Genomic DNA, 57,671 nt, shown 5'->3' with positions numbered 1-57,671 from the left:
CGGCACGGTTTCGTACGTCGAGTTCCGGGCCGAACCGGGCGATTCGGCCATCACCAGGAAGTGATCGTCACGTCGCGGAGTGGCTGGTCAAGCGGAATCGACACGTCCCCGCCGGTGTAGTGTGAGATATAGAATCCGGCGATGATCTCCAGCGACCGAGCGGCCTCCCGACCCGGCGACCGGTTCGTCGCCTCGCCGTCGAGAAGTTCGACGACATGGCTCGCCGCGTTGCCAAACGCCGATTCGTAGTCGTCTTCCCACGTCCACGCACCCTCGATACCGGGCAGCGGTTCCTCGACGTGCTCGCCGTCCTCCAGCGACCAGTAGCGCCACTCTCCGTCGTCATTGTTCATGTACAGCTTGCCCTCGCTCCCGACAAACGAGAGGATCATCGAGGAGTCGTCCCGGGGAATGGTGCAGTCTATCGTGGTGAACGTGCCGTCGTCCATGAAGGCATAGCCGCCGCCCGCAGCGTCGTCGACGCCCCTGTCGGCATCGAGTGAGTTGACCGCCTCGTTCTCCCCGGAGATATAGCCGGACACCCGGTCGGCACGGGCGTCCAGCAGGTAGACCAGCGTGTCGAGCAGGTGCGTCGAGTTCCGGAGCAGTTCCATCCGAAACTGGCTCGACACCGAGTGGACGTCGCCCAGCAGGTCCTTTTCCTGGATCAGTTCGTGGAGACGCCGAAGCTTGTCGGTGAACCGGAACGAGTGGTTCACGAGGAACTCCGCATCGGCGTCATCACAGGCCTCAATCATCGCCTCGGCGTCGGAGACGGCGGAGGCAATCGGCTTCTCGCACCAGATCACGTCCGGGTCCGTCTCGGATCTGGCGGCGTCGACGACGTGGTCGCGGTGCAGGAACGACGGCGTGCATACCGACACAACGTCTAGGTCCTCGGCGGCCAGCATCGCATCGTGGCCCTCATAGCGGCACTCAGACGGGATATCCCACGCCTCGCCGAATTTGTGGAGGCTCTCCTCGTCGATGTCGGCGACTGCGATGAGTTCGACGCCCGGCGTCTCGTCGTAGCCACCCGCGTGGCTAGCGCGGATCTTCTCCTGCCCGATGGCCTCCTCGTCGTGCATCCCGAGGATACCCATCCCGGCGATCCCGCCGGTGCCGATGATACCGGCTCGGTACATCATTGTCGGGTGAACTCGTTTTCCAGTACGCCGACGCCCTCGACCTCGACCTCGACGATGTCTCCGTCCGAGATCGGGCCGACGCCCGCGGGCGTCCCGGTTGAAATTACATCTCCCGACTCCAGCGTCATGTACGCCGTGATCTCGGCGATCAGCTCCTCGACGGAGAAGATGAACTGGTCGCGACCGGAGTTCTGGCGGACCTCGCCGTTCACACGCAGTTCGATGCCCGCGTCGTCGGGCACCACCTCCGTCGGCGCCACGACCGGGCCGACCGGCGCGGCGTTGTCGAACGCCTTCCCGCGGACCCAGTTCTGCTCGACGCGCTGGTCGTCGCGATTCGACACGTCGTTGAGGCAGGTGAACCCCTCGACGATGTCCATCGCCTCGCTCTCGGGGACGTTGCGGCACTGCTCGCCGATGATGACGCCCAGTTCGGCCTCCCACTCGACCGTCTCCTTGCCCTGCGGGAGCGAGATTGTGTCGCCGTGGCCAGACACGGTGTTCGGCGGCTTCAGGAACAGCATCGGCCGATCGGGCAGCTCCATCCCCTCCTCCTCGGCGTGGTCGGCGTAGTTGAGGCCGACGCAGACGATCTTGCTCGGCTTGACCGGGGGTAGCACGTCGACCTCGGCGGGGTCGTACGTCCGTCCGCCGAACTCGATTCCGTCGTCCGTCCAGAAGCCGGTCCGTACGCTCCCCGCTGGGTCGCTGAATCGAACTCGTCGCATACGGTGTGGGTCAGTACCAACCGCCAAAAGCGTTCTGATGGCCGCATCGCTCGCCGGTTGCAACGGATGATAGAGCCGTCGGCGATGCTCGACGCCTCGTTCGACATCGACGACCCGACGGCGTCGCTCAAGGCGTTCGTGAACTTCGGGACCTGCAAGCTGGTGTTCTCGTTCAGCTGACTGTTACGCCACCACTCTGGGACGCGGTTCGACAGTGTCCAACGAAGTTGGAAACAACGAAACACGCCCGAACGGCGTCCAACACCGTTGATCGCGGAACGCGAGATGTTCCTTTATGTCTATCTCTGAACGCGGCCACAGGATTACGAGCATATGGTTGTAATTCCCGAGGACCAATCCGTGTGGACACGTCCCACGCCTTGTCCAATATCGTTAGACCCGGGTATGAGAAGTAATCGCGTACGCCTTGATGGTCGCTACCACGGCATTCGACCGATTGCCATCGTGGATCAATCCACCCTGTACTCGCTCGCGCCCTCGAAGGCCATCCCGTGGCCCGGCCGATCCGGCGGCCGGATCTTGCCGTCCTCGACCGGAACGGGGTCGGCGAGCAGCTCGTCCAACACGGTCGAATGGTGCTCGATGTAGGGGACGTTGTCGACGGCACGTGCGAGGTGAGCGTGGAGCGGTTCGATGAAGTGGGGCGACACGGCGAGGCCGGTCGCAGCCGCCTGCTCGGCGACGTTCATCCACGGCGTGATCCCGCCCACGCGGCAGACGTCGGGCTGGACGTAGTCCACCGCGTCCTGCGCGATCGCCTGCCGGAACTGCGTCTCGTTGTAGAAGTTCTCGCCGGTGGCGATCGGGACATCGATTCGCTCCCGAAGGTCGGCATACGACGCGTAGTCGCCCTTCGGGAGCGGTTCCTCCAGCCAGGTTATCGCGACATCGTCCAAGCGCCCGGTCAGGTCCCGCGCCTCGGGCACCGTGTACGAGCAGTTGGCGTCGAGCATCAGGTCCAGGTCGGCCGGAAGCGCGTCCCGGACGGCCTGCACGCGCTCGACATCGCGGTCGACCGACGATCCAACCTTCATTTTCATCCCCGCGAACCCATCCTCGGCAATCCTCCGCGCGTTCTCGACAAGGGTATTGGCGTCGTACTGGAGCCAGCCACCGTCCGTCTCGTACATCCGTACCGCCTCCCGGCTCCCGCCGAGCAATTCACATAGCGGGAGCCCCGTGACCTTCCCGAGTAGGTCCCAGACGGCGACATCGACGGCCGCGACGGCGAACTCGCTGATGCCCTCCCGCCCGATGAACGTCGTCTCCCCGCGCAGGTTCGAGCGCACGGTCCGCGGGGCGACTGGCTGTCCCTCCAGTAGCGGGACGAGTTCGTCGTCGAGGAACTGCTTCGTCGCCGCACCGCCGCGGCCGATGGTGTAGGTGAATCCGAGGCCGCGGTGGCCGTCCTCCGATTCCAGGGTGACCGCGATGACCTCCAGCGTGTCGAACGACTGCGTGGCGTCCTCCAATGCCTGCTCGTTCGGCACGCGGTAGAGGTTGGTGTCGGCAGTGCGTATCGTATCCGTCGCCGTCCAGCTCATGGCTCGTTCGGACATCGCCTCCCCGGTACAAATCAGTTTCCCGCGGCTGGGGGTGACCCGTGCGCTGTGCCTACCGGCGTTCGGGGTCGAGCAGCTCGACCGGGTGGTGCGTCTCCGGGGACAGCAGCGAGTCGAGCTGCTCCATACAGGAGGTGCCGCTGGCGACAACCGTCCGCTCGTCGGCGGCCCCCTCGAACTGGTCGGCCAGCGTCTCTCCGACATCTATGCTCAGGTCGTAGTACTCACTCTTGTAACCGAAGCTCCCAGCCATCCCACAGCACTCGACGTTGGAGGTGAGCACGTCGTACCCGAGCCGCTCCAGCACCGCCGCAGTGTACCCCTCCAAGCCGAGCGTCCGCTGCTGGCAGTGGCTGTGGTACGCGATGCCGTCGCCGTCACCCGCGGGCAGGACGTCGGGGTCCGCACCGTTCTCCAGCAGGCCGTAAGCGTACTCCAACACCTCGTAGCTGTTCCCGTCGAGCCGCTCGTACGCAGCTTCGGGGAGCAGCTTCTCGTATTCCCGGCGGAACATCGCCAGGTCGCTGGGCTCGACGGCGACCACGTCGTACCCGTCCTCGACGTACGGCAAGAGCGACTCCGCGACGGTCTTGGCCTTCTTCTCGGCCGTGGCAATCATCCCCTGGGACAGCGGCGCGCGGCCGGAGCCGCCCACGTCTGGGACGACGACCTCGCAGTCGAGCGCCTCCAGCACGCGAACTGCGGCCTTCCCGCGCTCCGCCCGGACGTAGTTCGTGTACACGTCCGGATACAGCGCGACGCGGCGTTCCGGATCGGCGACGCGGGGCTCGCGCGACGCCGCCCACTCGCGGAGCGTGGTGCGCCGGAACTCCGGCAGGTCGCGCCGGGCGTCGATCCCCAGAACCGACTCCATCGCCTTTCGCGCGAGCCCCGTCGAGGCGACGGCGTTCGACAGCGGCGCGGTCGCGCTACCTATCCTCGCCACCGTCTCGAAGTTCCCGAAGAAGCGCTTGCGGAGCGGCGTACCGGGTTCCTCCTTGTCCGGCACGAGGCCGTCGACTAGCATGTCGTCGAAGCCGGGGTCCTTCCCGCGATTGATGCGGTCCCGAACGACCGTGTTGATCCACGGGATATCGATCTTCACCGGACAGGCGTTCACGCAGCGGGAGCAGCCAGTACAGAGGTCGTTGAACTCCGCCGCAACGTCGTTGCCCTCGATCCCAGCCTCCCAGCCGGTGGCGATGCCGCCCGTGTATGTCTCCCCGCCGAAGGCGTGGCCGCCGACGGACTGGAAGTTCGCACACGAGTTCGCACAGGCCCCACATCGGATGCAGTACAGTGTCTCGCGGAGGTCGTCATCCTCGCGCATCTCCCGCCGCCCGTTGTCGAGCAGCACGAGGTGGAAGTCGCGGTCCGCATCGCTGTTCCCGAAGTACGACTCGTCCCTGCTGTCGAAGTCGATCGCAGGCGTGTCGACCGGCGGTGTCAACAGCGACAGGTACTGCGGGATGTCTTGACCCGTCGCCGACCGCGAGATGAGCTCCGCGAACGGCTCCAATTCCGCGATCGATGGGATGATTTTCTCGATCCCGGCGACGGCGACGTGCGTGTCGGGGATCGACGCACACTTGCGGGCATTGCCCTCGTTGGTCACCAGCGCTATCGACCCGCTCTCGGCTAGGACGAAGTTCGCGCCCGTGACCCCGACCTCGGCGTCGTCGATGCACTCGCCGAGGTACTCCCGTGCAAACGCCGTCAGCTTCTCCGCGGAGTCGAGCGACTCGTCCGGGTCGAACTCCTCCTCGAACAGCTTCGTGATCTCCTCGCGGGACTTGTGGAGTGACGGGCCGACGATGTGCGACGGCGCCTCCTCGGCGACCTGGATGACGAACTCGCCGAGGTCCGTCTCCCAGACGTCGAGTCCGTCGGCCTCCAGGGCCTCGTTCAGGTCCATCTCCTCGGTAGTCATTGACTTCGACTTCACGACGCTGTCGGCGTCGACATTGTCGGCTACCTCGGCGAGGTACTGGTTCGCGTCCTCGGCGTCGTCGGCGACGTACACCGTCCCTCCGTTCGCCTCGACGGCCTTCCGTGTCCGGTCGATGAGTTCGGGGAGGCGCTCGATCGCGTCCGCTTTTATCTCTCGCGCCTGGGTGCGGTTGTCCTCGTGTGCGCCTTCGCCGACGGCTTTCACCGCGTCGTACCGTTCCGTGTTGAATAGGCGCGTGTTCTCCTTTATCTCGTCGCCTTCCGATTCGAGCAGCGTGCGGATGCGGTCGGCATCCAGTTGTTGTGATTCACTCATTGTCTCTGACGATGATGACGTGGACCTCTTTCGGCCCGTGGACGCCCTGGACGAGCGCGCCCATGTCGCCCGTCGAACTCGGCCCCGTCGCGAGGATGAACGACTGACAGTCCTCCTCGAACTCCGCCCGGAGCCAGCCGAAGGCGTCCGACAGATCCGTCCGCAGGTCGCTCGCCCTGACGACGACTACGTGCCGCTCCGGGTACAGCGCGATGAACTCGTCGCCCTCGGCCCGGGACTCGACCGCGACGGTCCCCAGCGAGGCGATGCCCATGCGCGACCCGCTTACGCCTGTCACCGCCTCCCTGAGCCGGGAGGGAGACGGATCGAGCGTCACCGGCGCGTCCGCGATCGAGAGGCCGTCGAACGGCAGTTCGGCCCCGACTGCGGGGGGCTCGACCAGGTCGGCCACCGTCGACACCAGCTCGTCGGGTGCAACGGCGGTCGACGCCGTATTCAGGCGTGACAGCGACTGCTGAAACTGCTCCACCGAACCCGTGCTCATACCTTCTCCATGGATTGTATCGAAATAAGTCTTGCATTGTTCCTGTCCGTTTCGGCCGGGGTCGGCCCACCGGACCGGCGGTTCGTGGTGACTTCACGGTCGACCCGCGGCCGCCTACTCTGCCTCCATGACGGTGACAACCGGGCGCTCTGTGTTCAGCAGGATCGACTGCGTGACGCTGCCGAACAACGCCTTCCCGGTCGGGGACCGCGCCCGCCCGCCGACGACGACATACCGCGCGTCAATCTCGTCGGCGTACTCGACGACCTTCTTTCTCGGAGTTCCGACCCGGCCGACGACCTCGTAGTCCGCGTCGAGTGCCTCGTCTATCCCCTCGGCCGCGGCGGCCGCAGCGTCGTCCTCGATGGAGCCCTCGGACCCGGTCTCCCGCACGCTGGATCGTTTCTCCACCAGCCGCGTGTACTCGGTCTCCTCGATGACGTGGACGAGGTGGAGTTCGTCGTCGAACGCCCGTGCGAGTTCATCGGCCTGCGCGGCGATCGCTGTCGACTGATCGGAACCACTAATCGCTGCAACGATGACCATGTTGAATGGAGGTATCCATTCAAATATAAATGTTAGCCTGGGGGTCCGCCTCAATCCATCGAGATCATGCCCTTGACCACGACCGGCTCCGCGGCCCGCTCGAACGCGTCGCTCACGCGGTCGAGCGGCAAGTCGAAGTCGATGATCTCCGCCGCGTCCACGTCACCGCCCGCTATCAGGGATATCGCCGTCGGGTACGTGTTGGCGAACCGGTAGCTCCCCCGCACGTCGACCTGCCGCCGAACCAGTTCAAACGTGTCCACCGGCACCTCGGTGTCGGGTGCGAGGCCGACCAGGACGACGGTGCCGTCCGGCCGCGTAACGTCAAGTACCGACTCGATCGCTGGCGGGGCCCCGGTCGCCTCTATCGCGGCATCGACGCCCGTTCCAAACGCCTCGCGGACCGCCGCCGCGACATCCGCCTCGCGGCCGTCGATAGCCAGGTCGGCCCCGCGGTCGACGGCCCTGTCGAGTTTCGAGTCGACCACGTCGACGACGGCCACGTCCGCCGCGCCCGCCGCCCGCGCCACGTCTGCGGCGAGCAGCCCGATCGGACCCGCGCCCATGACGAGCACCGAGTCACCAATTCCCACGTCGGCGCGCCGCACGGCGTGGACACCGACGCTGATCGGCTCGCACAGCGCCCCCTCTCGGGTGGAGACGGCGTCCGGGAGGCCATAGGCGTACTCTGCGGGCCAGGCAACGTACTCCCTGAACGCGCCGTCGGTGCCGGGCGTCGCCATGAACTCGACGTCCCGGCAGAGATTGTACGTTCCCCGACAACAGTACTCGCACTCGCCGCACGGAACGCCGGGTTCGATCGCGATCCGGTCGCCGACAGCGTGGCCGTCGACGTCCGCACCGACTTCGACAACCGTGCCCGCGCTTTCGTGTCCGAGCACCAGCGGCTCCTCGACAGCCCGGTCACCCATCCGGCCGTGCTCGTACCAGTGGATGTCGGAGCCGCAGATGCCAACATCGCTCATTTCGACGAGCACCTCCGATGGGCCGGGCGCGGGGCACTCCCTGGCGTCCAGTTCGAACGTCCCCGACTCGACGAGCGACACCGCTCTCACGCTCGCCACCCCTGTACCGCAGAGACATCTCCGTGGATCCGTTCCGTCGCGTCGTCGCCGGGCGTCGGCTCCCAGCGCTCCTGTTCCGCCGTTGACTGTCGTTCGAGCAGTACCATCTCATCAAGTACTCCGCGAGTGGGCAACCTAAGCTTTGTGTCCACGCCGCCGCCAGCGGTACATGGTCCTCTATAGCGACGGACCGATGCGGCTGACGGCGAACGACGTGAGTCCATGCTCCTCGCTGGCCGTCCGGCCGCCGTCGGCGACACGAGCGATCTCGGACAGCAGCGCATCCGCGTCGGCCCCGCGGGCGTCGAGGTCCATGTCGTCGGCGAGCGCGTCCGCCGTGGTCCCGTCGCCGGTCACCTTGAGGACCGGGACGACCGGGTGGCCCGTCGGTACCCCGTCGGCCGTGACGTGGATGACGACCGACGCCCCAGCTGCCGCGAGCGTGGTCGCCGCCTCCTCGAAGCGGGCGGGGGAGTCGACCAGCGTCACCCCGGCGTCGGCCGACGCCCGGCCGCCATACGGAATGAACTCGTCGACGTTCATGCTCCCCCAGACGCCGACGACCTCGTCGAACGGTGCGTCCGCAGCATGGCGGGCGATCCGTCGTACGTTCCCGGGGCGGCCCGTGTGACGCTTTCCGACCTCGCAGATCGCGTCGGCGACGTCCGCCGTCGTGGCGCGGTCAGCGGCGGCGTCCGTGTGGGGGGCGAGCCGCTCCGTCCCGGCGACAATGACGCGCGCCCCGGCGTCGACCAGCGCATCGACGGCCTCGCCCACGAGCGGATCCGCAACCGCGCGCGTCGAGCCATCAAGGTCCGAACTCACGACACCGACGGTGAGGTCCGCAAGCCCAGCGCCAGCGCGGTCCGCGTCCGCCGCGGCGTCCGCGAGGTCGGCGGTCGCGGCGACGCCCTCCTCGACGCAGGGTTCCGTACCGCCCGCGTCCTGGATCGCCGTCTCGCGGACCGCTACACCCCGCTCCCCGATCCTGTCGGCGAACGGGCCGCTCTGAAGGTGTTCGCAGCCCAGCCCCACGACGAGCGCGCCCGCGATGTTCGGGTTGCGGGCGAGGTTCAGGAGCGTCCGCTCCGTGCGCTCGTGGTCATCGCCGACCTGACCGCAGCCGTGGTCGTGCGGGGCCGCGACAGCGTGGTCGTGCTCCGCGGCGATCCGCTCGGCGACGAGGTGCGAGCAGATCACCGATGGGACGACCAGTACGCGGTTCCGCACGCCGACGCGCCCGTCCGATCGCCGGTACGCGTCGAACGACGTTCCCGGGACGCGCCGCCGTGGGGCTCCACTCGGCGCCGACATCAGGCCACCTCCCTGTCCGCGGTGCGGTCGCCCCGGCCGCGCCTGCTCTCGCAGTTGTGCGTGTGCACCCACTCACCGGGGGCGATCGGCTCAACGGCCTCGCCGATCATCTCGCCGTACTTCACGACGGCGTCCCCCGGCTCCAGTGGGACCAGCGCAACCTTGTGGCCGAACGGGATGGCCTCCGCGAGTTCGACCGTCCGGTCGTCGTACGGTATCCCCGTCCCTGCATCTAGGTCGTCGATGGCCGTGACGACGTTGTCCTGCGCGGCCATGTGCAGCCCCGCGTCGCCGAGGACCGTCCCCTTCATGCGTCCCCCCGCAGCTCGGCGAGTTCGTTCGGCTGGAGCTCGTTGACCGCGAACTCCTCCAGTTGGCGGCGTTCCGCGGCGGTCCGCTCGCCGCTGGCGACGTCAAGCAGCGTCCGGTAGATCCGCTCGCCGACCGAGTCGATCGGCTCGCCGTCGATGACGCCGCTCGCATCCACATCCATGTTCGCCGCGAGTCGGTCCGCCGTCTTCGGGTTCCCGGTCACCTTGATCACCGGGGCTAGCGGGTTCCCGGTCGTCGACCCTCGCCCGGTGGTGAAGGCGACGACCTGCGCCCCGCCTGCGACCTTGCCGACGACGCTCTCGATATCGTACCCCGGCGTGTCCATCAGCACCAGACCGCCGCCGACCGGGAGCCGCTCGGCGTAGTCCACGATACCGCGGACCGGGGTCGTCCCGCCCTTCGAGATGGCCCCGAGACTCTTCTCCTCGATGGTCGTCAGGCCGCCCTCCTGGTTGCCGGGGCTGGGCTGTGCGCCCCGCAGGTCCACGTCCATCAGTTCGGCCGTCGCCTCCCGGTGATTGACACGCTCCAGAAGCCGCTCGCGGACCGCCTCATCCACACACCGCTCCGCAAGGACGTGCTCCGCGCCGATGAACTCCGGCGTCTCCGAGAACGTCGCCGTGCCGCCGTCTCGGATGAGGCGGTCACAGGCTGCGCCGACCGCGGGATTCGCCGCGATCCCGCTCGTCGCGTCGGAGCCGCCGCATTCGACGCCGAAGACGAGTTCACTTGCGTCGCACTCCTCCCGGCGTCGGTCGGTAATCTCGGCGTGGAGGTCGCGGGCCAGCTCGGTTCCCTCGTCGACCGCTGCGGCCGTTCCGCCCGTCTCACGGACTGAGAGTGTCTCGACGTCCCGCCCGGCGGCCGCCGCCGCATTGGCGACGGCGTCGGCGTCCACCGTCTCCGTGCCCAGCGACACGACGAGTGCTGCCCCGACGTTCGGGTTGCAGGCGACGCCCGACAGCGTCCGCTCGACCTGTTCGCGAGCCGCCTCGGGCGGGTCCGTCCCCATCTGGTGGGGCGTGGCGCTGACGTTTGCGGCCGTCCGGTCGGCGACAGCCTCGGCGACCGGCGACGCCGTGACCGATATCGGTATCACTGCGACGTAGTTTCGTACCCCGGCGGGACCGCTCTCCCGTGGGTATCCATCGAACGTTGCCATGGTTGGGTCTCTCCGTCAACCAGGAAAAACGTTTCCGTCAGCGCAGCCGTCGCCGGGTGACGGGGCGGACAATCGAGCGTGGGCGCCACGTCAGGCGCCCATCAGCGTGGTCACCGGGTACGTGACGATCTCCGGGATGAAGATGGTGAGCAGCAACACCAGGAGGATCGGCACGTAGTAGGGCAACACCGCTTTCATCGCCTCCTCCAGTGTCGCGTCGGTCACCTTCTCCAGGACGAAGAGGATGACGCCGAACGGCGGGGTCAACAGCCCGAGCATCAGCGTTAGGATCATCACGATGCCGAAGTGGAGCGGATCAATGCCAGTGATGTCCAGGATTGGCATGAAGATCGGAACGAGGATCGTGATCGCGGCGATCGTCTCCATGAACGTCCCGACGACGAGGAGAAGCCCGACCAGCAGCAACATTACGACCGTCGGATCGCTGGAGAAGTTCGTGATCGAATCGGCCATCAGGATCGGCAGGCGGAGCTGGAGGGCAACGAGGCCGTACAGCGACGCGACGCCGATGATGAACGTCAGCGAGAACGTCTCGACCATCCCGTACTGGAGTTCCTCGAAGAGCCCCTCGAGGGTGAGATCTCTGTAGACGAACATTCCGAGGAGGATGGTGTATACGACGGCTATTGCGCCCGCTTCGGTGGCGGTGAATGTGCCGGAGAGGATCCCGCCGATGATGAGGAGCGGCGCGAACAGCGGGAACACCGCCTCCTTCAAACTCTTCCAGAAGTCAGCGAGGTCGAAGGAGTCCTCGGTCTCGTACTCCCGCAGATACACGAACAGGAAGACGAGCGCCATCAGGAAGACGCCGATCAGGATACCGGGGATGATCCCACCCAGGAACAGCTGGCCGATCGACTCCTCGGCCAGCACGGCATAGATGATGATAGGAACGCTCGGCGGGATGATCGGACCGATGATGGCCGACGACCCAGTGACGCCGAGCGAGATGTCTTTTTCGTACCCCTGGTCGCGCATCGCGGCGTACTCGACGCGGCCAAGCCCCGCAGCGTCGGCGACAGCGAGGCCCGACATCCCGGAGAAGATCATGCTCGCGACGATGTTGACGTGGGCGATCCCGCCGCGGAACTGTCCTACCATCGAGTTCGCCAAATCGAAGATCCGCTGAGTCATCCCGATGCGGTTCATCAACCGCCCGAGCAGGAGGTAGAACGGGATCGCGAGTAGCGTAAAACTGTTGAGCCCGTAGAGCAACTGCTGGGAGATGAGGCCGTAGTTGAGGCCCCTTCCGAAGGGGGAGAGCATCACTAGGACGCACGTCGCGCCCATCGCAATCCCGACCGGGACGCCGAGCGCGTACATGACGAGGAGCATTCCGAGGAACAGGGTGCCGATTACGAGCAGCTCACTCATCGGCTATCCCCTCCTCGAACTGGGCGGCGGCGTTGTCGGTCCTGGACGCCGCTATCTCGCGTCCCAACGTTACGATGTCGATCAGAGCATAGATCAGCATCAACGCAATGCCGATCGTGATCCCGAGATAGAGGTGACCTGACGTAACGGCCTCGATCCCGCCGATCGACGTCGTCCAGTCGCCGATGGTTGTACGGATGGCTCCCCAGAGGGCGACTGACAGGAAGCCGATGACGATCAGTTCGCCCAGAATTTGAACTATCAGACCGACACTGGAGTTCCACCTCGTAAGGCGTTCGAGGAGGAATTGTATCGAGATGTGTTCGTTGTTCCGGACGGCAACGGCAGCACCCAGGTACGTCGCGACGATGAGTACGAACCGTGCCGCCGGTTCGGTCCAGTGAAGGAACCCGAACGTGGGGAGGCTCAACAATCGAATGAAAACTTGAAGCGTGGTCAAGATGATCGTGAACGTAAACAGTCCCGTCGCACTGTAGAGTACGATCTTGTCGAAAACGTGATCGCGCTTCAGGTCGAGTGATTGGTCGATTTCCATGATCAGTGAAAGGGTGGTGATTGTCGGTATGTAACATGCGTCGCCGGTTCACAGTTACATGTTCCGGACGGTTTCCCAGTCGAAAGCCCACGTCTCATCGAACAGCTGTTCCACGGCGGGCGCCGCCTCCTCCTGAAACGCTTCAGTGTCGACGTCTTCGATGACCTCCATACCCTGATTACCGAGCTCGTCGATCAGTTCTTGCTCGCGCTCCTGGGACTTCTCGGCGGCGGACTGCGTCGCTTCTTGGCCGACCTCCATGATCAGATCCTGGTTGGTCTCGTCGAGCCCCTGGTAGAAGGACTCGTTGATGTAGATGTTCCCGTTCGCGATCAGGTGGCTCGTCAGGCTCAGGTGGCTCTGGACCTCGTGAAGGTTGAACGAACTGATCTGTTCCGCGCCGCCCTCTGAGGCGTCGGCCGTGCCCTGTTCGAGCGCACTATACAGTTCGTCCAGCGCGACCGGAGTCGGTGAGGCACCGACCTGCTCCCAGGTCTGGACCCACGGGTCGAGTTCCGGGAGACGCAGATTGAGCCCGTTGACGTCGCCCGGTTCCCGGATCGGCGTGTTCGACGTGAAGTGCCGAGCACCGCGGTAGATCTGCTGGCCGATCGGCCGCTGGTTTCCGTTCTCGATGAGCGTGTCGTGACCCTCTTGCATCTGCTCACTGTCGAGCACCGAGAGCAACTGATCGTAGCCCGAGAGGACGAACGGGCAGCCAAAGAACCAGTACTCTGATGCAAACTGGTAGTAGGGGAAACTACCTGCGGAGTGCGCCTCAACACCGCCTTGGCTGACGACCTCGCCGATCTCGTCTTCCGACCCGTAGGAGCCGCCAGGGCTGATCTCAACGGAGATATCGCCGTCGGACTCCTCCTCGATCTGCTCCTTGAAATTCTCGGCGGCCTGGACCAGGATGTGACCCGGTTCAAATGTACTGGCGATCGTCATCTCGACGCCGCTGCTGCCACCGCCGGCACAGCCGGCTGTTGCCGCGATTGCGCCTGCGCCGATGCCGTTGATTACCGAGCGTCTACTGACACCAGAAGCTCCATCTAACATGGTTCATCACACAGGTTCAGCCTTAATGGTAAAAAACTTCCCCCTGTGGAGAATTTCGCCACCACTCTATCGAGGATGGCGCGTTCGACGCCGCTACGCGCGGTTCTCGCAGTACCGCCACGCGTCCGAGGTCCACCCACCGTCGGCCCGAAGCACCTCGCCGGTGACGTAGTTGTCGACCCGCGCTAGGAAGCTCACGCAGTTGGCCATCTCTTCGACGGTGCCGTATCGCGCCATCGGCGTCCGCCGCCGGATGTCGGTGTCGGTATACTCCGCCGAGTCCTGCGTCTGATCTGTGATGTCCGTCTTGATGAATCCCGGCGCGAGCGCATTCACGCTGATGCCGTCCTCCGCCCACTCCACGGCGAGGGTCCGGGTGAGGTTGATGACGCCCGCCTTCGCCGCGCAGTACGGCGCTCGCATGTGAAAGCCCATCTCACCCATCATCGATGCGACGTTGACGATTGCCCCGCCGTCGTCCTGGGAGAGCATCTGTCGCCCCGCGGCACGGCTACTGATGAACACGCCCGTCAAGTCGACATCGACCACCCGCCGCCAGTCCTCAATGGTGATTTCCTCCGCCGGACCAAGCGTCGTCATGCCCGCATTGTTCACCATCACGTCCAGCGAGCCGAAGCGGTCGACGGTCGCCTCGACCATCGCCGCCACGTCATCCTCGTCGCTCACGTCGGCCTGCACCGCGACGGCTTCGCCGCCTCGGTCGGCGATTTCGTCGACAACCGACTCCGCTTGCGTCTCGGAGGAGCGGTAGTTGACCACCACCGACGCCCCCTGCTCCGCGAGCTTGGTTGCGATTCCGCTACCGATACCTCTCGATGCGCCCGTGACGATGGCCGTGTCTCCTGCGAACGTGTCGCTCATTCGTGATCCATCGAAGACTCGCACGGCGGGGAGTTTCTATTTTTCCCTCTTTTCCGCTGTCCTGATCGTTCCGCTCGCATATCGCGGGCCCACTCGCTCGCCATACCTCAGCTCCCCGCCGCCCGTTCGGCAGCAACCCGACTAAAAGAAAGCTATTTAACCGTGGTTCCAATTCGTCACGCTATGGTCGACTTAGCGGTAGTCCTACCGCCACAGCCGGACGAGAGATGGCAGATAGCCAAGCAGATGGGCGTAGAAAACGCCGTCGTACACACCCTGGAGATCGGCGACGGAAAGACCACCTGGTCGTATCACGATCTGCTACATCTCAAGAACTGGTACCAGGACGCTGGGCTCGACGTCAGCGTCATCGAGGGGAGCGTCCCCCTGACCGACCGCGTCAGGCTCGGGATGGAAGGACGCGACGAGGACATCGAGGAGTTCAAGGAGTTCATCCGGCACTGCGGACAGCTCGATATCCCGGTCGTCTGCTACGACTGGATGGTCGGCATCCGCTGGGCGCGCACGGAGGCCCACGTCGAGACTCGGGGCGGCTCGCTGGTGACCGCGTACTCGAACGATCGGATGCACAGGTGTAGGGCGGGACCGGCGGTCGACGCCTCGCGCGAGCAGCTCTGGGACGCGCTGGAGTACTTCCTGCAGGAGGTGACGCCGGTCGCGGAGGCGGCCGGGGTGAAGCTCGGACTCCACCCGGACGACCCGCCACGAGAGTCAGTGGGCGGTGTCCCCCGAATCATCAACAGCACCGAGGCGTACCAGCGCGTTCTCGACAGCTACGATAGCGAGCACAACGGCATCACGTTCTGTCAAGGCAACTTCGCCGCGATGGGCGTCGTTCTCCCAGAGACAATCCGGCGGTTCGGCGACCGCATCAACTTCGTTCACTTCCGGGACATTGAGGGCGACGCTGACGACTTCGTCGAGACGTGGCACGACGAGGGCCCCCGCGACATGCTCGCGGCGATGGAGGCTTACCAGGACGCCGTCGACGACGACGTGGTGATGCGCCCCGACCATGTCCCGACGATGGTGGGCGAGGATAACTCTAACCCCGGCTACCACACGAAGGGACGGCTGTTCGCGGTCGGCTACATGCGAGGCCTGCTAGAACAGACCCAGCGGTAGTACGACTGACGCGTCGTCGGCCTGCCGCGTCGGCGCGCAAGCACAGAGTTTCTCTCACCCGTCCAGTGTGACGGCTATTCGTTGTTCCGCCATAGTCGCCCCTCTCCTGTGTCCCTCAGCCAGTCGTTCATGCTTATCCGCCGCTTCGCTGGCACCCTCACGGCGGCCGTTGACGACCCAAACTATAACGAATATCGATCCTGGGTGCCGAGGATACGATTCCAGTATCGTTGGACAATTTCGAAAAGAATATTGAGGGCAGTATGTGATACATACACACACACACACACACACAATGACGAACGGTCCAAACCGGATCAAGGCGGTCGAGAACGTATTCGAAATCGTCGAGAACGGGGGGAAGCTCGACGGCTGCCGGGTCAGGGAGTTGGCGGATCACATGGACCTCCCGAAGAGCACAGCCCATATCTACCTCAAGACGCTGGAAGACACCGGGTACGTGGTCAGGCGGAATGAGCAGTACCAGCTCAGCCTTCGGTTCCTAAACGTAGGGGGACAGGTCCGGCACAACAACAGCCTCTACCAGGTAAGCCGCAACGAGGTCGACGACTTGGCCCGGACGATAAGCGAGGTTGCCACCATCGGCTGTGAAGAGAACGGCTACCGGGTGATGCTGTACCGGACCGAGCCGACCGGTGCCATCTTCAACAACGCGTCGACCGGCGAGTACACCCGGATGCACTGGACGGCACTCGGCAAGGCGATACTGTCACAGAAGTCCGACGAGGAGATCACTGAGATCGCCGACCGCCACGGGCTCCCGCGGGCGACTGAGCACACGATCGTCGACCGCGACGCCCTGCTCGACGAGATAGAGACCATCAGGTTGCAGGGGTACGCGATAGAGGACGAGGAGCGCGTCAAGGGCGTCAAGTCCGTCGCCGTACAGGTCGAAAGCGACAGTGAGACGCCCGATGCCGCCATCTCTGCCGCCGGGCCGAAACACGAGTTCACCCCCGAGCGCATCCAGGAGGAGCTGCTCCCAGCGCTCCAGAACACCGCGAACGTAGTCGAACTCAAGACCAAACACTACTGATCCCCACCGCCCTCACGCGGTCGATCCGCCGTCAACGTGGATTACCTCGCCGGTAAGGTAGTCCGACTGATCCCGCGCGAGAAACGCCGCAAGGTCGCTGATGTCCTCCGGCGTCCCGAGGCGGCCGTACGGGACGTTCTCGGCCCGCTCCTCGACCCACGACGGGTCCTCCGCCCTAACCCCTCATTCATCGATGTCTTCGTTGTTCCTGGGGCTATCGCCACCACTGAGACACCGTCAGAGCCGTAGTCGACCGCGAGCTGCCGGACCGCTGCATCGAGGCCGCCCTTACTTGCGCAGTACGAGGGGAGCTCCGGCACGCCGACCGACCCCGCTTCAGAAGTGACATGGAGGAGCGTCCCCTCCGTCTCTATCAGCGCTGGCAGGACATGCTTGCTGACCCGAAGCGCGCCGAGAAGGTTCACGTCGAGCACCGCGGTCATATCCGCCTCGTCCGCCTCGTGAAGCCGTCCTCGTGTGATCATTCCCGCGCTGTTGACAGCCACGTCGATCGCTCCGAGGCAGTCGACCGCGGTCGTGACGGCCCGCTCGACGGTCTCATCATCCCGGACATCGCACTCGATCGGCACGCACCTAGTCGGCAGCGATTCGGCAAAGGTCTCCAGGTCGTCCGAGGACCGGGCGACCACAGCCACGTCAGCTCCCCGATCAGCGTATTCCTCAGCAACCTCCTTCCCGATCCCGCGACTCGCTCCGACAACGAAAGCGCTCTTCCCGTACAGGTCTCCCGACATCGCCCCCACGTCCGTCTGCCTACGGAATAATTCCTCGGGTTGGACCGGAACTGAGCCACGGGTCCAACGTCGTTGGACACGGCTGGCTCCACGGTCAAATCGGTCCGACAGTGGCCTCCGGAGAAAAGCATTGGTACGCATTCGTTCAGAGTCACTACACGCCCATGAGTACTATCGACGTGCTGGTCCCGCGAAGCGTAACCCACGGGATGCCCGCGGCGGACTATGCCGCCGCACTGCGAGACCGGCTACCCGATCACCGCATCGAGGTGGCACCGGTACCCAGGAAGCGGCAACTCGCCGCGAACGCTAGGGTAATCAGCTCGATCCACCCGACGCGGCCCTGCTCGACAACACGACGGAACTCGAACTATTCACAGTCGCCGCGGTGGGGTACGACCACCCGCCGCTCAACGCGCTGGCCGACCACGGCGTCGCGGTGACAAACGTCTCGGGCATCCATACGCCAAACAGGTGCTCGAATACAGGTTACAACTGGCCGACATCGTCGCTGGGAACGTGCGGCGACTAGAACGGGGACAGATCTGACCTTGAAAGCCTGGTTTGAGCCCCGAAATGACCATGAGTGCGCGAGCGGCCTCGTGGCTTGCGAACGTGTCCGATCTCCCCTCCGTGGAACGCGGACGCAGCCAGCGGCACTGTCAGCAGGGCACTGTTGAGCCCACTAGTGTCCACTGTCGTTGGACACTGTCTCTGATCCATGCGCTCTGTCCGCTCCAGTAGGTGCGGACCGGAGTGTTCTCCCGGCACGACTGCGTTTCAGTGACGCCTCAGCGGGAGTCAGATGTCCCTCATCGATTAATTACATGTGTACGTTCGTAATCCATTCTACAGGCCACTGCCACTATCGAGGGGGAAGTACGGGAACTGAGGAGAATCGATTACCCAGTTCACATTGAGATTCATATTTAATAGCCAATACATTACGACGATTTCGGCAATGTCTTTGTAGTAATCGATCTAGTCGTTTTCCGGGTCGTAGTCCTGAAGCGGTTGATTGTGCTGCAACAATCGTGACAGTGCTGACCGGTGCTGAATAATGAGAGTCATAGACTCTATCATCAGAAAGAATTCGAAATAATCAGAATGAGATCACCGGAGTTCTAGCCTCTACTTATATCGTGCCTCTTCTCAAGGATCTATTCTGACTATTTCGAATAGACTCCTATCAATCTGCCTAACTCGCTCACACAATTATAGCAGACCACTATTCTTCAGTTCAACGCTTCCCTCTTCGAAATAACCGGAACTATAATGGAGGTTGATTGAGAGTCTGTTACCATGTCATCACAACCACTCAAATCTCTCTGTCGCGCTAATCGTATCGTAGAACGGCTTGTCGAAATGGAGTCCGCATCTGTAAGTGAGTTAGCTGCCGAATTTGATATGCCGCTAAGCACGATGTATGAGTATGTGAACACGCTCGAGACGATCAATTACATTACCAAGAAACCAAATGGCCGCTATTGTGTGAGCCTTTCCTTTCTCGAGATCGGAAATCAAGTTCGACGGAACTATGCTATTTATAGGGTTGGAGAGTCGGAAACCCGACGATTGGCTGAAGAAACGGGAGAGTTCGCCGGCTTAATGGTGAAAGAGGACAATCTCGGAGTGTTATTATCGATGAAAAAAGGGGACAAGGTAAAACGACTCCACGTCAGCCGGACGCATCCAGGTGTCAAATCCCGACTCAATACGACAGCCTATGGAAAGGCAATTTTAGCCCAATTATCTGATACAGAGATTCAGGACGTAATAGATCAGTATGGCCTCCATCCCAGAACAGATAACACGATAACCGAAATTGATCCTCTCTTCGAAGAAATTGAGCTCATTCGTCAACGTGGATACGCGCTTGATGACGAGGAATGCTTCGATGGGATGCGCGGTATCGGCGTTCCGGTCGTTAGTCAAACAGACGATCTCGTGGGCGGTATCGCACTTTATGGGCCACCGAGTCGTCTAACTGATGACGTTTTCTTCAAAAAGTATCCATCCGTAGTGCAGGAATATGCAAACATCATCCAGGGAAATCTGGAATATTCGTGATCACATGGTGAATATTGTCAGTTCTATTCCACACTCAGTAACGCTGTGCGTTGCGAATTGGAAGATGTTTCGCTGGCTTTTCAGCGGCTCCAGTTATTGAAATCGGGAACCAGCATCACGCTAACACTAAGAAATCATCGTCACCGAATCCTACGAGTCCCTTTTCCGCCAAATAGCGTGACATCCGTATGGATGATCCGCGTCCCTTGCGACTCTCGTTTACTGAGACTGAGACGATCGAAAACAGTAAGGGGAACGTCGTAGAGAAGTGTGGTGGATGACTGAGAGCGATCGGTACGACGCCTGGTGCCTCTCCAAACGAATCGTCAGGGAAGTTGCGGATTTCGAAGGGAGGGACCCGGCGGACCTTCCACCACTCTACGAAGCAATAGATCCGGAAGCGCTTGAAATGATCTTCACACGGACGGAGGGTGGGACGATGCGTACGGGGAAAATCGATTTTCTGTATGCAGGACATGTGGTAACGATTGAGTACGAGGACGAGCCGGTCATCAGAATCGAACAGTAGCTTCCGATAGTCGGCACGTAACCGTGGAAAGCGGCTCTCGTAGCAGGGCGTTTCATCCTGCCGATCGGAGCTATCAGGACGGTATGCTCGCGGGATCGTTGAATGGGTGGCACGCTGCTAGCGGATACCCTCAATCAAGATTGATCGCCCCAGCTGGAAGAGACAAATGGAAATGAATAGCGCGTAGACGAAACGACGGACGCATCTCGTTTCGGGCCTCGTACCCATCCTAGCCGCCGGTCGAACCGTAACTGGGTCGTCGGCTACTGTTTCGTCAGTTGTTGAGCGTGTGGACCGCTTCGCCGCGAGCGTTCGCGGCCGCCTCCATGACCGCCTCGGTGAGAGTCGGGTGCGTGTGAACCGTCGTTGCGATATCTTCTAGCGTGGCCTCCGTCTCGATAGCCAGGGCGAGTTCAGCAGCTAGCTCCGAGGCGTCGGGACAGACTAGCTGCGCGCCGAGGACCGTGCCGGAGCTCCCGTTCGCGACGATACGCACGAACCCATCAGTCTCGCCGAACGTAAGTGCACGCCCCGAGGCTCGCATCGGCATCCGTCCGACGACTGGATCGAGACCCGCGTTCTCGGCCTCGGCCTCGGCCTCGGTCATCCCGACCGTGCAGATTTCGGGATCGGTGAAGACGGCGGCCGGAATTGCTCGGGAGTCGAATGTGGCCGCCTCGCCAGCGATAACGTCGGCCGCAATTTCGCCCTCCTTGCTTGCCTTGTGGGCGAGCAGTGGCTCGCCGACGACGTCGCCGACGGCGAAAATCCGTTCGGCGACAGTTCGAGTCTGCTTGTCGGTCGGAATGAACCCCCGATCGTCGGTCTCGATACCTGCTGCTCCCAGGTTAATCGTGTCGGTGACGGGCTCCCGTCCGACGGCGACTACCACGCGGTCAGCCTCGTATTCGGACCGGTCGGCGTCGTCACTCTCAGTGAAGACGCGGACACCGCGGCCGGTTGCCTCCCAGCCACGGGCCCCTTCGCCAAAGTGGAAGTTGATACCGAGGCTTTCGGCGCGCTTCCTGACGACGCGAGCGATATCCCGCTCGTAGCCGGGCAGTACCTGATCGAGCATTTCGACGACCGTCACGTCGACGCCAAGTTTGGCGAACACCGTCGAGAGTTCCATACCAATGTAGCCCGCGCCGACGACGAGCAGCCGTTCGGGAAGCGACTCGAGTCCGAGCGCGTGCGTCGAGGAGAGAACGTATTCGCCATCGAATGGGAACTCGGGGAGTTCGACCGGACGCGACCCGGTAGCGATGACGGCGTGAGTAAACGCGATTGACCCGAGGTTCGTTCCGTTCCGTGTGATCTGGACCTCTGTTTCGCTTGTAAAGGTCGCAGTCCCGTCGATTAGGGTTACACCGTTGGCCGTACAGAGCTTCTCGACGCCACCGGTGAGTTGCTTCACGACATCGTTCTTCCAGCCGACCATTCGACTGAAGTCCACGTCGAGTTCGGCTTGGATCCCCATGTGCTCAGCGTGAGTAGCGTCGTGTGTGATATCGGCCGCTGCGATGAGTGCCTTCGAAGGAATGCAGCCGACGTTGAGGCAGGTCCCACCGTAGGCATCTTTCTCGACGAGCGCTACGTCGAAGCCGGATTGGGCAGCCCGGATAGCGGCTACGTATCCGCCGGGACCGGCACCAATCACTACTATATCCGTTTCTACCGGGATGGATTCTCCAACCATCTACTGTCACTGTCACGCGGAAGGATAAAAAAGAGGACCCTTCTCGTTTTCTATTTCGTCTGATAAAAGGTACAATTATGCCGCTCTAGACGGATGGCATAAGTGAAGCAATGTCATCGACACTCCACCCGCAAGTCGAGAAGTACCTTCACGGGCTGTCAGAACAGGGCTTACCACCGCTCTACCGGCTGTCACTAGAAGAAGCCCGTGAGACATATCGCGATCTCAGCATTCCCAGCGAACCCCCAATCACGGTCGCAGCCGTGATAGACCGCACTATCCCGGGTCCAGCGACGGATATCCCCGTGCGGATTTACAAGCCAATTGGGGACGGACCGCATCCACCGCTTGTCTTCTTCCACGGTGGTGGATGGATGCTCGGGGATTTGGGGACGTACGACGCGCTGTGTCGGGCGCTCTCGAACGCGACCGAGTGCATCGTCATCTCCGTCGACTACCGACGCGCGCCCGAACACCGGTTCCCAGCCGGACTCGAGGATTGTTACGCCGCGACGTGCTGGGTGGCGAACAACGCCGAAGCGATCGATGCCAGGCCCGATACATTGGCTATCGCCGGAGACAGCGCCGGGGGATCACTCGCATTCGGCGTCGGGCTCCTGGCACGCGATCGGGACGGACCAGCGATCGACTATCAAGTGCTCGCGTACCCCGCTTCGGACTACGCGTTCGATACGGAGTCCTACGAGGAGAACGCACAGGGATACTTCATCACGCGAAAGGACATGGAGCGGTTCTGGGACGGGTACCTCCAGAGCGAACTGGACGGTGAGCATCCGTACGCGTCGCCGCTTCGTACCGAGAGCCTGGACCGACTCCCACCCACGCTCGTTCTGACGTGCGGGTTTGATCCGCTTCGCGACGACGGCACGGAACTCGCAAGTCGGCTGTCTGAAGCCGGCGTTTCGACCGACCACGTGCAGTATGAGGATATGATCCATGGGTTCCTGATCATGCTCTCTGATCCGGAACTGGATCGGGCACACGAGGCCCTCGAGGAAATCGGAGAGAGAGTTCGAGACGAGTTGCAGTAAGCGAGTTCACCCGCCTCTCGAGGACAAGCCACGACGAGTCTCCGTCATCCGATACCAGTCCCATTGTCTGTCGCGGTCCATCCGTTTCGGTTCTTGCCACCATGATTTATAATTATATAGATCCTCTAATCGAGAGACGATGGTAGACAAGAACACACTAGACGGAGCGGTGTCGATCGTGACCGGTGGCGGCGGAGACATCGGTGGTGGGATCGCCACAGAACTCGCGGCTGCGGGAAGTGACGTAGTTATCGCCGACGTGGACATCATGGAGACGGAGTACAACCAGAAATCATCCGCGGAGATCGGCGGGGCGACGCGTGCACGTGAACTCGTGGATCGCATCGAGTCGGAAGACCAGCGCGCACACGTCGTGGACTGTGACGTCACGAAAGCAGCCCAGATCGACGCGATGGTCGACGAGGTCATCGACGAGTTCAGTCGGATTGATGTCCTCGTAAACAACGCGGGCGTCATCACCGCCACACCGGTCGAGGAGATGGCCGAAGCGGAGTGGGAGACGGTAATGGACGTGAATGCGAAGGGGATGTTCCTCGCGGCACGCGCCGCGATTCCACACCTCCGCGAGTCGGAGGGGACCATCATCAACACCGCCTCCATCGCGGGTGAGATCGGCGCCGCCGGCCTCGCACACTACTGTGCGTCGAAACACGCCGTACTCGGGCTCACGAAGTCGCTCAGTCTCGAGTTGGCGCCGGATGTTACGGTCAACGCTATCTGTCCAGGAATCGTCGAGACTCCGATGTGGGAAGACGTTTTGACGCCGGAAATCGGCGAATCGTACGACGAGACTATCGACCGAGCCATTCCGATGGGGCGCGACCAGACGCCTGAGGACATGGGGAGACTCGCCGTCTTTTTCGCGGAGAACCGGAACGTCACTGGACAGTCCGTGGTCGTCGACGGTGGCATTCTCCAGAACGTCCTCTAGAGGGGGATCCCCGGCGCAGCATATTTTTATCCAATAGTGTGACCGACGTAACCAGCTTCTCGACTGATTCCGATTCGGAGAAGAAAGGCGTGAATGACTGCACCGCGAGCGCCTCGCGGGCCGAACCTGTCACGTACTCCGTCGAAATCATCATCGGTCAAGAGATACGTTTTAGTAGATTGGCACACATGGATGATTTATAATGGCGTATATTATCAAGATGCCAAAGCTAGGGCTCGAAATGGAACAGGGGACCGTCCTCGAATGGTTCCGTGAGTCGGAAGACGACGTGTCGGAAGGGGACAAGCTCGCCGAAGTCGAATCCGAGAAGAGTATCGGCGAGGTCGAGGCGCGTGAAGACGGTGTCCTCCGTCGGATCTACGTCGAGGAAGGCAAATCCGTTCCACCCGGCACACCGATTGGTATCCTCGCAGCGGCCGATACTGATATCTCCGATCTCGAGGCCGAAGCCGAGGCCGAAATCGACGGAAAGACCGAAACAGAACGGGATACCATAGCCGACCCATCGGACACGGAGGACGATGCCGTCACGGCCGAGACGCAATCGGCCGCGTCCGCGAGAAGTTCGGCCGCTCCCGCGGCCGCAGAGGAGACGACCGAAGTGAAGGCGTCCCCGCGAGCACGGAGTCGAGCGGAGGAACTCGGTGTTGACCTCATGTCTGTCGAGGGTACCGGGCCGATGGATTCGATCACCGAGGACGACGTTGAGGCGGCAGTCGGCGATGGGACAGAGAGAGAAGAGTCCATCAAAGCTTCTCCCCGAGCCAAAAAGCGCGCGGAGGAGGCCGGCGTCGACCTCACGTCCGTCGAGGGTACCGGACCGATGGATTCGATCACCGAAGACGACGTCGAGGCGGCCGCTGAAGCCACGCGGGAGAGCGGTGCGGAAGTTCGGCAAATCACTCCCGAGCGGACCGCTTCCAACCGGTTCGAGCGAGCCACGGCTGTGGCCGACCCGTCCGCCGGAACGGCGTTGCTCGAAACCACGGAAGCGGTTCGGTCGGCGTTCGAGGAGCGAGTCACGAGTATCGACGTGTTGCTCGTGGTCGCCTCGGCGGCGCTCGCGGATCGACCGCTCATGAACGGAATCTACGCGGAATCGACGCACCAGCTCCGAGAAAGCCAGGACATTGCCCTCGTGACCGAACTCGACGACGAACTCCACACGGGCGTCGTTCCGAACGTTGAGGAGAAGTCGCTGACCGAGATCGTCGACACACGCGAACGGCTCGACGATGACAGCGAGGGAGAGCCCTCGTTCACCCTCGCAAACGCGGCCAAGACGGACTCCGACGGGATGCTCGTCAATCCACCGTGCGTCGCGGCTCTCGAGTTCGATGCGACTGGCCAGCGGGCGGTTCCAGAGGGCAGCGGTGTCGATCTCCGCCCACTCGTGACTGCTAGTCTGACCTACGACACGCGAGCGATAGACGAATCCGAGGCCGACGCCTTCTTACAGCGGTTCTTTGAGCGGGCCGAACGTGCGTCCGAACTCGTTCTCGAATCGTACCGCGGTACGGAATAAGAAGACACCACTCCTCGTCGAGCGTCTATCTGAACTCCGTCCGAATCCATTTTCGGACCAACCAAGATTCTCGAAGCTGGTTGAGTCACTCGAGACGATCCGGCGAAACGGACACGATAGGTCTGTAGGGATAATCGACTCGATAGTGGCGAAAACGGAACGCGAGGTTATCGGTCTCCAATCGGTGTCTCACTGCTGACGAGGGATCCAGCTGCTGCGGCCGCCTCTAAGGCGGTGTCTACGTCCACGAGACGTGGCCCGTCGGCGGTGGGCGTTATACTGACGATCGCGTCGGTGAGCTCGAGTTCACGCTCTCCGTCCGCGCCGACGACGCCGTCCGTTACCGCGAAGGTTGCCGGCTCGTCCCAGTCTAGCGGCTCGTGTGCCTCGATGCCAACCGTCGTCGTCATTCCCGGTGCGAGGACCGCGCGGACGGACCGGTCAGTCTCATCGGGGTCACCGAGGCGAAGTGCGGCTCCACCGGGTGCGTTGGGAGCCAGCGGTTCGATACACCCTGCGACGCTGGTGAGCCCGATGGCTGCGGGATGCGCCCGCGAAACGACGCCCCCGAGTAGCTCCGACGGATCGATAACGGCCCGCGTTCCGACGAACGACCGATCAATGATGCCGACGGTCGCTAGACCAGAGAGTCGCTTCTCTCCGGTGACGTCGTCGGCTCGGACGTCGATCCGTCCGTGACGGTAGGTCACGGCGTCGCCGTCGACCGCGTCGTTCGCAACGGCGGCGGCGGCCGCGCCAGCGACGGTTCCATCGACGGGCGTCGGCACGACGTTGTTCGTTCCCGTCGAGACGGAGACGAGCGGAACGTCGCCGAGTTCGAGTGCCGCGTCGCGGCTCGTCCCGTCACCGCCGAGAACGACGACGACGTCGGCGCTCTCGCGGAAATGCGCTGCGGCGCGCCGCGTGTCCGCGGCTGATTCTTTGATGGGCATCTCGACCGGTTCGATGTCCATCTTGGTGGGCGCTTCCGCGATGGCGTGCGAGGCGATACCAGTCTTGTCCGGCATAACGGCGACACTGGGGAACTCGCCGGCAAGAGAGAGGCCGTCGAGGACGCACTCGGCGACACGGCGTTTCGCGTAGTTGTCGACGACGCTCGCACCGCCAGTGAGACGGCGGATGTCGCGGCCGGCCGATGGATTGACGATGAGTCCAACGTGGGCCACGTGTGGTCAGGTTATCCGCCTGATGGCATTCTCGACCCCCTCGCCGTCGGGAAGGACCTCCTGTTCGAGCGGCGTGCTGAACGGCATGTGTGTATCGGGCGTACCGACGCGCTGGATGGGAGCGTCGAGGCTGAAGAACGCCTCTTCCTGTGCCCGCGTGATGATTTCGGCGTGGGTGCCATACGAGAGCGGGGTCTCGTCGGCGACAACCATCCGTCCGGTCTTTCTGAGACTCTCGGCGATGGTTTCAGTGTCGAGCGGATAGAGCGAACGCGGGTCGATGACCTCGACGCTCACGTCACCGGCCAGGCGATCAGCGACATCGAGTGATTCGCCGACAAGTCGCTGGGTCGCAACCACGGTGACATCCTCGCCCTCGCGTTCGACGGCCGCCTCGCCGATTGGAACGATATAGTCCTCGTCAGTTGGAACATCTCCTTGCTGCTCGTATATCATCTTGTTCTCGAAGACGAACACGGGGTCGTTTGACCTGATGGCGGCCTTCGTCAGCCCCTTCGCGGCAGCAGCAGTACCCGGCGCGACGGCTTTCAGGCCGGGGAAGTGTGAGATCCACGCGTGAACTGTTCCGGAGTGCTGGCTGGCAGCACCCATCCCACCACCTTCGGTTGCGCGAACGGTGACAGGAATCTCGGTCTTCCCACCGAACATGTACCGCATCTTCGCCATCTGGTTCATGATCTGTTCCATCGAAACGCCGATGAAATCCGAGAACATGAGCTCGATGACAGGGCGCGTTCCGGTTGCGGCCGCTCCCGTCGCAGCACCGACGTACCCGGCTTCGGCGATGGGTGTGTCACGGACCCGTTCCTCGCCGAACTCCTCGTAAAGGTCACCGGTCACCTCAAGGACGCCGCCGAACGCACCGACATCTTCACCCATGATGTAGACATCCTCGTCGCGTGCCAACTCCTCGCGCAATGCCTCTCGGATAGCCTCCCGGACTGTCATCGTCTCCGTCTCTTCCCGCTCGAGTTCTGCCTGAGCAGTCATTGCGAATCACCTCGGCTGGAACCACCGTCGGTACGGAGGCGGCTCGCGAACTGTTCGACTTCGGGTACCGATTCGCTGAACATGTCTTCGTAAGCTTCCTCGGGTTCCGGCAGGTCGGAGTTCTGTGCGTATTCAACCGCGTCGGCAATTTCGTCCTCGACCTCGGCCTGGAGCTCTCCGAACTCCGCCTCGGTCAGTTCGCCGCGGTCGAGAAGTCGCTCCTTGAAAGACTCGATTGCATCGCGTTCCTTCCACTGTGCGACCTCTTCCTCGTCACGGTAGTTCTGTTCGTCACCTTCGTAGTGGCCGTTGTAGCGGTAGGTCTCGGCTTCAATCATGGTCGGCCCATCACCGGCTCGCGCCCGCTTTCGCGCCTCTTCGACGGCCTCGGTTACGGCCGTCACGTCCATCCCGTCGACTGTGACCCCGGGAATATCGTAGGCCTGTGCGGTGTCACTGAGTTGTTTGACGTTATGCTGCTTCTCGACGGGCGTGGCCTCACCGTACTTGTTGTTTTCGACCAGGAAAATCGCCGGAAGATCCCACGTCGAGGCCATGTTCACGGCCTCGTGAACCTGTCCCTGTGCGACCGCGCCGTCGCCAAGGAAGGCCAACGCGACCTGATCGCGGTCCTGGTAGTCGATCGACAACGCGGCACCGGTCGCAAGCGGCGGGCCCGCACCCACGATGCCGTTTGCGCCCAGCATCCCGGCGTCTACGTCGGCGATGTGCATTGAACCACCCTTCCCGTTACAGTATCCGCTCCGTTTGCCGAACAGTTCGGCCATCATCAGCTTGGTGTCCAGCCCCTTCGCGATGCAGTGACCGTGGCCTCTGTGTGTACTGGTAATGTAATCGTCCGGTTCAAGAGCAGCACATGTCCCGACACCGACCGCCTCCTCACCGATATACAGGTGAACGAATCCGGGAATTTCGCCGTCGGCGAAGTACTCGCCGGCTTTCGTATCGAATTCACGGATCGTCAGCATTCGACGCAAGGCTTCGAGTCTGCCGTCTTCCGTGTCTAGCGTATAATCTTCCATGCTCCGTCAAGGCCTACCATACATTAAGACATAATATTATCGATTTTTCATCCAAGACCTCTCACTGGGGGAGCAGTACTCGTCCACTATATTTATCACGGTGCATGGTAACTATCGGTTGGTATGAGAGCTGTTACCTATCACGGGCGGAAAGACATCCGTGTCGAGGACGTTGAACAGGAGGCCGTCGGGAGAGGGCAGGTTCGTATCGAGATCGATTCGTGCGGTATCTGTGGCTCAGATCTCCACGAGTACACTGCCGGACCGATCTTCGTACCCGATGATGAACCGCATCCAGTGTCGCAGGAAACGGCACCGATAAGGATGGGACACGAGTTCAGCGGAACCGTCTCTGACGTTGGCGAGGGGGTAACGGGATTGGATTCGGGTGACGCCGTCGCCGTCAACCCAATCCTCTCCTGCGGGAAGTGTCGCCAGTGTCGGGAAGGAAACTACCACATCTGTGATTCGATCGGCTTCATCGGACTCTCGGGCGGCGGCGGTGGATTCGCCGAAAGCGTCGTCCTAGACGCGGAACACGCCGTAGCACTCGGTGACGACGTGCCGATCGAGTACGGTGCGCTGGTCGAACCGCTAACCGTCGCGTTGCACGCGGTGCGACGCTCCGGACTTCACTCCGGCGATTCGGTCGCGGTCTTCGGAGCGGGGCCGATCGGGTTGGCCGTGATTCAGTGCGCCCGGGTCGCGGGCGCGAGGTCGATATTCGTTTCCGAACCGCGAGAGGCCAGGCGCGACCGCGCAGTAGCGTGTGGCGCCGACGAACTCATCGATCCCTCGAATGCGGATCCCGTCGAGTACATCGCCTCGAATACCGACGGCGGTGTCGACGTTTCGTTCGAGGTCGCGGGTGTCGAAGCCTCGTTCAACGCGGCAATTGAGAGTACGGTTCCGAGCGGTCAGATGACTGTCGTGAGCATCTGGGAGGAAAAAGTGAGCACTCATCCGAACAACCTCGTGCTCGGTGAGCGGACGGTCACTGGAACGCTCGCCTATCTCGGCGGCCCTCGATCCGACGAGGAGTACGGAATGGTGATCGACATGCTCGCCGACGGTCGACTCGATCCCGACCCGTTTATCACCGACCAGATCGGTCTCGAGGAAATTGTCGACGACGGGTTCGAGCGGCTCATTGATCCTGAAAGCGATCACATCAAAATCCTTGTCAAGCCGAACGACTAGCGGCGAATACCGAGCGACCGACTCGCTGCTGGTACCGTCCGAGTAGCCCACCTCACACGCTCCACTCCTTCCCAGCGTTGGCTGTCTACTGATCAGTACCTATAACGCTTATTTCGGGGGACAACGTCTGTCGTTTGTATGCGTGTACTCCGCGGTCGAGCGTCCACCATCGAACGGGATCACGCGGTAACACAATCACTACTCTCGGAACCGATCGAAACCGCCGTCAGAGTGTGGCGTCCGCTTCGACACGTCGCGTTCGGACCTCGAGACGTCCAGGAAGACCGATACGAACGGGCGTGTGAAACCGCCAGAAAGCTGGGATACGGAACATACGAGCGCAGCGTCGGTGGCCGGGCAGTGGCGTACACGGGGACGACCATCTGTTTCGCACATATCGATACAGTGGCTGACAAGCGAGCAGGATTGACGGACCGCTACGAGCGGATTCTCGATCGACTACGGATCGCACTCGATGCTGTCGATGTAGCGTCCGAACGGGGCGAGCCCGAAGCGGCCTTCTGTCCCGGAACGCACTCCCTGTCGGCCGGCGGAAAGCTCGTCGGCATCGCCCAACGCGTTCGCCAGAACGCGGCGCTGACGGCCGGCATCGTCGTCCCTCGCGACCGCGACGAACTTATCGCCGTCCTCGAGCCGGTTTATGCAGAACTCGATATTCCGTTCGATCCGGACGCCATGGGGAGCGTCCGTCAGGCGGGTAGCGAGGCGAGTCCCGAACGCGTCCGTCAAGCTATCGAAGACGCATTAGTCGCCGGAAGTGAACGGGATGGTACACAGATACAGCGGGAACGCGTCTCTGTGGGCATCTAACAGGCAATCCGCCCACAGTTGGATATTTCGCCGCCGCCAGAAATCCTGTACTGTACGATCGTCTCCGTTGCGAGACGCCGCTGGGGTCGGTGCGAAATGAGCGAGACAGAACTCGGGGAGCGAACTCACAGGATAACCGAAAGCGATCGCGAGTATTCGAGATAGTCAGAATGCCCCCGAATGCCCCCATATGACATGGGGGTTAATACCAAACCTGGGAAGGCTATTACGACTATTTCGAATTCCGCTGAAATGCATGACTGTGACGGTCACTGAGAATACTGAGCAATATGACTGCGTCCGGCGGATAAGTAGTGCCGGGAATATTCACCAACGACAAACGTCGTTGAGGGTTCCGAATAGAGGATCGCGGTTGCAGGTGGGAACAATGGGAACCTAAAGCAAGGTAGAAATGCGGTATTGAACTGACCGGTGGAAACCCACTAGATTACGAAGGTACGATTGTAATCACCAATGGGAAGGAGATTATTGGTACCCACGATTAGCGTTCATGGTCGGCCGTAAAACCAACCTCATAGCTGCTCAGATCGATAGCGTGATCGGCACTTGATGAACTCCGTATTGTGTCGAAACCACCAGACAGCTCTCCCCTCAATAACGTGCTTCACAAGGCGGCTGCTAAGATTACCATGGCTGCCCTTATGACGGAGTAGGTCCCTCCCTCCGTCTATTTTTCAGGGATCGAAAGCAAGTGAATAGCAGCACTCACTGGAGCAATTGGGTTCTCTTATTTCCCTCTTCCGTTCGATCCACCCGAGGGGAGGAAGTGGCCATCGTTGAGTTCGTTTACGACTCGCGTTTCCGTCCCATTGAGTTGCAGCTTTAAACTCGGGGCAAGCGTACCACCAAACAGTTCCTTTTGCTCTTCGGGAGGGAGATATCCGACTTCGTCGAGACTGATTTCACCCCGAGAAGTGTCGTCGAGACCACGGAAGTTCTCGAAGCTCTCGACGAGTGCGTCGTTCCCCTGGGGCATCGCCAGCCATGAATAGCCCTGGAAAGAGGCCTCCTCGGGGTTGGCAATGACCAGTCCGCTGCCGTTAAGCGGCTCGTAGTCACCATAGAGCGAGTCACTCACGAACCCGTACAGTGCGTCAGGGCCCTGGAGGCCGGGAGCAAAGGTGAACTCGTGACTCAGCACGAACAGGTACCACTTGCCGTTCTGGAAGACGTAGTGAGGGCGCTCAAGTTGCTGGTTGACTTCAATGGCTTCGAGGTTCGGTGGGAGCAGCTCCCACTCGGTGAGTTCGTCGTTCGTCGCTCGTGCCACGCCAACGTTCCCGTTATAGCTCTGTGGGTCGTCCGGGTTCTCTCCTGCTGTGGGCGTGTTACCTTCAAACACGACCATGTCCTCTCCCGTATCAGGGTGCTGGAAGTACCACGGATCACGGAACGCATAAACGATACCTTGCTCTCGGGACTGCTCTAAGGTCTGGTAGAGTTCTCCGTCAGCCTTACCTATGAGGATGTGTTCCTGCTCTCCAACCACCTCAACGCCATGTGGGCCTGTCTCTAGCGTTGCGCCCTTCGCAAGCGCAAGCCGCTGGCGGAACTCCGGTTCTGCGCTGGTTGGCGTGTAGAAGTGATAGATCTGGTCCTCGCTGCGGTCATACATCGCGGATCCGGCCCACTGGTGATGGCCGAGTGGGTCGTCCAAGGCCGTACCGCCCTCCTGCCAGTCATGGCCGTTCCGGGAATAGAAGTATCGAATTGTTGCCTCGTTGTGACGAGCACCGGGTACGAGGTCCTTCGACGCCGTCAAAGAGAAGACGACTTGCCAGCCGTTGATCTTTGCGATTGAACCGTCGCGGTATCGAAGCGGCCAGGTATCCCAGATCCAGTAGTCGTCCGAGATCACGTCGGGGTTTTCGTTGATCACTGGCGCAGTCAGATCATCTGTGAGTTCAATGTTGTTCGCGTGTTCACGCGTCCATGCGCTGGCCTCGCCCGTTTCACGTGCGGCCCCAGATCCAGTTCCGGCTGCCAGTCCGAGGCCGGCCGCGCCAATTGCGCCGGTTGCTTTGAGTACGCCACGTCTATTCAACTCAATATTACTACTTCTATCTCCCATTTCAAACGAGTATTTACTCACTCTGTACTAAAAGATTCCTATCTTGACTATGCTACATGGAGAGTATTTCATTATCGGCACTGTCTAGTTGAATCAGCTTGAGCAGTGAGCAGCCGTTGAGTTTCTTGGGCAAGATGCTCGCAAACCTGCTCAGCGAAAGTTACGGGCGGATTTAGAAGAATCGTGGGAAAACAAGCGGACGGCGACGTTCAGGAGAACCTCACTCCCCTGCAGCACATCAGAACTCGTTGGGTTCTGAGGCCGCCCGTCAGGGCGTTCGCCATCCCCCTCCACGAAACTGGTTGTTCTCTCATGGNTTCTGAGGCCGCCCGTCAGGGCGTTCGCCATCCCCCTCCACGAAACTGGTTGTTCTCTCATGGAGACACCAACGATTTTAGCTGAATGAAGCGTTGGACGCTCTCTCATGGAGCGCTCTGCAATGTGGTGTATCGGCTAGCTGACAGCATTTCCGACCTGCCGGCGTCCACGAGAGCAAAGCTCTTGTGTGGCCCATCAGAACGCTCCACGTTCTGCGGACGGCGAAGCCGTCAAGGGTCGCAGTTGACAAGACCGCGGTCAAAATCAACGGCGAGTGGTCTTGGGTGCACGCTGCAATAGACACCGAGACACAATTGATTCTCGATGTCGCGCTGTTTGGCCGGCACGGCACCGATCCAGCNCATCAACTCAAGGAGAAACATGATCTCTGGGATGCTACGTTTCTCGTCAATCAATTCGTCTATCGGACTGCCCCTCTGTCAGTTAGGATTAAGCGGCCAGGTCAAATATCCAAACGAAACCTGATCGAAGTGGTTTCATACCCTCAAAATGCGGATCGACCACTCCCATAATTCGTGGGTGGACAGTCAAGCGAGCGTCCGCGAGTGTCTTGAAAACCCCATGCATTACTATAACCGTCAGAGACCGCACCAAACTCTTGATGGAAAGACCCCCATTGAGGAGGTTCAGAACTAGACAGTGCCCTCTGTGACGGTGCACCAGTATACGCGACGTCGAAGACTGTTACAACGATTGGAGGGTGTCATAGAAGTCTTCTCACACCGAGATTACAGTACTTCCTGGATTGTCTCCACGTTCATAGTTGGTGATCGCAACGACGAGACGGAGACATAGAGCAAGAAACACCTGCGCTCGTGCATGGACGCGGCCTCGGGCTCGGACGTGCCCGAGGCCGCAGTCCTTGACTGCATTGTTGGTTCGTTCGACTCCTGTACGGCGGTTATACGTCTCGTCTACCGTCGACTGCTTCAGCTGAACGTCCTTACTGTGCTCGGTGATGCGGTCTTCGACCCTGTACTCGATGTCTTTCGGGTTGTCAGTGTTTCGTGCGTTGTATGGAGCGACTGGCACGACCCCTGCGGCCAGCAGCTGGTCGTGCCAGTCAAGCGTGTCGTAGGCACTATCACCGACTATCCAGATCAGCTGTTCGACGGCGAGCGCGTTACGCGTGACGCGCATCGCCGTCTCTTCTGGGGCTTGTTTGCTCTCGGTGAACTCCGCGGCGATAGGGATCTTTTGTCCGGTCGAGACGATCGTACAGCCGTAGCCGTACGGCGGTTGAATCATAGCATTTCGACGCATCTTGATCGGCTGGCATCGTTCTCACATCAGTCGAATCGATACAGTAGGTCAAGTCGAGCAGGCCGTGGTGGGCGGCCTGCTCGACGAGGTGGTCAAAGATTTCGTCAACGACGTGTTCGAGATCGGTGAGAAAGCGATCGACCGCGTCTCTCGACCGCGGTCGATCGAAGCCACAACTGAGCCAGACAACTGTATTCTGAAGCTCTGGTTCAACGGGGCGGATGCCGTAGATGTCTTTGTAGTAGCAATGGAGGAAGCCACACATCACTCTGGTGGCTCGTGATCTCGTGTTCGCCCCGTTTCCACCGGGGCGAACACGTCGAACTCTTCGAGAAACTCGAATGAAAGGTGCTCAAACAACGCTAGCGTTTCTGTCTCCACGACATTGAAGGACGTCTCCACCGAAGAATGCTCTTGCAGGGTCGCTGGACTCATCCACCACAGCGTTCACCCTGCTCTTTGGTGTGCCACTCGTTCTATGACACCCTCATTCATATTCAAGAAGTGAAACGAGCGACCACGTTCCCCCTGGCGAGTAACTGGTTCTCCATCATCTTCTCGAGCTTGTCCAGTACAGCATCCCGATATACCTGGACAGTACGTTGCAACTGCCAAACACGTTGCCGAACGCAGCTCCGTCCTATTTTTTGAACCCCCGAGAGGGGTGCGGGAACTCACTCCCGTCACCGAGCTATGACCGAGTCAGACCATCCGTGGCGAGACGAACCCCTACTGTACGAACTCTACTGGAAACTTGAGTTGAGTACGNCTCCCGTCACCGAGCTATGACCGAGTCAGACCATCCGTGGCGAGACGAACCCCTACTGTACGAACTCTACTGGAAACTTGAGTTGAGTACGGTCAAAATCGCGGACAAGCTGGGGTGTACACAACAGACGGTCCCGAAGTGGATGCGCAAGTTCGACATCCCTCGTCGGGACGCACGCGAGGCGGCCCCAAACCGGCAATGGCATCCCTCCGTGTTCACCGACTCTGGCTACGTTATCTGTGCCTCGAGTTATCGGGAGCCGAGAGTGAACGCGTGCTTGTTGATGTCCGGCTTACCAAGCGCCATTCCGCCGATACCGAAGATTTCGGACGGGAGCATCGTACCGGTCGCCGTGTCGACGAGGTACGGGGCGAGGTAGCCACCCGCGACCATGCCGATATCCATCTACACGTCGCTGTCAGTCAGGGCCTGTGTGGCCTGATCGAAATTCATCGTCATGCGAGTCCAATCAATCGGCCGGACTCGGATATATGAGTGCGTCAGACCCGCAGTTAGCCCACGTAGATGGGGGCGGTCTGCGGTAATCTGCAGTCAACCCTGTCACAAGAGAACCCGTTTTCCAAAATCCTCGTCTCGTATTTTGAGTAGGGCTACCTCAGGCGAGAGATATCAAATCGGTTTAAGAGCGATATGATGAACAGCCCGGGGTTCGTGGTATAGTCAAATGTGGACTCGAGAACTTCCGGAAGAGGCTCCCGGCCACTATCGCGAGTCTCATCCATTTCCATACTACATTCCGGACAAGCTCCCCTCTCGACAGGGATCGATGTCGACGACGAACTCACCGAACGTATCGCCGACGCATCCTTTCAGCTCGGCCAGATCGACGGGATCAGCCCAACCATCGACTTCTCGCCGGTCCTCTACACATCCCTCGTCCGCCTCGAGGCCGTCGAGACCGCCGAAATAGAAGGGGCCGATGTCGACGTGGACGAGGTATACGCCCATCACACACGGACTAGCAGAGACGAGACCGTCGATGTGAACCGAGACTTGCAGGAGGTCCTGGTTCGCAGCCAGTATTGACACCGACACACCACAGATCGCACTCCCAGCCTCGGTGGAGACCCAGATCGAGACCGCCAACAAGCCCTACACCGCAGCCGCATTCTTCCATTTCAAGGACATCGAGTTCTGCTTCTCGATCGTAGAAGGTCATACCCTAGATAATGATTATCATAATAATGGCTTATAGTTTCCTCCGCTTCCAGTGCAGTTCCGGTGGAAGAACCAGTGTCCTTCCGCACTCGAAGTACTACTAGAGCGGTTCTATTGGAATTTTCAATCGGTGATAGGGTTAGCATCCAAGCGATGCGTATAGGTATCTATATACTGTCTCTTTCTTCTACTTCGCCCTCAATTTCGCATCATGGAAGTCGTTGAGTGCTATCCGGCATCCGATGTATGCTGCAAGGACAGCGGTTACAAACACCATCACAAGCAGAAGAATGGTTTCAGCGACCATACCAAATAGTAGATTACTAGCATGTATTTGTTTTTTGGTCTATCGGGGTGTTCGGTTCGAATCTCTGCAACGGCTGTTTCGGACAAAATTGCGTCTGATGAACAGGATTTCAATGGCCACTAGAGCATATCTGGATATCTGGACAAGAATACCAAAATCGCCTCGGTCGTCGCCTGTGAGCCCACTTAGATCGAAAGACGGAATGCAAGTGGTCACGCATTGCGGTGTGGCAAATAATTTACTGAATGCTTCGTATGCATGATGCAGTTGCGATACGAGATAGAGCCTCTCGTCGGCACCAAATAACCGCCCGTTCTGTCCTTCTAACCTCTGTTCTGTTGCTCTATTTCGCCCCGCAATGAGAGAAAGACATATCGCACCGTTCAGCGTAGAACTCGTATGACAGAAGCCACAGCGGACAAACAATCCGCTGATGCCCACGGGGAGTGGATAGCGATTGGGGCCGGAATGGGGATGGTCGTAGGTCCAGCAGCAGGCTCAACCGGTGCAGGTCTCGTACTCGGAGCCGCTGCTGGGGTTGCGTATGAAGGAATGAAATCCCGCACAGACTGACAAGACGCTTCTCAAGAACAATTGAAAAGCACCACTCATCGCTACATGCTCGACCACGGTTCGAACACTTCGAGGGGAATAGTTTCATTTGATTTTATTTCACGGAATACCCACTCTATTTATTGACTATGATTGATGCTGTCTGGTGATTTAACACAGGTAGATGGTGATGAAAACACCCGCCTTCTTACCGGTCAGCGGTAGATATAAGCCGCTACCGTTCAACAATTAGAACGGAAGCCATTAAATGAACACGAAAGTGTCCCGGGTGGCCTAACACCCGAGACGTGGCTTCCAAACCCGTCCGGGGTTTGCAAGCATGTTTGCGTACATTCTCACGGGATATAAACATCCCGCACGACTGATGCATCGCACTATTCAAGCAGTAACACGACTCTCCTGCGGTATTGAAGGGTCTCTGAGGTGTCGCTCAGTATGACTGACGGTACCGGTTCCGAGTACAGCACGAACACGGCAGGTGGGACCGAGAAGAGTCGCAATGACACTGTCAGTACCGATTCTGCTCGGACAGCAGTGACGTTCGAAACGAACGACTCGGCGGACGGTGATCAGGGATCTCAGCCGGAACGCGACGCCGTCGATGACGGACGGGTACCCACTGATGGCCTTCACGAAGTACTCCGTAACGCCGAACGTGACCTCAGAGAGATCGACGAACAACTCCCCGGTCCACTGACGCTCAACGACTCGCTCACTGAACTCCGCGCCACCGTAGACGCGTATGCTCGGCTCGGGCCTGCCCGCTGCAACAGCGGGGACTAAGTCACCGGAATAGCGCAGTCGCTCGTCGGAGGTCGACCCCTGTCTTTCTCGGGGGTTATGTCCTCTTTTGCACTTCTGCAGAGGGACGACTGATCCTGAACATGCGCCGCACAAACGCAGTATTGTGAGGATCAAAGAGAACCTGAAGGGCCTGTGACGGATGAGGCTAGTGTCGATAACCGACGACAGGATCGGATATCTGCGAGAGCACACAGAACCGCTCGCACCGGAAGACGAAACGACCATCAACTGCTGGCTGTCTCGTATCGAAGGCACAGACCAGTTATCCGGGGAGCAAGACCAATGTTCAGTCGATGATGAAACACACGAACCGAACGACTAACGGATTACCGGTCGTAACGATCGAACATGGACAGATGCGAGATCCGTGAGGCACGTGCGGACCTCGACGGACTATCGCTGGAGGCGGCGATCGCTGTCGTCGACGAGTCGGCGGAGTCAGACACGGTACGTGAGACGCTCGCTATCGTCGCCGAGGACGGTGTCATCCGCCGGACGGCCGTCGACGGTGCACTGGCGAACGCTTCGAAAGTAGTAACGACCGCAGAGACGCGCGCAGAACTGGCGGCCACCTCGCTGGAAGATGTCCGCGACATCGCCGGACCCGTTTCGGATTTAGATCTCGTCACGAACCGTCTCAACCCCTTTGAGACGCGTCTAGAGATTATCGAGGATCGGACAACCGATCTCGGAGATCGCATTCAGAGAATCATCGATCACAAGAACGATGGCGATCTCTACGACCTCGCCCGGGAAATCCGGCGGGTTACAGCTACGGCCAACGAAATCCAGCGCGCCGCCGACAACCTTCAGCTCGAACTAGGGAACTTCGAAGAGTGGCTCGAAGACCCCGACCACCGAGTCGAAGAACTCGTTGACGATATCGATGCATTCGAGCAGTCGCTAGACGAACTCGACGGCGTCGCCACCGATCTGGCGGCCGACGATACTGAACTCGAGGACGACGCTGCGGTTGTGTGGGTACAGGGGACGATCCAACACCGCGTTACTGCACTAATGATCGATGACATACAATATGAGCTGGCTACGCTCCGAAAGTGGGCTGATCGTGAGGGAGCCGATCGACCGGCGGGCGTCGATCAGCGACTCAGCGACCTGGAGGCGCGTCACGATGCTCTGGGCGAGCGATTCGCCAACTGTGCCGAGTCTACGTGGTACGAGCGCTTTGGTGACCGGGTGGAAGATATCGACAATGCGCTGGGGGAGCTGGAGCCACCAGTTGCGTGGGATGAAGTCGAGGCCGTCATCAAGGAGCACCGGCCAAGCGTCGAGTAGCGACGCTATTGCCGGCGGCAGTGAGACGGAAAACCGATGACAGAAGGAGCAACCGACTGACAGTGACTGGAAGTCTGGGGTAGCTGTTAGCGCGTCAAGTCCGGCTATCAATATTCTCAGCACGGATCGCGGCCCGAACGGCGATCTTGGCGATAGCGTGGCCGTGATCGGCGGTCCTGCGGAGGTGGTCAAGTGCGCTGGTCAGCGCGACTGCCGTGGGAACGGACTCCACGCGCGAGCCATCAAATAGCGTCTGTTCAAGCGTATCAACCGCCGTGACGGCATCGTCGCGGTACTTTATCGCCTCGTGAGCCGTACTAACACCGTCTTCGTTCTCGAGAACAGCGGTCACCGCAGTATCAACGGCGTTTCTGGCGTCCTCGGCAGCCGAGCGTACGTCCCCGGCGATCTCTTTGGAGAGCGGTTCAGGGAGTTTTTCGGCGATGCGGGCAGTCCGGACCGCCCGGTTGACGACGGCGCTGAGCCGGTGGGCGGTCGCGTAGTAGTCAAATAGGTCCGGCCGTGAAACGTCCAGTTGGTCGAGTTCATCGAGCGAAATTAGCGACCGCGAGAAGTGTCGGGCGATCAACTGTGCAAAGCGGGCGACCCTGTCGGCGCGCTCATCGACGTGAGTGCGAGCGTCGTCGGTGTTGACAAACGCCACTGTCGCGTCCTCGTGTAACAACAGCGCGGCGTACTGGATTTGGACAAGCACGTGGCGAATTGAGACGTTCGAGGGGTCCAGAAGGTGCTTGACCGTGATTTCTGTCTCGGACTCGGCAAGGACGTCCGTTCCGACTAAGTTTCGCACCGCCGACCGCGCACCCCGGCGTCCAGCGTCGGTGAACAACTGTCTCGGTGTCAGCGTTACGGTCTCGAAGCCGCCCGTGTGGGCCATTTGGATTGCCTGTCGGATCCTTTTAGGATCGTCACCGTCAACCTCGACGGTCGCCTCGGCCAGTTGTTCGACATCTTCAACCGAGGAACGGATGACGATCGATCCGTCGAGATGGATGTACAGCTGCAGTTCCATTCCCGGCTCCAGCCGGTGGTCAGTCACCCATTTCTTGGGAATCGAGACAGTATGGGTATAGCCGCCGGCCTCCTGTAGTTTTCTCGTTTCCATAGGTGTCGTCATATCCTCGGCAACACGAGTCGGATCATCAGTATCAGTATCAGTATCAGATCAGTATCAGATCAGTATCAGTAGATCAATTCTGGGTCATTCTCAACCATATAATGGGTGCGCGCGGCGATGTTGACGGCATGGTCGCCGATCCGCTCCAAGTCACGAATCGTCAGCAGTACCCGCGAGACATCGTCCAGTAATTGTTCGATACCCCAGGCGCTAGCCTCGCGGGCGATGAGTTCGCGTACGACCGCCTCGCTGGCGCGCTGACACAGCGCATCGATTTCGTCGTCGCGGGTGTCGATCGCCCGACAGGCGTCGGTGTCGTCCGCGACGTAGGCATCGATAGCTGCCTGGACTTGATTGCAAACTTCATCGCCGATTCTGTGGATATCGACCTTGGAGAACGCTCCTGAGGTATCAGCCAGCGCATAGCGAGCGAGATTTGTCGCCAGGTCGCCGATCCGTTCGAGGTCGGTGAGGATCTTGAAGGAGGCGGCGATGAACCGCAAGTCCGAGGCGACGGGTTGCTGGAGCGCTAGTAAGTTTATGCAGTCGCCCTCAAGGTCGAGGTACCGTTCGTTGACGATCTCATCGTTGTCGATCACCTTGCGGGCCACCATCTCATTACCGTCTTCGAGCGATTCCAGCGCCTGCCGGAGCTGGGTCAGTACCGTCTTGGCCATCGATTCGACGCCGTCACGTAACTCGGTAAGCGACTCACGGTAGTCCTCGCGGGCCATGCGTATCACCCGAACTTCCCGCTGATATAGTCCTCAACGCGCTGGCTTTCGGGATCCTCGAAAATCTTCTCGGTATTGTCGTACTCGACGAGTTCGCCACCGGTCAGGAAGACCGCCGTCTGATCGGAGACTCGGGCGGCTTGTTGCATGCTGTGGGTGACGACGACGACCGTGTAGTCTTGCGCGAGGTCTTCGATGAGATCCTCGATCTTCGAGGTAGCGATCGGGTCGAGCGCCGAGGCTGGCTCGTCCATCAGGATGATTTCTGGATCGACTGCTAGACACCGGGCGATACAGAGCCGCTGTTGCTGGCCGCCCGACAGACCCAGCGCGTTGTCTTCCAGTCTGTCGCTGACCTCTTCCCAAAGCGCGGCTCGCTCGAGCGAGCGCTTGACGAGTTCCTCCTCGCTCTCGGGATCGGCGCGACCGGTCAGCCGTGCGAGTAATCCTGTCTCGATATCACCGTGTTTTCGCGGCCCGTAGGAGACGTTTGCTCGAATCGATTTCGGGAAGGGATTAGGGCTCTGGAATACCATACCCACGCGCTTGCGTAACTCGACGAGGTCGATCCCATCCTGGTAGATGTCCTCGCCGTCGAGTTCGACCGTCCCGTTGATGCTGGCGCTGCGGATGCGGTCGTTCATCCGATTGAGACAGCGCAGGAACGTCGACTTGCCACAACCGGACGGTCCGATGAGTGCTGTCACGCTCTGTTCTGGGATATCCATTGAGACATCCTTCAGGGCGTGGTCGTCACTGTAGTGGACGTCCAGATCCTTGACTGCGAGTTTCGTTTTGCCGCCGGTATCGTAGTCGACCCATTCCGAACGTGTTTCCTCGGCGGTTTCGCCGTCGGTCGTCGATATCGTCTGTCCGGCTGTACGGTTCATCTCATCAGTCGCGTCGACAGGGTCTGTTTGACTCATTGGTGGAGTTTCTTTCTGAAGTAGTATCGCGTTGCGATGCCGATCGCATAGAACACCAACACGACGAGCAACAGTGTCAGTGCCAGCCCCCACGCAAACTGTTGGGGGGCCTCGATGTTTCCGCTGAGCCCCGCCGTGATGAGTGCATACAACTGGTAGGGCAGCGCGCTGGTTGCCTCGAGTAGCGAGGGGTTGGTGACGAAGGGCGGCGAGGCGCTCACCTGGAAGCCGCCGAGGACGCTGGGGGCGGCTGATTTACCCGGTAAGACGCCCCCGCCGGTCGTCAGCAGGATGGGTGCCGTTTCCCCGGCGATGCGGCCGACCCCCAAGATGACGCCTGTCGTAATCCCCGGGACCGCCGCGGGCAGGACAACACTGCGGATTGTTTTCCACTTAGAGACGCCCAGCGCAGCGCTGGCGTCGCGGTACTCGTCGGGGACTGCCAGAATCGCCTCGCGGCTCGTGATCAGCACTAGCGGTAGCAGCATGAACCCGAGCGTCAGCATGCCAGCGATCAGCGACTTGTTGTTGCCAAAGCGTGGAATGAGGAAGGCAGCGCCGAAGAGCCCGAAGACGATGCTGGGCGTGCTCCAGAGACCGTTTGTTGCGACTTCGACGACCTGTGTGAACCGGCCCTGTTCGGCGTACTCGCTGAGGAATACCGCTGCGCCAACACCGGTCGGGACCGCGAAAAGGACGGCGCCGATGACCAACCAGACCGTGCCGACCAGTGCGGGAAACACACCTGCAACGTCGGCCAGCAACGACGCACCGTTAGTCAGGAACGGCCAGCTGATCACTTGTTCGCCACCGATAGAGAAACCATGGAACAAGCCAGGTAACCCTTTGACCACGACGAATGCAACGAGCCCAACCAGAACTGAGAGGATCGAAAGAACAATCAGATATATCAGAACGTACGCACCGACGTTGCGCCCGCGGGCACCAAATCCTCCGTAGGCTTTGGCGGCCGCCCAGCCGGTTAGAAGCGATGCAAACATCACGACGACTGGGACAGCGGTGTCACCAAACAGTGTCGCGTTGTAGCTGACGAGCACCCACTCCCAACCGGGGCCGATGACGCCGGTTGCGAGCGCCACTCCGCCGAGGACGGCCACGCTCCCGGCTGGCAGTGTCGATCCAATATCTTCGCGGGGGAACGCAGTTACAGCAAATGCGACCGCCCCTGCGACCAGTCCGACGGCCATCCAACTGACCGTTCCGAGACCGATCGCGCCAGCGACGAGCGCACCGATCGCGAACCAGACGCACGTGAACGCGACCGCGGCGACGATGCCTGCACTGGGTTGAGGACGGGTATCAACGTAGCCCAGCCGTGAGGCGAGACCGAAGCCGATGACTCCCACCCCGAGCGAGAGCAGCGCGATTCCCATCGCTGTCGATAACTGGACGCCTGCGGCGGGGGGGGTAATTTTGAGGACATCGACAAGCGTACCCAATCCGACAGCAAACACCACTCCGGAAAGGCCGATTGCGGTGGCGGCAGCACCCTCATAGCTGCTGCGCCCTTCCCGAACGAGTGCGGTTTCGGTCGCACGGCTCATCACTCAGCCCCCCCAAGGCGTCGACGCATGCGCGCCTCGATGTACTGCGAAGCGATACTGAGGCACAATACGGTCACGAACAGGACGATGCCTGCAGCGAAGAGAGCACTTTCGTGGACGCCAGTGGAAGAGCCGTAGCCTCGAGCGATCAGCGACGTAAGCGTCTCGTAGCCGTAGAAGACGTTGGTCACCGGGTCAGGAATTGCCTGGGTTCCTGCGAGCATTACAGTCGCGGCCATCGTCTCGCCGATGGCTCGACCGACACCGAGCAGGACGGCTGCCGAGACGCCCGAAAACGCTGCCGGGAGCGTGATTGATGTCATCGACTGCCAGTCCGTCGCGCCGAGAGCGAGCGCCCCATCCTTCATCGAGTCGGGGACGCTTGTCAGTGCGTCTTCGGCGACGGAGACGACCGTCGGTAGCGCCATCAACCCGACAACTAACCCGACGAACAGGTACGTCGACCCGCCGTTGAGTGCGAACTCCGTGCTCGTCCACGGGTTGATTACCGTAAAGCCGATGAAACCGTAGACGATCGAGGGAATGCCCGCGAGTATCTCGATGCCGGGTTTGACGAGTTCTCGAACGGTTGGCGGCGCGATTTCGGCGATGAACAGCGCCGCTGCGACTCCTAATGGGGCCGCCACGAGGGTCGCAATAGCCGTCACCATTACGGTTCCGTGGATCATCGGCAGCAGCGAGTAGCGAACGGGATCAGTGACCGCGTCCCATCGCGTTTGGATGAACATCCCCAGTCCAGGCACAGAGACGCCGAAGACGGTCGCACTCTCGTACTGGAACGCCGGAATTGCCTCGTAGAAGATGAAAACGACAATCAGTCCCAATGTGACGATAGTCACGGTCGTCATGGCGAACGTGACAGTCCGTGCGATGAGAGCCTGATGCCGGATCCAACCGTAGCCGGTCGAAACGAGAAACGTGGCGAAGGGAATGGCTGTCCACGATGACGCCAACAGAAACCCCCCGAATGCGGTCAGAAGCGACCCGATCGACAGGATGACTATCGCGAGCGCAACCGGCTCCGTCTCGGTGACGAACTCTCGAGTCCGCTGAAGCCGCTGCTCAACATGTTTCCTCCAATCCTGAATCCCCAAACCAGTGTGTGAACTCATAGTATCATAGTATTTGTGTATCTTGCCGTAAATCGTGCCAAAACGGTCGGTTAGCCTACTCCTGATCGGGGAGCTTCTCCTTCTCAGCTTCCAGATCGGAGGTCGGAAGTGTGATGTAATTTTCATTCTCGACGAACTCCTGCTGGCCGAATTCGGTCAGGAACATGTTGAGGAACGCGGCTTCGCGCATGTCCGTTCCGTCGGGAGTGTCGTCGGTGATCCGAGTGTACATGTGCAGGTCGCGGTTCAGCGGATACTCGGCGTCGAAGATGGTGTTCTCTGCGTCGGGATCGGGCTCGAAGACAGTCCCGTTAAAATCGATGGCAATTGCCTGAATGCCCGACCCTGAGAACGCCAGTGCCATGTAGCCGATCGCGTTGTCGTTGTCCTGAAGGACCTGCTGCACCTGCTGGTTCTGTCCGCGGCGAGTATCAACATCCATCTCCGCATCGGCATCGCCGAGCATGTTCATTCGGAAGGTGGTGTCAGTCCCCGACCCTTCGGCGCGACCGACCACATAGATTTCCTGATCGGGACCGCCGACCTCGCTCCAGTTGGAGATTTCACCCTGGTAGATTCCACGGATCTCTTCGCCAGTGAGCTGCTCGACGCCGCTATCGTACACTTCCTGGCTGACGAAAACGGGCTGACCGTCGCGGCCGACGACGTGATCGACGTAGTTCTCGTCGCGCTCCTCCTCGCTGATATCGAGCTCCTCGGTGATCGGTCCCGAGGAGTTACCGATGTCGACGAGGCCGTCGCGGACGGCCTCACAGCCAGTTCCAGAGTGGCTCAATGCGACCTGCGTACTGAATGGCGGGTTCGACCGTTCGCCGGTCTCCTCAAAGCCGTACAGACCCGCGAAGTAGTCTGCAATGTTCTTATCGGTCTCGATCTGATCCCATCCGGGGACCGACGACTCGTCATTCGCCCCCCAGTACTCGCCGTCGTCCGGCGGCGAGTTGGAGTTCCAGTAGGAACTACCGGTGTTTGATATGGGATACACCGTCGAGGATCCCTCGGCGGTCAGGGTGTCCGAAGACTCAGAGTCGGAGTCCCCGCTACCGAGACATCCAGCCACTCCAGCTGCTCCCACGCTAGCAGATGCAAGCAGGTATTTTCGTCGTGATACCCAGTCAGCCTGGCGCTCCGCATCCCGTGACATCATCTGATCCGAAGCAGGAGTATAGTAAACCGGTTTATAATAGTAGTATATCTTGATACCTACGTCTCCGTGACAATAGTTGGTAATACTATCTCTGGATAGAGATATGTTCGAATATATATTGACATAGAGAAGAAGATACTGCTATCTTCCTGCGAGGAGAGAATTGCGCCGTAAACGGCAGAAGTGAATCCGACAACCCTGACGCCAACCACCGACGATGGCAGGCCGGATATTCAACGCCAATCCACAGTATTTAATAGGGTTATCTATATAGGCTATGTTTGGCGATTAAGGTCACACGAACCTACATTGGTTCTATTCAGAACCATCAACAGGTGTGTGACGGCCTCGATTCGCTCGGAGACTCCGCCTCGGAAATCTGGAACGTCGCACGCTGGACAGCAGACCGAATCTGGGACGAAACCGGCGAAATCCCGGACGAAGGACCGCTGAAAGCATACATGAAGAACCGCAAGTGCTGGAAAGACTTGAACGCACAATCCAGTCAGAAAGTCATTGAAGAACTTTCTGACGCTTTCCAGTCATGGTTCGACCTGCGACAGAAAGACCCAGAGGCGAATCCGCCCGGCTATCGCAAACACGGCGATACACGTCCCAAAAGTACAGTCACGTTCAAAGCAGACGGGTTCAAACACGACCCAGAGAACAACCGCGTCCGCCTCTCGAAAGGCTCGAACCTCAAAGAGAACTGGGCGGACTTTCTCCTTTGCGAGTACCAGACCCGTCCGGACGTTGACCTTTCAGAGGTCAACAGGGTGCAGAACGTTCGAGCTGTCTGGAACGGCGACGAGTGGGAACTGCACTTCGTCTGTAAAGTCGAACTCGAAACCACCGACTCAGCAGGCGACGGAGTAGCAGGCATTGACCTCGGCATCACGAACATCGCCACGGTCGCGTTCCCCGACGAATACGTCCTGTACCCCGGCAACTCACTCAAACAGGATAAACACTACTTCACGCGAGCTGAGTACGATACTGAGGGTGAGAACGGCCCCTCGGAGAAGTCGATGTGGGCGCGTCGGAAACGCGCAGACCGTGAAACACACTTTTACCACGTTCTCACGGACACCATTATCACCGAGTGTATCGAACGTGGTGTTGGAATACTCGCGGTGAGTTGGCCTGAAGATGTGCGTGATTCAGACTGGGGGAAAACTGGCAACAAGAAGTTGCATTCGTGGGCGTTCGACCGCATTTCCCAGTACCTCGAATACAAAGGCGAGATCCGTGGCGTCGAGGTGCTGAAGGAGAACGAGTGGGACACCAGTAAGACCTGCTCACGGTGTGGTGACGACACGAAGTCGAACCGCAAGCACCGTGGCTTGTACGTCTGCTCGTCGTGCGGGTTGGTCGGAAACGCGGATTGTAACGGGGCGGAGAACATGCGCCAGAAGATAACTCCGAGTCCTCACGGCGAGGATAGGAGTAACGACTGTGTGGCACAGCCATCGGTACACCTGTTCGACCGCGAGAGCGGGACGTTCAACACGAGAGAACAGGTCGTATCGTAGACCGGCAAATATCCCAACTGCGGTACGGGAAGCCTCGTCGTTTACGGCGAGGAGGATGTCACAAAGAGAAGCGTGTCGTCCCACGGGAAACTTCTCGGGCACATATTCCGTACCGATTATTGTATCCCTCGGTGGAACACCGCCCATCCGATACGTTTCGTCTGCTCACAGATCCGCGCGGATCGTGGTTTATAGTAGCCACTGAACGTCAGTGCCCACCCACTCGCACGACAGCTGTGCGATTGGTGTGTAAACAGTTTCAGTTGGTACTAGAGCTTCAGGACGAGTTCAGCGACTCACAGGTCTGTTTCGAGTAGTCGACTGATCGTATGTGCCTCTCCTCGGCGAAGGAGTTCCGAGGCGGTCGAGACGGCACAGTCGAGTTCAGCGGCGACAGTCTCGATTCCGTTTCGTCGGGGCACGTCGAAGTACCCAACATCCCACGCGACTCGGAGGGCGTCCTGTTGGCGCTCGGATATCGAGGTCTCAAACGTCATGACGCCATCACCGATTTTTAGGATCTCGATCGAAATTCCCTCGGAGATCGAATCCGAAACGGCTCTGAGATCGTCAGGATGACCAACGATGGTCATTCGCATTGTCTGATCGGAGCGAAACTCGATCGGAGGGACGATCACGACCGTGTCCTGTGCGAGCGAATCCATCATCGACAGTCCCTGCGGACCGAGCTCCTGCCGGAGGTAGACGAAGAACCCGTCCTCGTCGGGCGTGAGATCGTACTCGAGAACCGATTCCTGCTCGGCCAGTATGGACTCGTAGGCGTCCGGGCTCCCGTAGACGAACGAACTGATGGTTTCAACGCCGTCAACAGACTGGCCACCCAGAATGATCTCCCGGTCCAGAGCAGGTGACTCACAGAGTTCCCTGTGGAGGGGGATAAGCGCCTCGTCGCTGTACCGGAGCTCGACAGACATCGATTTCATTAGCTACGCCATTGGAGCGAGACTACTTGAATCACCGATACGCTTCGGGAATGGAGCCAACCCAACTGTCGATCAAGTCATACTATGCGAATTCGATCGCGCCGAGGGTTGATTCTCGGCGGACTCGTGTTCGGTACCGCCGCCTGGTTGCACCGGTCTCTGCGTCGTTCCGACATTTCCTCGACGGACGAGTTCATCGACGAGCGGCACATGTGGGCGTTCCTCGTTCGTCGCCGTATCGATCCACAACACGTCGACGCGATCAGAGAGGCTGTCTCAAAAGCGATGTTCGAGGACGAACCAAGCGCGCTTCTCAGCCTCGACGGCGCAACGACAGCGTCGCTCTTCCTCAACCGAGATCCGACCACTCCTGAACTCGTCTGGTACGTCGAACTGCCTCGGTCTGCGATCGCTGACTGGGATGATCCCGAGGTGACTGTCTCAGAGGCGTTCCCCCTCACCCACGACGCGCTGGCCGACACTGACGATACGGTTGAGCGTAAACTACTCGTCCACGCGGTGAATCCGCTTCGGCCCCGGACGAATGTCTCCGACGGAGTGGTGTCCCAGCATATCACGGGTGCTGGGGGTGAGCGAACGGTGGATATAGCGTTAGTGAGCGTGTGGTTCACCGCCGGCCTCCCCGAACGTCTCGCAGACTGGTTCACAGACCTCACACATCGATTTAAAACAGGCGAATTGAATCTCGGCCCAATTGAGACGTGGAGTGTTGAGATGATCGACATGGAGAACATGTATACGGAAACACTGTTCCTCGAACGCAGCGCGACCGGGTACGAACTACTGAGTTACATGGAGGCCGACGAGATACAACGGGTCTACGACGCTTACTACGACACGTGGAATCCGGTCGCTCGTGTGTCGGAGATCGCTCTCAACTGGGCGCTCAGAGATCCGAGCCCGATCCTTGACTATCCGCTCAAAACCGACTTCGAACTACTCGCTCATGCCATCACACCGAATCGACCACGACGAGTGCCAGAGCTCCCTGGTCATCACGAGGGCACTGGTGAACCACGAGACGGCGACAACTTGGGATGAGAAACCACGTCGACCGGATATCTCTCCGGAGAGTGCACTAAAACTCGCCTTCCGGTAGCACAGAATGATTCAAGAAGATTCGTCACCTACCCTTCCTATCCCCAGATAATGGCGTCCAAAAATTCTTCTGAAATTCCTGAGGACACGTACGTAGAACTCATCGAAGCGACGATTTCAGCAGTATACGAGACCGGGTATGCCGACCTCGGTGTGCGAGACATTGACGCTAAATTCAGCAAGAGCCGCCAACTCATCCACCATTATTTCGACGGGAAAGACGAACTGATCACCGAATTGCTGGTGTACCTTCTTAGCGATGAACACGAGGAGATCGCGAGTTCGATGGACGCCGATCCATTGACGAAGCTCAACGCTGAACTCGACAATATTTTGCTGAGTACGTACATGGACGACGACGAGTTCTGGAAGGTCTTCACGGTCGTCTACGAGATTCAGGCCCAGGCCCACCACAACGCAGAGCACCAGCGGCTTCTCAACGAACTCACCGATGAGTACGTCGCCCACCTGAGCGAAATTCTTCAAGACGGAATCGATGAGGGAATCTTCGATGACGTAAACCCACAACAGATAGCGATGCTGATTAACGATCTCATCGCTGGTGCTCACATTCGAAAGATCCACCTCGGGCAAGACGAGGCACCTGGCAATGCGCGCGAGACGATCGACCAACTCATCGTTTCTCGCTTGTTGGTCAATTCGTCGACAGACACCATGTCGGGAATATGATCCGCTGTCCACGTGGGTTTGCTACTCGTTTGACGGTATAACTCACGGCAACAACCGAGTAGCTATTGTGATCGTACTGGTTCCGGCTAGCCGACATCGTGGGTGTCATAGACGTCTTCCTGCAGTGTTGATCTCACTCTCTTTTATGGTGTACCGGCCGCTGAGTAGGCCTGCGAGTACAACGACTGTTCAAGTTCGCGCGTGATAGTTCACTACGTTAGGCCCCACACCACACCGAGAAAGATACCGAGAACCATACCAAATGGAATCCCTATCGTGATATCACCCAGTGCGAGTCCAAGAGCGGCTCCTAGTAGCGGTCCGAACGCAATCCCCAGAGCCATCTTATTCGAATCTATTTGGTCGTCTTCTTCGTCAAACACGTGCTGTCTTTGGACTTTCGGTGAGATAAACCCAGAGATCTAGTGGCATGTGAGTTCCCTAGCAGTACCGCAGTCTCTCAAGATAATCCGCGGCGAGAAGCGGTCATGCGTTACCCGCGTGTGGGAATCAGATGGTGGAGATCGTACTGAAAACCGGTGTGAGAGTTCAAATCGAAGGAACGCTCGGGACGCTTGGACAGCTAACAAGTCGCATTAACTATCAGACAGATCTCTAATTGCGACTGTTTCAAACGGTTGCATAGCAAAGAAGTCACGTTAATCACTCGATAGTGTTATGACTGGTATTTGTGCGTACTCGTGTAGTTATGTGGAAAAGACGTTCTGTGCTAGCGACTGGAGCAGCGCTGTCGGTCGGGACCGGACTCGCTTCGGTGGGGGCTGGAGCCTCTGAGGCTGACGTCGACGAACTTCCGGATCCGGATCGCGAGACGGGACCGAACGAGGACTGGCCGTCACACCGAGGCGACCCCGGTCACGCCAGATACATCGCGGACGGCCACGAGTTCAGCGGCGGTGAACTCGAGGCCGCGTGGTCCGTCGAGGGCGCGGGCGCGGGGTCCGTCGCCGTCGCCGACGAGACGGTCTACACGCCGACCGACGATGGCGTCGTCGCCCTCGATGTGACGGACGGCACCGTCCGTTGGGAGAATACGGATATCGACGCGGGAACGCCGTCGGTCGCCGGTGAGAGCGTCTATCTCAGCGGGAACGAGGTCGTCGCGCTCGACCGGTCTGATGGGAGCGTTCGCTGGGAAACCGAGTTCGATCCCGAGGAGGAGATCGTCTGGCAGACGGTCGCCTACGGCGGCGTGTACGCCGTCGCCGACGGCACCCTGTACGCACTCGAAGCCGACGACGGCTCGGTTCGGTGGAAGAAGGAGTCGATCACCGCTGCGCCGTTCGGTAACGAGGAGGACGAGTATGAGTTCGTGACGCCGCCCGCCGCGGCAAACGGCGTGATATACAGCGTCACGGGTGCCGGTCCGATCGCTCTCGAGCCCGAGACAGGTACCGAAGTCTGGCAGGAGGGAACCTCCATTGGCCCCCATGTCAATACCATCTACGCAACGTCGGCAGCGGTCGCTTACGACGCCAGTGCCGAGGTGGGGTGGCCGTTGTACGATGCCCAAACTGGAGAGTTTATAGCCATAGGCGACGGGATGAGCGAAATAGCGTTCGGCGAGGAGATCCATGTCGGCAGCGCCACAAACCAGGGGTACTCCGGCGGTTCGATCCGCGGCGACGAATACAGTTGGGATCTCGACGTTACGTACACCTACGGGCAACCCGTCATCAGCGGAGAAACTGTGTACGCGTATCTCACTCAGGACACGCCCGATTCCGGGGAGCAGAACTACGATGAGGACCTCGTCGCCCTGAACAAGTACGACGGGTCCGAGAAGTGGGCGCTCTCGAAGGATGATACGCCGGTCGGATCGATCCGTGCGATCAGCGGCGAGACAATCTACGTCGACCACGATGGCGAGCTCGTGGCGCTTCGCGAAGAAACCGACACGAGCGATCAGCCCGACGACAGTGACGGGAACGACGACACGGACGACGGAAACGACGAGGAAGAAGGGTCCGACGAGGAAGACGATCAGCAGGACGGCAAGGACGACAATGACGACGGAGGATCCGGTAGCGACGACGGCGGATCTGATAGTGACGATGGAGGATCCGGTAGCGATGACGGAGAGTCTGTCGATGACGATGGTGGCGACGCCGGGAACGGAAACGCCGGAAATGGGGACGCTGAAAACGAGACGGACACCGAGACCAACAGTGACACCGACAACGTGCCCGGCTTCACGGCCGGTACCGGACTTTTCGGTGGGGCGCTCGGCCTTGAGTGGCTGCGCCGGAAGGCCGGCGTCGACGAATCGACCAGCGTGAACGAACCGTCTGAGTAAGGGGTTCCCGGACAGGGCAAAGTAGGACGAGATCACTGGACAACGTACGGAATATTCGGCTTGCCGATTACGTTTTCACCGTGTCCGACGCACCCAGATATTCTGTATGTGTCCTTGGAACCTTCTCAGTAGATCACAATCCATTGCGTTACATTGGTTCCCTGTACTGACCGTTTGTCGGGTAGGCACAGAGAGGATATGGTAACTGTTCTATGACACCCGCCCACCGGTAAGACATTTACCGATCTGAAAATATAGGTGTGGTATGGATGCCATTACAACGAATTCGCTTAGTCGGCGGTTTGGCGATATGAACGCCGTTGAGTCACTGGATCTCACGGTCCAAAAAGGAGAGATCTATGGATTTCTCGGACCGAATGGGGCTGGAAAGTCGACGACAATCAATATGCTCCTCGGGTTTCCCCCACCGTCGTCGGGATCAGGAACAGTGCTCGGCTACGATCTCGAGCACGAATCGGTGGCCGTTCGCCAGTCAATTGGCGTCCTTCCAGAGGATTTCGGGGTATACGGTCGTCTGACCGCCCGAAAGCACGTTCGCTTTGCTATCGAGACGAAAGGCGCGAACGACGATCCGGATGACCTTCTAGCGCGTGTTGAACTCGCGGACGTAGCTGACCGGACCGCCGGCGGCTTTTCAACCGGGATGAAGCAACGTCTCGCGCTGGCGATGGCGCTGGCCGGAAATCCAGACCTCCTTATTCTGGACGAACTCTCGTCCGGTCTCGATCCGAACGGAGCCAGAGAGATGCGTGCGATCAGCCGTGAGGTTGGGTACACGTCGCCTGGAAGGACTTTGCGGACGCGCTTCGGTCGAAGTTACTCTGGGTTCTGTCGGCCCTCATGATTTTAGTCGTCGCAGGCATTTCTGCGATTCCTCAACTGTTGTATATTCCCGGCGAGGGGCCTACTCCGGGATTCGACGATGGGATGAGCTTCATGTTTACATGGATGACAATGATGGTCTCGATCATCGGATTGGTTGTCGGTTATCGAGCGATCGTTGGAGAGCGCGAATCCGGCAGTATTCGATTTCTTCTCGGGCTGCCGAACTCTCGACGCGACGTCGTCGTCAGTAAGGTGCTCGGACGTGCCACTGTCGTCGCGGTACCAACAGTGATCGGCTTTCTCGTAGGTGCGGTCGTAATCCTCGCCCTCTACGACGGCTTTGCCGTGACCGACTACATCGGCTTGCTGGTGTTCGCGCTCGTCATCGGACTAGTGTACGTCTCGGTTGCAGTCGCCGTCTCCGCTAGCGTCAACACACGAGCGAAAGCCGTCGGCGGCGTACTCGGAATCTATCTCATCTTTGATTTACTCTGGTGGACGGTTCCGATGGGAATTTACTGGCTCCTTGAGCGCGAGTTACCTGGTTCGACGGATCTGCCGGCGTGGTACGTCCTGGTCGAACGCCTCGGGATCTGGGAACCACTTGGCATACTCTCGGGGACGCTCGTCAACATCGCCGGCGTAGAAACCGTCTCTACGGCCGACCGACTCGCGGGCGATGTCCCGTTTTTCCTCGAGACGTGGTTCGCCTGGGTGATCGTTATCGCATGGATTGTAATCCCACTCGGTATTGGCTACTATCGGTTCAATCGAGCGGTGATGAGCTAACTTCTCGAAAACCGTTGGAAGCCACGCAAACTGAACGGAGAACGATCGAGAACTTGAGGGACTGACCACGTTGCTCGCCACCGCCTGTATCACGCAGTGCCCGTTATCGGGGTACTCTGGTATCCATCACGAGATGTGCAGCACCGTCGAGAAGGTGAGCTTCGAGACCACCAGCATACTGGACTCTACAACCGTGTGTACAGAAGCAGCAGTTCAACATTCTGGTCTGTTGACCCCTCCTCCAACTCTCCGCTGACCGTTACGTTTTCGGAAACGTCCGAGTGAACTGCGCTCGTTCAATCATTACGTCGAGAGTTTGCCAGAGCGGATTTGGTGCATAAAACTGTTGTACGTAGGTAGAGAAATCAACGATATGAGCACTACTACAACGAAGCGCCTTCCATCACGGGTAGCATGGGTGTTTGGAAGTATTTCCCTCGTACTTGGAGTTACCGCTGCTGAGTATATCGAGGCGGGTCCTGTCTGGGCGGTTGTTGGAACTGCTGTTTCGATGCTACTTCTGGCGCTTGCCTATGAATTTGTGTTCGCCTGAGAGACCGTCTATTTCTAAGAGTCGCAAGAGGATAAGCGAGGCAGTTGTCCACTCCATGAGGCAACGTCGGTTCTCGCTGAATCAGACGTTGAACGCTCTTACAGAGTCGCTTATAAGTGAGTCCATCGGCTCGCTGATAGCGACTCTGGCCTGCCGGTGTCTAGGAGAGCAGTGCTCTCGTGTGGTTCATCAGAACGCGGATCGTTCTGAGGACGGTTTCACCGTCGCGAGTCACTATTGGTGAAATCGCTGTCAAGATTAACGGTGAGTGGTCTTCCAAAAATTGAAGACTACAGTGAGTTGGACTCAGGTGTTTGTGAGAGACGCCAGCGAAGAGTTAACACGGGACTTTTAAACACAGCACCGAGTTTCTGTGCGAAATCATGCTGGTTCGGATCGAAGTCTGTATTGATGGCGACCCTTACAACCAACGATGGCGTCGAACTGTACTACGAAACACAGGGTGAGGGACCACCGCTCGTATTCGTCACTGCCTGGTCCAGCACGTTACAATTCTTCGAAAAGAACATCCCCGACCTCGCTGAAGACTACCAAGTAGTCGCATTCGATCATCGGGGCCACGGCGAATCGGAGAGACCCGGACACGGTTATCGCATCTCGCGACTTGCGATGGATCTCAAAGAATTATTAGATTACCTGGATCTCACTGATGTTACCGCAGTGGGATGGTCAATGGGAGCAGTCGTACTGTGGTCGCATCTGGAACTATTCGGCAGTGATCGCATTTCGAAACTGGTCTGTGTCGATCAATCCCCAAAAGAAAATCTCGTCCCACAAGACTGGGACCAACAGCGGTGCTTCGATGTCGAAGCGTTCACCACACTCGCAAAAGACATCGAATACGCCGAAGAAGACGTCTTCAGCCGGATGGCCGGTCGGTACGATTCAGTAACGCTCGGAGACTCAGGGTTTGTGGACGAGATGGTGGACTGCTCGAAGACGGCGAAAATCGAACTCATGAGGGATATTCTCAATCTTGATTGGCGGACATTCCTTTCCGAGATTGAAATCCCGACGCTGGTGTTCGTCGGCAGAGATAGCCGAGCAACGCCTCCGGAAGAGAGCGCGTACGTCGGCGATCAAATACCAAATGCTGAAACTGTGTTCTTCGACAACGCTGGCCATATGCTGTTCTGGGAGAATTCTGAGAAATTCAACGAGACAGTCCGAGAGTTCAGTAACGGAAGAGAAGATACCTAGTTGCTATTTGTCTCCGAGTGTGCTGCTTCTGCGCCGAAATTCTTGATAACCCGACTCTCAGCTCGGTGACGCAACCGACTTACCGCGGATTTGTGAATACCAAGAACGTCCCCCAACTCGGCGAGCGTACAGCGTCGCGGAGTCTCGTAGAACCCCCGTTCGATTGCCTCGGTAATGAATTCCCATTGACGATCCGTGAGTAGCTCACTTGCCGTATGAGATTGGACAAGCGACACGATCTCATACGGAATGCCAGCCGCTGCTAACTCATCAGTATACTTCGATAGCTGTTCGTGTGAGGCCGCTAGCTCGACGGAGAACCATCCGTCCCGAAGAATCGTCGGATAAATTGAGATGTTCTTCGACCTGCGGAGTGGATCATACGACTTCGTTGCTGAGGTCTGAAACTGGAGCAACACCATCCGCTCATCGGTATGGTAGACATCAACTGCGTCTACTTCGGGTGTGTTCTCGAACCGACGAACGAGTTCATCTCCCTTGGGCGTCAGTACTTCGAGAATAACGAACGCACCGTCGTCCCGTAGCTGGGTCGCCATCAGTCTGAACTCGGCATCGGGGAACTCGCTTGAAATCGTTGCCAGCCAACCGTCCACCGCTGTCCCGTCGAGTTTCACCTGAATTTTGGGCATCTCAGCGGAGAGTCGGCTCCCGAACTACATAAAGGCAGAAACTTGTTCCTGTGAAGGCACACGATCATCTCCCGCATAGTACCAGATGTGGTTGCAATGAATTCACAGACCGATACCTGTACTGACACCGACGAGGAACAGTATCAATGACGGACTCATCACCCACCGCTCAAGTAGAGGCGAATAAGCAACTTGTCCGCCGCATTCCCGAAGAGATCTTTGCGGAGGGCAACCTCGATCTGCTCGACGAACTGTACGCCGAAGACGCTGTCGAACGCAATGCGATGGGAACTCACCGGGGTCGACTGGCGATTCGAGAGTCCTATAGCAGTTTTCTCACCGCGTTCCCCGATGTCTCGCAGACCGTCGAGAATATCGTTGCGGAAGGAGATCTGGTCGCGGTGCGTATCACGAGTCGCGGGACACACACGGGTGAGCTTGGGGGGATCGAACCAACCGGAGCAGAGATCGAGGTTCAACAGATGTTTTTTGCCCGCATAGAGGATGGGGGGATCGCTGAACGATGGTTCTTGCCGGATAACCTCAGTCTTTTGCAACAGCTTGGTGTCATCGACTTTCCACCGACGTGATACCGAAGGCGCACCGCGTTACTGAGCAAGAGTCGAAGTGTGGCTCCAGTAGCACCGTCATTTGGCACACACTGTACGCACGATAACAGCAAAGTAGGCTTGCTCACAACCGACACTGGAGGAGAATACTACACAGGTGACGGCAAGGGCACAATGGAACCAATTCGAGGCTTCAGCACCTCTGGTAGACCGACTCGACCCCTTATATCAATCAAATAAATTAACTAGCTTAAAATTTGATGTCTTTCTCATCACCGAGAGGACGACAATGGCCGAAACCAGATGTGTCACGTATGAAACATCCGTGTCAAGCCCTCTAATGAGCGTATCGGAGGTTCCCAAGCGCTCGGAGAATAACACGAGAAAGTGTCCAAGGTTTTCTGTGCTCTTCGACTTATTTTCTCGGCTTCATTGAATCCGCAGAGGGCAGCGGGTTTCACTGTTTGATGGCTTGTTCGACGTTGTAAACGGCAGCAGTGAGAGCGATTTCA

General features: G+C 59.6%; 49 protein-coding genes and 6 pseudogenes. 23 read left to right on the top strand and 32 right to left on the bottom strand.

Features of this window, described 5'->3' with window-relative positions; genetic code table 11:
• Positions 1–50: 50 nt before the first annotated feature.
• The 14 genes from C484_RS09805 to C484_RS09740 all read right to left on the bottom strand — a co-directional run bounded on the left by C484_RS09805 (position 51) and on the right by C484_RS09740 (position 14,565).
• Positions 51–1,148 (bottom strand): Gfo/Idh/MocA family protein, encoded by a 1,098-nt coding sequence (locus C484_RS09805; RefSeq protein WP_006825779.1) that lies wholly within the window; start codon positions 1,146–1,148, stop codon positions 51–53.
• The gene (locus C484_RS09800; protein ID WP_006825778.1) at positions 1,145–1,876 is read right to left on the bottom strand and encodes a fumarylacetoacetate hydrolase family protein; all 732 of its coding nucleotides are present in this window, start codon (positions 1,874–1,876) and stop codon (positions 1,145–1,147) included. The genes C484_RS09805 and C484_RS09800 overlap by 4 nt, the downstream gene beginning before the upstream one ends.
• Positions 1,877–2,346: 470 nt before the next feature.
• Entirely contained in the window at positions 2,347–3,441 is a 1,095-nt protein-coding gene (locus tag C484_RS09795; protein WP_006825777.1) for a mandelate racemase/muconate lactonizing enzyme family protein, read from the bottom strand.
• A gap of 70 nt (positions 3,442–3,511) precedes the next feature.
• Positions 3,512–5,725, bottom strand: a complete 2,214-nt coding sequence (locus C484_RS09790) for an LUD domain-containing protein (RefSeq protein WP_006825776.1) — start codon at positions 5,723–5,725, stop codon at positions 3,512–3,514.
• A complete protein-coding gene (locus C484_RS09785) occupies positions 5,718–6,230 on the bottom strand; it encodes an LUD domain-containing protein (protein WP_006825775.1) in 513 nt (170 codons plus the stop codon). Before C484_RS09785 ends, C484_RS09790 begins: the two co-directional genes overlap by 8 nt.
• Before the next feature lie 114 nt (positions 6,231–6,344).
• Positions 6,345–6,776 (bottom strand): universal stress protein, encoded by a 432-nt coding sequence (locus tag C484_RS09780; protein WP_006825774.1) that lies wholly within the window; start codon positions 6,774–6,776, stop codon positions 6,345–6,347.
• 50 nt (positions 6,777–6,826) lie between these two features.
• Positions 6,827–7,852, bottom strand: coding sequence for an NAD(P)-dependent alcohol dehydrogenase (locus C484_RS09775; protein WP_049915274.1), 1,026 nt, complete (start codon positions 7,850–7,852; stop codon positions 6,827–6,829).
• A 186-nt stretch (positions 7,853–8,038) separates the two neighbouring features.
• Positions 8,039–9,175: a UxaA family hydrolase gene (locus C484_RS09770; protein ID WP_006825772.1), complete on the bottom strand. Its 1,137-nt coding sequence runs from the start codon at positions 9,173–9,175 to the stop codon at positions 8,039–8,041.
• Complete coding sequence (locus C484_RS09765) at positions 9,175–9,486, bottom strand: UxaA family hydrolase (protein ID WP_006825771.1); 312 nt, start codon at positions 9,484–9,486, stop codon at positions 9,175–9,177. Before C484_RS09765 ends, C484_RS09770 begins: the two co-directional genes overlap by 1 nt.
• Positions 9,483–10,670, bottom strand: coding sequence for a UxaA family hydrolase (locus tag C484_RS09760; RefSeq protein WP_006825770.1), 1,188 nt, complete (start codon positions 10,668–10,670; stop codon positions 9,483–9,485). Before C484_RS09760 ends, C484_RS09765 begins: the two co-directional genes overlap by 4 nt.
• Before the next feature lie 90 nt (positions 10,671–10,760).
• On the bottom strand, positions 10,761–12,065 hold the full coding sequence (locus tag C484_RS09755; protein WP_006825769.1) for a TRAP transporter large permease: 1,305 nt from the start codon (positions 12,063–12,065) through the stop codon (positions 10,761–10,763).
• A complete protein-coding gene (locus C484_RS09750) occupies positions 12,058–12,621 on the bottom strand; it encodes a TRAP transporter small permease (RefSeq protein ID WP_006825768.1) in 564 nt (187 codons plus the stop codon). The genes C484_RS09755 and C484_RS09750 overlap by 8 nt, the downstream gene beginning before the upstream one ends.
• Positions 12,622–12,675: 54 nt before the next feature.
• The gene (locus C484_RS09745) at positions 12,676–13,683 is read right to left on the bottom strand and encodes a TRAP transporter substrate-binding protein (protein ID WP_006825767.1); all 1,008 of its coding nucleotides are present in this window, start codon (positions 13,681–13,683) and stop codon (positions 12,676–12,678) included.
• Positions 13,684–13,776: 93 nt separating this feature from the next.
• Complete coding sequence (locus C484_RS09740; RefSeq protein WP_006825766.1) at positions 13,777–14,565, bottom strand: SDR family NAD(P)-dependent oxidoreductase; 789 nt, start codon at positions 14,563–14,565, stop codon at positions 13,777–13,779.
• Between the two features lie 183 nt (positions 14,566–14,748).
• Here C484_RS09740 and C484_RS09735 point away from each other — a divergent pair, with 183 nt between their 5' ends.
• Positions 14,749–15,711, top strand: coding sequence for a mannonate dehydratase (locus C484_RS09735; protein ID WP_049915267.1), 963 nt, complete (start codon positions 14,749–14,751; stop codon positions 15,709–15,711).
• 295 nt (positions 15,712–16,006) lie between these two features.
• Positions 16,007–16,768 (top strand): IclR family transcriptional regulator, encoded by a 762-nt coding sequence (locus tag C484_RS09730; protein ID WP_006825764.1) that lies wholly within the window; start codon positions 16,007–16,009, stop codon positions 16,766–16,768.
• A gap of 12 nt (positions 16,769–16,780) precedes the next feature.
• Here C484_RS09730 and C484_RS24620 read toward each other — a convergent pair.
• A pseudogene (locus C484_RS24620) lies at positions 16,781–16,873 on the bottom strand (SDR family oxidoreductase); the annotation flags it as partial.
• A 125-nt stretch (positions 16,874–16,998) separates the two neighbouring features.
• A pseudogene (locus C484_RS09725) lies at positions 16,999–17,523 on the bottom strand (SDR family NAD(P)-dependent oxidoreductase); the annotation flags it as partial.
• Between the two features lie 337 nt (positions 17,524–17,860).
• On the opposite strand from C484_RS09725, the pseudogene C484_RS24990 reads away from it, so the two are divergent.
• The 3 genes and pseudogenes from C484_RS24990 to C484_RS09715 all read left to right on the top strand — a co-directional run.
• A pseudogene (locus C484_RS24990) lies at positions 17,861–18,055 on the top strand (hypothetical protein); the annotation flags it as partial.
• A 770-nt stretch (positions 18,056–18,825) separates the two neighbouring features.
• A complete protein-coding gene (locus C484_RS09720) occupies positions 18,826–19,593 on the top strand; it encodes an IclR family transcriptional regulator (protein ID WP_083867321.1) in 768 nt (255 codons plus the stop codon).
• A gap of 277 nt (positions 19,594–19,870) precedes the next feature.
• Positions 19,871–20,122, top strand: coding sequence for a HalOD1 output domain-containing protein (locus C484_RS09715; protein WP_006825761.1), 252 nt, complete (start codon positions 19,871–19,873; stop codon positions 20,120–20,122).
• A gap of 274 nt (positions 20,123–20,396) precedes the next feature.
• Here the strand turns inward: C484_RS09715 and lpdA are convergent, their stop codons facing one another.
• Positions 20,397–21,821, bottom strand: a complete 1,425-nt coding sequence (gene lpdA / locus C484_RS09710) for a dihydrolipoyl dehydrogenase (RefSeq protein WP_006825760.1) — start codon at positions 21,819–21,821, stop codon at positions 20,397–20,399.
• Positions 21,822–21,931: 110 nt separating this feature from the next.
• On the opposite strand from lpdA, the gene C484_RS09705 reads away from it, so the two are divergent.
• The 3 genes from C484_RS09705 to C484_RS09695 all read left to right on the top strand — a co-directional run bounded on the left by C484_RS09705 (position 21,932) and on the right by C484_RS09695 (position 25,371).
• Entirely contained in the window at positions 21,932–22,873 is a 942-nt protein-coding gene (locus C484_RS09705; protein ID WP_083867320.1) for an alpha/beta hydrolase, read from the top strand.
• A 139-nt stretch (positions 22,874–23,012) separates the two neighbouring features.
• Positions 23,013–23,825: an SDR family NAD(P)-dependent oxidoreductase gene (locus C484_RS09700; RefSeq protein WP_006825758.1), complete on the top strand. Its 813-nt coding sequence runs from the start codon at positions 23,013–23,015 to the stop codon at positions 23,823–23,825.
• A 220-nt stretch (positions 23,826–24,045) separates the two neighbouring features.
• Positions 24,046–25,371 carry an E3 binding domain-containing protein gene (locus C484_RS09695; RefSeq protein WP_083867323.1) on the top strand — a complete coding sequence of 442 codons (1,326 nt, stop codon included), beginning with the start codon at positions 24,046–24,048 and terminating at the stop codon, positions 25,369–25,371.
• A gap of 167 nt (positions 25,372–25,538) precedes the next feature.
• Here the strand turns inward: C484_RS09695 and C484_RS09690 are convergent, their stop codons facing one another.
• The 3 genes from C484_RS09690 to C484_RS09680 are packed head-to-tail and all read right to left on the bottom strand — an operon-like array spanning position 25,539 to position 28,612.
• Positions 25,539–26,558, bottom strand: a complete 1,020-nt coding sequence (locus C484_RS09690; RefSeq protein WP_006825756.1) for an NAD(+)/NADH kinase — start codon at positions 26,556–26,558, stop codon at positions 25,539–25,541.
• A gap of 6 nt (positions 26,559–26,564) precedes the next feature.
• Entirely contained in the window at positions 26,565–27,569 is a 1,005-nt protein-coding gene (locus C484_RS09685) for an alpha-ketoacid dehydrogenase subunit beta (RefSeq protein ID WP_006667684.1), read from the bottom strand.
• Positions 27,566–28,612, bottom strand: a complete 1,047-nt coding sequence (locus tag C484_RS09680) for a thiamine pyrophosphate-dependent dehydrogenase E1 component subunit alpha (protein WP_006825755.1) — start codon at positions 28,610–28,612, stop codon at positions 27,566–27,568. Before C484_RS09680 ends, C484_RS09685 begins: the two co-directional genes overlap by 4 nt.
• A 123-nt stretch (positions 28,613–28,735) precedes the next feature.
• Between C484_RS09680 and C484_RS09675 the strand changes: the two genes are divergently transcribed.
• Positions 28,736–29,812 carry a 2,3-butanediol dehydrogenase gene (locus C484_RS09675; protein WP_006825754.1) on the top strand — a complete coding sequence of 359 codons (1,077 nt, stop codon included), beginning with the start codon at positions 28,736–28,738 and terminating at the stop codon, positions 29,810–29,812.
• Positions 29,813–29,950: 138 nt separating this feature from the next.
• Positions 29,951–30,643 carry a lipoyl protein ligase domain-containing protein gene (locus C484_RS09670; RefSeq protein ID WP_006825753.1) on the top strand — a complete coding sequence of 231 codons (693 nt, stop codon included), beginning with the start codon at positions 29,951–29,953 and terminating at the stop codon, positions 30,641–30,643.
• Positions 30,644–31,391: 748 nt separating this feature from the next.
• Here the strand turns inward: C484_RS09670 and C484_RS09665 are convergent.
• Positions 31,392–32,735, bottom strand: a complete 1,344-nt coding sequence (locus C484_RS09665; protein ID WP_006825752.1) for a glycoside hydrolase family 68 protein — start codon at positions 32,733–32,735, stop codon at positions 31,392–31,394.
• 328 nt (positions 32,736–33,063) lie between these two features.
• Between C484_RS09665 and C484_RS24310 the strand changes: the two are divergent.
• Positions 33,064–33,710: pseudogene (locus C484_RS24310) on the top strand (integrase core domain-containing protein); the annotation flags it as partial.
• Between the two features lie 81 nt (positions 33,711–33,791).
• On the opposite strand, the pseudogene C484_RS09660 reads toward C484_RS24310, so the two are convergent.
• Positions 33,792–34,772 (bottom strand): annotated as a pseudogene (locus C484_RS09660) (transposase).
• Between the two features lie 583 nt (positions 34,773–35,355).
• On the bottom strand, positions 35,356–35,511 hold the full coding sequence (locus C484_RS09655; protein ID WP_006825750.1) for a hypothetical protein: 156 nt from the start codon (positions 35,509–35,511) through the stop codon (positions 35,356–35,358).
• 282 nt (positions 35,512–35,793) lie between these two features.
• On the opposite strand from C484_RS09655, the gene C484_RS22270 reads away from it, so the two are divergent.
• The 3 genes from C484_RS22270 to C484_RS09640 all read left to right on the top strand — a co-directional run bounded on the left by C484_RS22270 (position 35,794) and on the right by C484_RS09640 (position 39,265).
• A complete protein-coding gene (locus tag C484_RS22270) occupies positions 35,794–36,153 on the top strand; it encodes a Fic/DOC family N-terminal domain-containing protein (protein WP_239640957.1) in 360 nt (119 codons plus the stop codon).
• 1,447 nt (positions 36,154–37,600) lie between these two features.
• Positions 37,601–37,948, top strand: a complete 348-nt coding sequence (locus tag C484_RS09645; protein WP_006825748.1) for a hypothetical protein — start codon at positions 37,601–37,603, stop codon at positions 37,946–37,948.
• Positions 37,949–38,317: 369 nt separating this feature from the next.
• Positions 38,318–39,265: a hypothetical protein gene (locus C484_RS09640; protein WP_006825746.1), complete on the top strand. Its 948-nt coding sequence runs from the start codon at positions 38,318–38,320 to the stop codon at positions 39,263–39,265.
• Positions 39,266–39,359: 94 nt separating this feature from the next.
• Here the strand turns inward: C484_RS09640 and C484_RS09635 are convergent, their stop codons facing one another.
• From C484_RS09635 to C484_RS09610, 6 genes are all read right to left on the bottom strand, one after another.
• On the bottom strand, positions 39,360–40,403 hold the full coding sequence (locus tag C484_RS09635; RefSeq protein WP_239640956.1) for an AbrB/MazE/SpoVT family DNA-binding domain-containing protein: 1,044 nt from the start codon (positions 40,401–40,403) through the stop codon (positions 39,360–39,362).
• A 65-nt stretch (positions 40,404–40,468) separates the two neighbouring features.
• A complete protein-coding gene (phoU, locus tag C484_RS09630) occupies positions 40,469–41,137 on the bottom strand; it encodes a phosphate signaling complex protein PhoU (protein ID WP_006825744.1) in 669 nt (222 codons plus the stop codon).
• Positions 41,138–41,142: 5 nt separating this feature from the next.
• Complete coding sequence (pstB, locus tag C484_RS09625) at positions 41,143–42,027, bottom strand: phosphate ABC transporter ATP-binding protein PstB (protein ID WP_006825743.1); 885 nt, start codon at positions 42,025–42,027, stop codon at positions 41,143–41,145.
• Between the two features lie 32 nt (positions 42,028–42,059).
• Positions 42,060–43,628, bottom strand: coding sequence for a phosphate ABC transporter permease PstA (gene pstA, locus C484_RS09620; RefSeq protein WP_006825742.1), 1,569 nt, complete (start codon positions 43,626–43,628; stop codon positions 42,060–42,062).
• Complete coding sequence (pstC, locus tag C484_RS09615; RefSeq protein WP_049915261.1) at positions 43,628–44,761, bottom strand: phosphate ABC transporter permease subunit PstC; 1,134 nt, start codon at positions 44,759–44,761, stop codon at positions 43,628–43,630. Before pstC ends, pstA begins: the two co-directional genes overlap by 1 nt.
• A gap of 55 nt (positions 44,762–44,816) precedes the next feature.
• Positions 44,817–45,926: a substrate-binding domain-containing protein gene (locus tag C484_RS09610; RefSeq protein WP_049915271.1), complete on the bottom strand. Its 1,110-nt coding sequence runs from the start codon at positions 45,924–45,926 to the stop codon at positions 44,817–44,819.
• 284 nt (positions 45,927–46,210) lie between these two features.
• Between C484_RS09610 and C484_RS09605 the strand changes: the two genes are divergently transcribed.
• Entirely contained in the window at positions 46,211–47,461 is a 1,251-nt protein-coding gene (locus C484_RS09605) for an RNA-guided endonuclease InsQ/TnpB family protein (protein WP_049915259.1), read from the top strand.
• A 296-nt stretch (positions 47,462–47,757) separates the two neighbouring features.
• Here the strand turns inward: C484_RS09605 and C484_RS09600 are convergent, their stop codons facing one another.
• Positions 47,758–48,405 (bottom strand): helix-turn-helix domain-containing protein, encoded by a 648-nt coding sequence (locus tag C484_RS09600; RefSeq protein WP_006825738.1) that lies wholly within the window; start codon positions 48,403–48,405, stop codon positions 47,758–47,760.
• 84 nt (positions 48,406–48,489) lie between these two features.
• Between C484_RS09600 and C484_RS09595 the strand changes: the two genes are divergently transcribed.
• Together C484_RS09595 and C484_RS09590 are read left to right on the top strand one after the other, a co-directional pair.
• Positions 48,490–49,467 (top strand): hypothetical protein, encoded by a 978-nt coding sequence (locus C484_RS09595; protein ID WP_006825737.1) that lies wholly within the window; start codon positions 48,490–48,492, stop codon positions 49,465–49,467.
• 108 nt (positions 49,468–49,575) lie between these two features.
• Entirely contained in the window at positions 49,576–50,214 is a 639-nt protein-coding gene (locus C484_RS09590; protein WP_006825736.1) for a TetR/AcrR family transcriptional regulator, read from the top strand.
• Between the two features lie 212 nt (positions 50,215–50,426).
• On the opposite strand, the gene C484_RS23635 is transcribed toward C484_RS09590, so the two are convergent.
• Entirely contained in the window at positions 50,427–50,597 is a 171-nt protein-coding gene (locus C484_RS23635) for a hypothetical protein (RefSeq protein ID WP_006666894.1), read from the bottom strand.
• Between the two features lie 326 nt (positions 50,598–50,923).
• Between C484_RS23635 and C484_RS09585 the strand changes: the two genes are divergently transcribed.
• The 5 genes and pseudogenes from C484_RS09585 to C484_RS09570 all read left to right on the top strand — a co-directional run bounded on the left by C484_RS09585 (position 50,924) and on the right by C484_RS09570 (position 55,940).
• Positions 50,924–52,531: an outer membrane protein assembly factor BamB family protein gene (locus C484_RS09585; RefSeq protein ID WP_049915257.1), complete on the top strand. Its 1,608-nt coding sequence runs from the start codon at positions 50,924–50,926 to the stop codon at positions 52,529–52,531.
• 265 nt (positions 52,532–52,796) lie between these two features.
• Positions 52,797–53,318: pseudogene (locus C484_RS09580) on the top strand (ABC transporter ATP-binding protein); the annotation flags it as partial.
• 62 nt (positions 53,319–53,380) lie between these two features.
• Positions 53,381–54,166, top strand: coding sequence for an ABC transporter permease subunit (locus C484_RS09575; RefSeq protein ID WP_239640963.1), 786 nt, complete (start codon positions 53,381–53,383; stop codon positions 54,164–54,166).
• Between the two features lie 373 nt (positions 54,167–54,539).
• Positions 54,540–54,719 (top strand): hypothetical protein, encoded by a 180-nt coding sequence (locus C484_RS22940; RefSeq protein WP_152422683.1) that lies wholly within the window; start codon positions 54,540–54,542, stop codon positions 54,717–54,719.
• A 411-nt stretch (positions 54,720–55,130) separates the two neighbouring features.
• Positions 55,131–55,940 carry an alpha/beta fold hydrolase gene (locus tag C484_RS09570; RefSeq protein WP_006825732.1) on the top strand — a complete coding sequence of 270 codons (810 nt, stop codon included), beginning with the start codon at positions 55,131–55,133 and terminating at the stop codon, positions 55,938–55,940.
• Here the strand turns inward: C484_RS09570 and C484_RS09565 are convergent.
• The gene (locus tag C484_RS09565) at positions 55,937–56,590 is read right to left on the bottom strand and encodes a helix-turn-helix domain-containing protein (protein WP_006825731.1); all 654 of its coding nucleotides are present in this window, start codon (positions 56,588–56,590) and stop codon (positions 55,937–55,939) included. The two genes, C484_RS09570 and C484_RS09565, sit on opposite strands and share 4 nt — an antisense overlap.
• A 146-nt stretch (positions 56,591–56,736) precedes the next feature.
• On the opposite strand from C484_RS09565, the gene C484_RS09560 reads away from it, so the two are divergent.
• Positions 56,737–57,180: an ester cyclase gene (locus C484_RS09560; RefSeq protein ID WP_006825730.1), complete on the top strand. Its 444-nt coding sequence runs from the start codon at positions 56,737–56,739 to the stop codon at positions 57,178–57,180.
• Positions 57,181–57,671 lie beyond the last annotated feature (491 nt).

This window comes from Natrialba taiwanensis DSM 12281 (assembly GCF_000337595.1).
In the GTDB taxonomy this organism is placed as follows: domain Archaea; phylum Halobacteriota; class Halobacteria; order Halobacteriales; family Natrialbaceae; genus Natrialba; species Natrialba taiwanensis.
The sequence above is the reverse complement of the archived record's forward strand: the minus strand, read 5'-3'. Positions and strand labels throughout refer to the sequence as shown.

Excerpts from the sequence above, each read along its gene's own strand:
- C484_RS22940 (WP_152422683.1), top strand. The coding sequence starts at position 54,540 with ATGAGCACTACTACAACGAAGCGCCTTCCATCACGGGTAGCATGGGTG.
- C484_RS09705 (WP_083867320.1), top strand. The coding sequence starts at position 21,932 with ATGTCATCGACACTCCACCCGCAAGTCGAGAAGTACCTTCACGGGCTG.
- C484_RS09585 (WP_049915257.1), top strand. The coding sequence starts at position 50,924 with ATGTGGAAAAGACGTTCTGTGCTAGCGACTGGAGCAGCGCTGTCGGTC.
- pstA (WP_006825742.1), bottom strand. The coding sequence starts at position 43,628 with ATGAGCCGTGCGACCGAAACCGCACTCGTTCGGGAAGGGCGCAGCAGC.
- C484_RS09665 (WP_006825752.1), bottom strand. The coding sequence starts at position 32,735 with ATGGGAGATAGAAGTAGTAATATTGAGTTGAATAGACGTGGCGTACTC.
- C484_RS09790 (WP_006825776.1), bottom strand. The coding sequence starts at position 5,725 with ATGAGTGAATCACAACAACTGGATGCCGACCGCATCCGCACGCTGCTC.
- lpdA (WP_006825760.1), bottom strand. The coding sequence starts at position 21,821 with ATGGTTGGAGAATCCATCCCGGTAGAAACGGATATAGTAGTGATTGGT.
- C484_RS09720 (WP_083867321.1), top strand. The coding sequence starts at position 18,826 with ATGTCATCACAACCACTCAAATCTCTCTGTCGCGCTAATCGTATCGTA.
- C484_RS09755 (WP_006825769.1), bottom strand. The coding sequence starts at position 12,065 with ATGAGTGAGCTGCTCGTAATCGGCACCCTGTTCCTCGGAATGCTCCTC.
- pstB (WP_006825743.1), bottom strand. The coding sequence starts at position 42,027 with ATGAACCGTACAGCCGGACAGACGATATCGACGACCGACGGCGAAACC.
- C484_RS09730 (WP_006825764.1), top strand. The coding sequence starts at position 16,007 with ATGACGAACGGTCCAAACCGGATCAAGGCGGTCGAGAACGTATTCGAA.
- C484_RS09640 (WP_006825746.1), top strand. The coding sequence starts at position 38,318 with ATGGACAGATGCGAGATCCGTGAGGCACGTGCGGACCTCGACGGACTA.
- C484_RS09745 (WP_006825767.1), bottom strand. The coding sequence starts at position 13,683 with ATGTTAGATGGAGCTTCTGGTGTCAGTAGACGCTCGGTAATCAACGGC.
- C484_RS09785 (WP_006825775.1), bottom strand. The coding sequence starts at position 6,230 with ATGAGCACGGGTTCGGTGGAGCAGTTTCAGCAGTCGCTGTCACGCCTG.
- C484_RS09740 (WP_006825766.1), bottom strand. The coding sequence starts at position 14,565 with ATGAGCGACACGTTCGCAGGAGACACGGCCATCGTCACGGGCGCATCG.
- phoU (WP_006825744.1), bottom strand. The coding sequence starts at position 41,137 with ATGGCCCGCGAGGACTACCGTGAGTCGCTTACCGAGTTACGTGACGGC.
- C484_RS09795 (WP_006825777.1), bottom strand. The coding sequence starts at position 3,441 with ATGAGCTGGACGGCGACGGATACGATACGCACTGCCGACACCAACCTC.
- C484_RS09780 (WP_006825774.1), bottom strand. The coding sequence starts at position 6,776 with ATGGTCATCGTTGCAGCGATTAGTGGTTCCGATCAGTCGACAGCGATC.
- pstC (WP_049915261.1), bottom strand. The coding sequence starts at position 44,761 with ATGAGTTCACACACTGGTTTGGGGATTCAGGATTGGAGGAAACATGTT.
- C484_RS09565 (WP_006825731.1), bottom strand. The coding sequence starts at position 56,590 with ATGCCCAAAATTCAGGTGAAACTCGACGGGACAGCGGTGGACGGTTGG.
- C484_RS09670 (WP_006825753.1), top strand. The coding sequence starts at position 29,951 with ATGCGTGTACTCCGCGGTCGAGCGTCCACCATCGAACGGGATCACGCG.
- C484_RS09680 (WP_006825755.1), bottom strand. The coding sequence starts at position 28,612 with ATGGAAGATTATACGCTAGACACGGAAGACGGCAGACTCGAAGCCTTG.
- C484_RS09715 (WP_006825761.1), top strand. The coding sequence starts at position 19,871 with ATGACTGAGAGCGATCGGTACGACGCCTGGTGCCTCTCCAAACGAATC.
- C484_RS09645 (WP_006825748.1), top strand. The coding sequence starts at position 37,601 with ATGACTGACGGTACCGGTTCCGAGTACAGCACGAACACGGCAGGTGGG.
- C484_RS09760 (WP_006825770.1), bottom strand. The coding sequence starts at position 10,670 with ATGGCAACGTTCGATGGATACCCACGGGAGAGCGGTCCCGCCGGGGTA.
- C484_RS09655 (WP_006825750.1), bottom strand. The coding sequence starts at position 35,511 with ATGGATATCGGCATGGTCGCGGGTGGCTACCTCGCCCCGTACCTCGTC.
- C484_RS09695 (WP_083867323.1), top strand. The coding sequence starts at position 24,046 with ATGCCAAAGCTAGGGCTCGAAATGGAACAGGGGACCGTCCTCGAATGG.
- C484_RS09800 (WP_006825778.1), bottom strand. The coding sequence starts at position 1,876 with ATGCGACGAGTTCGATTCAGCGACCCAGCGGGGAGCGTACGGACCGGC.
- C484_RS09700 (WP_006825758.1), top strand. The coding sequence starts at position 23,013 with ATGGTAGACAAGAACACACTAGACGGAGCGGTGTCGATCGTGACCGGT.
- C484_RS09805 (WP_006825779.1), bottom strand. The coding sequence starts at position 1,148 with ATGATGTACCGAGCCGGTATCATCGGCACCGGCGGGATCGCCGGGATG.
- C484_RS09750 (WP_006825768.1), bottom strand. The coding sequence starts at position 12,621 with ATGGAAATCGACCAATCACTCGACCTGAAGCGCGATCACGTTTTCGAC.
- C484_RS09735 (WP_049915267.1), top strand. The coding sequence starts at position 14,749 with ATGGTCGACTTAGCGGTAGTCCTACCGCCACAGCCGGACGAGAGATGG.
- C484_RS09765 (WP_006825771.1), bottom strand. The coding sequence starts at position 9,486 with ATGAAGGGGACGGTCCTCGGCGACGCGGGGCTGCACATGGCCGCGCAG.
- C484_RS09770 (WP_006825772.1), bottom strand. The coding sequence starts at position 9,175 with ATGTCGGCGCCGAGTGGAGCCCCACGGCGGCGCGTCCCGGGAACGTCG.
- C484_RS09595 (WP_006825737.1), top strand. The coding sequence starts at position 48,490 with ATGCGAATTCGATCGCGCCGAGGGTTGATTCTCGGCGGACTCGTGTTC.
- C484_RS09570 (WP_006825732.1), top strand. The coding sequence starts at position 55,131 with ATGGCGACCCTTACAACCAACGATGGCGTCGAACTGTACTACGAAACA.
- C484_RS09610 (WP_049915271.1), bottom strand. The coding sequence starts at position 45,926 with ATGTCACGGGATGCGGAGCGCCAGGCTGACTGGGTATCACGACGAAAA.
- C484_RS09600 (WP_006825738.1), bottom strand. The coding sequence starts at position 48,405 with ATGAAATCGATGTCTGTCGAGCTCCGGTACAGCGACGAGGCGCTTATC.
- C484_RS09560 (WP_006825730.1), top strand. The coding sequence starts at position 56,737 with ATGACGGACTCATCACCCACCGCTCAAGTAGAGGCGAATAAGCAACTT.
- C484_RS09685 (WP_006667684.1), bottom strand. The coding sequence starts at position 27,569 with ATGACTGCTCAGGCAGAACTCGAGCGGGAAGAGACGGAGACGATGACA.
- C484_RS09675 (WP_006825754.1), top strand. The coding sequence starts at position 28,736 with ATGAGAGCTGTTACCTATCACGGGCGGAAAGACATCCGTGTCGAGGAC.
- C484_RS09590 (WP_006825736.1), top strand. The coding sequence starts at position 49,576 with ATGGCGTCCAAAAATTCTTCTGAAATTCCTGAGGACACGTACGTAGAA.
- C484_RS09635 (WP_239640956.1), bottom strand. The coding sequence starts at position 40,403 with ATGACGACACCTATGGAAACGAGAAAACTACAGGAGGCCGGCGGCTAT.